Source organism: Pandoraea captiosa, assembly GCF_902459775.1.
GTDB lineage: Bacteria > Pseudomonadota > Gammaproteobacteria > Burkholderiales > Burkholderiaceae > Pandoraea > Pandoraea captiosa.
The window spans coordinates 56,336-114,006 of the sequence record NZ_CABPSQ010000015.1; the positions used below are offsets into that span (position 1 = coordinate 56,336).

Annotated in this window: 47 protein-coding genes, 1 tRNA gene and 1 pseudogene (2 of these 49 running past the window's edge); 31 read left to right on the plus strand and 18 right to left on the minus strand. The window is 64.5% G+C overall.

What is annotated here, in order from left to right; all coding sequences use genetic code 11:
• The 3 genes from PCA31118_RS24380 to PCA31118_RS24390 form a co-directional block, all read right to left on the minus strand.
• Window positions 1-310: the 5' end (the start) of a fumarate hydratase gene (locus PCA31118_RS24380; RefSeq protein WP_150627548.1), read on the minus strand. 1,214 nt of this gene lie to the left of the window's left edge; only the first 310 of its 1,524 coding nucleotides appear in the window; it begins with the start codon at window positions 308-310; the stop codon falls past the left edge of the window.
• Window positions 311-352: 42 nt separating this feature from the next.
• The gene (locus tag PCA31118_RS24385) at window positions 353-871 is read right to left on the minus strand and encodes a TIGR00645 family protein (protein ID WP_150627549.1); all 519 of its coding nucleotides are present in this window, start codon (window positions 869-871) and stop codon (window positions 353-355) included.
• A 246-nt stretch (window positions 872-1,117) separates the two neighbouring features.
• Window positions 1,118-2,014: a DMT family transporter gene (locus PCA31118_RS24390; protein WP_281356309.1), complete on the minus strand. Its 897-nt coding sequence runs from the start codon at window positions 2,012-2,014 to the stop codon at window positions 1,118-1,120.
• Between the two features lie 342 nt (window positions 2,015-2,356).
• On the opposite strand from PCA31118_RS24390, the gene acs reads away from it, so the two are divergent.
• From acs to PCA31118_RS24415, 5 genes are all read left to right on the plus strand, one after another.
• Window positions 2,357-4,339: an acetate--CoA ligase gene (gene acs, locus PCA31118_RS24395; protein ID WP_150627550.1), complete on the plus strand. Its 1,983-nt coding sequence runs from the start codon at window positions 2,357-2,359 to the stop codon at window positions 4,337-4,339.
• A 351-nt stretch (window positions 4,340-4,690) separates the two neighbouring features.
• Window positions 4,691-5,134, plus strand: a complete 444-nt coding sequence (locus tag PCA31118_RS24400) for a DUF4212 domain-containing protein (RefSeq protein ID WP_150627551.1) — start codon at window positions 4,691-4,693, stop codon at window positions 5,132-5,134.
• Window positions 5,131-7,149 (plus strand): sodium:solute symporter family protein, encoded by a 2,019-nt coding sequence (locus PCA31118_RS24405; protein WP_150627552.1) that lies wholly within the window; start codon window positions 5,131-5,133, stop codon window positions 7,147-7,149. The genes PCA31118_RS24400 and PCA31118_RS24405 overlap by 4 nt, the downstream gene beginning before the upstream one ends.
• An 86-nt stretch (window positions 7,150-7,235) precedes the next feature.
• Window positions 7,236-7,326 (plus strand) — tRNA-Ser (locus PCA31118_RS24410).
• A 2,195-nt stretch (window positions 7,327-9,521) separates the two neighbouring features.
• Window positions 9,522-12,809, plus strand: coding sequence for an autotransporter outer membrane beta-barrel domain-containing protein (locus PCA31118_RS24415; protein ID WP_150627553.1), 3,288 nt, complete (start codon window positions 9,522-9,524; stop codon window positions 12,807-12,809).
• 26 nt (window positions 12,810-12,835) lie between these two features.
• Here PCA31118_RS24415 and PCA31118_RS24420 read toward each other — a convergent pair whose 3' ends face one another.
• The 4 genes from PCA31118_RS24420 to PCA31118_RS24435 form a co-directional block, all read right to left on the minus strand.
• Window positions 12,836-14,485 (minus strand): gamma-glutamyltransferase family protein, encoded by a 1,650-nt coding sequence (locus PCA31118_RS24420; protein WP_150627554.1) that lies wholly within the window; start codon window positions 14,483-14,485, stop codon window positions 12,836-12,838.
• On the minus strand, window positions 14,482-17,166 hold the full coding sequence (locus PCA31118_RS24425; RefSeq protein WP_150627555.1) for a branched-chain amino acid ABC transporter ATP-binding protein/permease: 2,685 nt from the start codon (window positions 17,164-17,166) through the stop codon (window positions 14,482-14,484). The genes PCA31118_RS24420 and PCA31118_RS24425 overlap by 4 nt, the downstream gene beginning before the upstream one ends.
• On the minus strand, window positions 17,163-18,041 hold the full coding sequence (locus PCA31118_RS24430) for a branched-chain amino acid ABC transporter permease (protein ID WP_150627556.1): 879 nt from the start codon (window positions 18,039-18,041) through the stop codon (window positions 17,163-17,165). The genes PCA31118_RS24425 and PCA31118_RS24430 overlap by 4 nt, the downstream gene beginning before the upstream one ends.
• Before the next feature lie 64 nt (window positions 18,042-18,105).
• Complete coding sequence (locus PCA31118_RS24435; protein ID WP_150627557.1) at window positions 18,106-19,368, minus strand: ABC transporter substrate-binding protein; 1,263 nt, start codon at window positions 19,366-19,368, stop codon at window positions 18,106-18,108.
• Window positions 19,369-19,659: 291 nt separating this feature from the next.
• Between PCA31118_RS24435 and PCA31118_RS24440 the strand changes: the two genes are divergently transcribed.
• From PCA31118_RS24440 to PCA31118_RS24505, 14 genes are all read left to right on the plus strand, one after another.
• Window positions 19,660-20,637 carry a polysaccharide deacetylase family protein gene (locus PCA31118_RS24440; protein WP_150627558.1) on the plus strand — a complete coding sequence of 326 codons (978 nt, stop codon included), beginning with the start codon at window positions 19,660-19,662 and terminating at the stop codon, window positions 20,635-20,637.
• 262 nt (window positions 20,638-20,899) lie between these two features.
• Window positions 20,900-21,634, plus strand: coding sequence for a GntR family transcriptional regulator (locus tag PCA31118_RS24445; protein WP_150627594.1), 735 nt, complete (start codon window positions 20,900-20,902; stop codon window positions 21,632-21,634).
• 9 nt (window positions 21,635-21,643) lie between these two features.
• Window positions 21,644-22,279, plus strand: coding sequence for a flavin reductase family protein (locus tag PCA31118_RS24450; protein WP_150627559.1), 636 nt, complete (start codon window positions 21,644-21,646; stop codon window positions 22,277-22,279).
• Window positions 22,280-22,665: 386 nt separating this feature from the next.
• Complete coding sequence (locus PCA31118_RS24455) at window positions 22,666-23,532, plus strand: transporter substrate-binding domain-containing protein (RefSeq protein ID WP_150627560.1); 867 nt, start codon at window positions 22,666-22,668, stop codon at window positions 23,530-23,532.
• Window positions 23,533-23,569: 37 nt separating this feature from the next.
• Window positions 23,570-24,244, plus strand: a complete 675-nt coding sequence (locus PCA31118_RS24460; protein ID WP_150627561.1) for an amino acid ABC transporter permease — start codon at window positions 23,570-23,572, stop codon at window positions 24,242-24,244.
• Window positions 24,245-24,261: 17 nt separating this feature from the next.
• Entirely contained in the window at window positions 24,262-24,918 is a 657-nt protein-coding gene (locus PCA31118_RS24465; protein WP_246190420.1) for an amino acid ABC transporter permease, read from the plus strand.
• Between the two features lie 6 nt (window positions 24,919-24,924).
• Entirely contained in the window at window positions 24,925-25,806 is an 882-nt protein-coding gene (locus tag PCA31118_RS24470; protein ID WP_150627562.1) for an amino acid ABC transporter ATP-binding protein, read from the plus strand.
• Window positions 25,803-27,122 (plus strand): M20 family metallo-hydrolase, encoded by a 1,320-nt coding sequence (locus PCA31118_RS24475; protein WP_150627563.1) that lies wholly within the window; start codon window positions 25,803-25,805, stop codon window positions 27,120-27,122. The genes PCA31118_RS24470 and PCA31118_RS24475 overlap by 4 nt, the downstream gene beginning before the upstream one ends.
• A gap of 17 nt (window positions 27,123-27,139) precedes the next feature.
• Window positions 27,140-27,847 carry a DUF1989 domain-containing protein gene (locus PCA31118_RS24480; RefSeq protein WP_150627564.1) on the plus strand — a complete coding sequence of 236 codons (708 nt, stop codon included), beginning with the start codon at window positions 27,140-27,142 and terminating at the stop codon, window positions 27,845-27,847.
• 126 nt (window positions 27,848-27,973) lie between these two features.
• Window positions 27,974-28,516: a cupin domain-containing protein gene (locus PCA31118_RS24485; RefSeq protein ID WP_150627596.1), complete on the plus strand. Its 543-nt coding sequence runs from the start codon at window positions 27,974-27,976 to the stop codon at window positions 28,514-28,516.
• Between the two features lie 13 nt (window positions 28,517-28,529).
• On the plus strand, window positions 28,530-29,483 hold the full coding sequence (gene speB / locus PCA31118_RS24490; protein ID WP_150627565.1) for an agmatinase: 954 nt from the start codon (window positions 28,530-28,532) through the stop codon (window positions 29,481-29,483).
• A 298-nt stretch (window positions 29,484-29,781) separates the two neighbouring features.
• Window positions 29,782-31,212, plus strand: a complete 1,431-nt coding sequence (locus tag PCA31118_RS24495) for an MFS transporter (protein WP_150627566.1) — start codon at window positions 29,782-29,784, stop codon at window positions 31,210-31,212.
• 113 nt (window positions 31,213-31,325) lie between these two features.
• Window positions 31,326-32,525: a CaiB/BaiF CoA transferase family protein gene (locus PCA31118_RS24500; protein WP_150627567.1), complete on the plus strand. Its 1,200-nt coding sequence runs from the start codon at window positions 31,326-31,328 to the stop codon at window positions 32,523-32,525.
• 20 nt (window positions 32,526-32,545) lie between these two features.
• Window positions 32,546-33,424, plus strand: coding sequence for a citryl-CoA lyase (locus PCA31118_RS24505; RefSeq protein WP_174990592.1), 879 nt, complete (start codon window positions 32,546-32,548; stop codon window positions 33,422-33,424).
• On the opposite strand, the gene PCA31118_RS24510 is transcribed toward PCA31118_RS24505, so the two are convergent.
• Window positions 33,421-34,182: an IclR family transcriptional regulator gene (locus PCA31118_RS24510; RefSeq protein ID WP_150627569.1), complete on the minus strand. Its 762-nt coding sequence runs from the start codon at window positions 34,180-34,182 to the stop codon at window positions 33,421-33,423. The two genes, PCA31118_RS24505 and PCA31118_RS24510, sit on opposite strands and share 4 nt — an antisense overlap.
• 354 nt (window positions 34,183-34,536) lie before the next feature.
• Here PCA31118_RS24510 and PCA31118_RS24515 point away from each other — a divergent pair, with 354 nt between their 5' ends.
• Window positions 34,537-35,148 (plus strand): hypothetical protein, encoded by a 612-nt coding sequence (locus PCA31118_RS24515; RefSeq protein ID WP_150627570.1) that lies wholly within the window; start codon window positions 34,537-34,539, stop codon window positions 35,146-35,148.
• A gap of 16 nt (window positions 35,149-35,164) precedes the next feature.
• On the opposite strand, the gene PCA31118_RS24520 is transcribed toward PCA31118_RS24515, so the two are convergent.
• From PCA31118_RS24520 to PCA31118_RS24555, 8 genes and pseudogenes are all read right to left on the minus strand, one after another.
• A complete protein-coding gene (locus PCA31118_RS24520) occupies window positions 35,165-36,637 on the minus strand; it encodes an NAD-dependent succinate-semialdehyde dehydrogenase (RefSeq protein ID WP_150627571.1) in 1,473 nt (490 codons plus the stop codon).
• 73 nt (window positions 36,638-36,710) lie between these two features.
• On the minus strand, window positions 36,711-38,090 hold the full coding sequence (locus PCA31118_RS24525; protein ID WP_150627572.1) for an aspartate aminotransferase family protein: 1,380 nt from the start codon (window positions 38,088-38,090) through the stop codon (window positions 36,711-36,713).
• Between the two features lie 236 nt (window positions 38,091-38,326).
• Window positions 38,327-39,712, minus strand: coding sequence for an aspartate aminotransferase family protein (locus PCA31118_RS24530; protein ID WP_150627573.1), 1,386 nt, complete (start codon window positions 39,710-39,712; stop codon window positions 38,327-38,329).
• A 110-nt stretch (window positions 39,713-39,822) separates the two neighbouring features.
• Complete coding sequence (locus PCA31118_RS24535) at window positions 39,823-41,298, minus strand: NAD-dependent succinate-semialdehyde dehydrogenase (RefSeq protein WP_150627574.1); 1,476 nt, start codon at window positions 41,296-41,298, stop codon at window positions 39,823-39,825.
• A 203-nt stretch (window positions 41,299-41,501) separates the two neighbouring features.
• On the minus strand, window positions 41,502-41,981 hold the full coding sequence (locus PCA31118_RS24540) for an Lrp/AsnC family transcriptional regulator (RefSeq protein ID WP_150627575.1): 480 nt from the start codon (window positions 41,979-41,981) through the stop codon (window positions 41,502-41,504).
• Window positions 41,982-42,018: 37 nt separating this feature from the next.
• Window positions 42,019-43,056: a N(2)-acetyl-L-2,4-diaminobutanoate deacetylase DoeB gene (gene doeB, locus PCA31118_RS24545; RefSeq protein WP_150627576.1), complete on the minus strand. Its 1,038-nt coding sequence runs from the start codon at window positions 43,054-43,056 to the stop codon at window positions 42,019-42,021.
• A gap of 26 nt (window positions 43,057-43,082) precedes the next feature.
• The gene (locus PCA31118_RS24550; protein WP_150627577.1) at window positions 43,083-44,027 is read right to left on the minus strand and encodes a 2-hydroxyacid dehydrogenase; all 945 of its coding nucleotides are present in this window, start codon (window positions 44,025-44,027) and stop codon (window positions 43,083-43,085) included.
• A gap of 73 nt (window positions 44,028-44,100) precedes the next feature.
• Window positions 44,101-44,682: pseudogene (locus PCA31118_RS24555) on the minus strand (amino acid synthesis family protein); the annotation flags it as partial.
• 255 nt (window positions 44,683-44,937) lie between these two features.
• Between PCA31118_RS24555 and PCA31118_RS24560 the strand changes: the two are divergent.
• From PCA31118_RS24560 to PCA31118_RS24610, 11 genes are all read left to right on the plus strand, one after another.
• Entirely contained in the window at window positions 44,938-46,881 is a 1,944-nt protein-coding gene (locus tag PCA31118_RS24560) for a helix-turn-helix domain-containing protein (RefSeq protein ID WP_150627578.1), read from the plus strand.
• 93 nt (window positions 46,882-46,974) lie between these two features.
• Window positions 46,975-47,991, plus strand: a complete 1,017-nt coding sequence (locus PCA31118_RS24565) for a flavin reductase (protein WP_150627579.1) — start codon at window positions 46,975-46,977, stop codon at window positions 47,989-47,991.
• Window positions 47,992-48,006: 15 nt separating this feature from the next.
• Window positions 48,007-49,518 (plus strand): aldehyde dehydrogenase, encoded by a 1,512-nt coding sequence (locus PCA31118_RS24570; RefSeq protein WP_150627580.1) that lies wholly within the window; start codon window positions 48,007-48,009, stop codon window positions 49,516-49,518.
• 42 nt (window positions 49,519-49,560) lie between these two features.
• Window positions 49,561-50,715 carry an LLM class flavin-dependent oxidoreductase gene (locus PCA31118_RS24575; RefSeq protein WP_246190421.1) on the plus strand — a complete coding sequence of 385 codons (1,155 nt, stop codon included), beginning with the start codon at window positions 49,561-49,563 and terminating at the stop codon, window positions 50,713-50,715.
• Window positions 50,716-50,733: 18 nt separating this feature from the next.
• Window positions 50,734-51,609, plus strand: a complete 876-nt coding sequence (locus PCA31118_RS24580) for an alpha/beta fold hydrolase (protein ID WP_150627581.1) — start codon at window positions 50,734-50,736, stop codon at window positions 51,607-51,609.
• A complete protein-coding gene (locus tag PCA31118_RS24585; protein WP_150627582.1) occupies window positions 51,606-51,983 on the plus strand; it encodes an NIPSNAP family protein in 378 nt (125 codons plus the stop codon). Before PCA31118_RS24580 ends, PCA31118_RS24585 begins: the two co-directional genes overlap by 4 nt.
• Window positions 51,976-53,025, plus strand: coding sequence for a quaternary amine ABC transporter ATP-binding protein (locus tag PCA31118_RS24590; RefSeq protein ID WP_150627583.1), 1,050 nt, complete (start codon window positions 51,976-51,978; stop codon window positions 53,023-53,025). The genes PCA31118_RS24585 and PCA31118_RS24590 overlap by 8 nt, the downstream gene beginning before the upstream one ends.
• On the plus strand, window positions 53,018-53,971 hold the full coding sequence (locus PCA31118_RS24595) for an ABC transporter permease (protein WP_150627584.1): 954 nt from the start codon (window positions 53,018-53,020) through the stop codon (window positions 53,969-53,971). Before PCA31118_RS24590 ends, PCA31118_RS24595 begins: the two co-directional genes overlap by 8 nt.
• A gap of 214 nt (window positions 53,972-54,185) precedes the next feature.
• Window positions 54,186-55,208, plus strand: a complete 1,023-nt coding sequence (gene proX / locus PCA31118_RS24600) for a glycine betaine/L-proline ABC transporter substrate-binding protein ProX (protein WP_150627585.1) — start codon at window positions 54,186-54,188, stop codon at window positions 55,206-55,208.
• A 14-nt stretch (window positions 55,209-55,222) separates the two neighbouring features.
• Complete coding sequence (locus tag PCA31118_RS24605) at window positions 55,223-55,597, plus strand: carboxymuconolactone decarboxylase family protein (RefSeq protein WP_150627586.1); 375 nt, start codon at window positions 55,223-55,225, stop codon at window positions 55,595-55,597.
• Between the two features lie 279 nt (window positions 55,598-55,876).
• Window positions 55,877-56,560 carry a hypothetical protein gene (locus tag PCA31118_RS24610; protein WP_150627587.1) on the plus strand — a complete coding sequence of 228 codons (684 nt, stop codon included), beginning with the start codon at window positions 55,877-55,879 and terminating at the stop codon, window positions 56,558-56,560.
• 110 nt (window positions 56,561-56,670) lie between these two features.
• Here PCA31118_RS24610 and PCA31118_RS24615 read toward each other — a convergent pair whose 3' ends face one another.
• The gene (locus PCA31118_RS24615) at window positions 56,671-56,952 is read right to left on the minus strand and encodes a XapX domain-containing protein (protein ID WP_044454431.1); all 282 of its coding nucleotides are present in this window, start codon (window positions 56,950-56,952) and stop codon (window positions 56,671-56,673) included.
• A gap of 36 nt (window positions 56,953-56,988) precedes the next feature.
• On the minus strand, window positions 56,989-57,671 hold the 3' end of the coding sequence (locus PCA31118_RS24620) for an amidohydrolase (protein ID WP_150627588.1). Its footprint extends 1,171 nt past the window's final position; 683 of the gene's 1,854 nt are visible here — the last part of the coding sequence; the start codon falls outside the window, past its right edge; the stop codon is at window positions 56,989-56,991.

Sequence of the window (57,671 nt, forward strand, 5' to 3'; positions counted from 1 at the left end):
TGTAAGCCTGGCGCACACCTTCGTTGATCATGTCGGTGAGGCTGCGCTTGGCATCCCAGCGCACGTTCATGCCGACCTTCACGAACACCGTGACGATACCGGTGTCCTGGCACAGCGGACGGCGGCCTTCGGCGCACATGCGGCTGTTGGTCAGGATCTGGGCGATGGCGTCCTTGGCTGCGGGGCTTTCTTCGGCCTCGTAGGCACGGCCCAATGCCTGGATGTAATCGTCCGGATGGTAGTAGCTGATGTACTGAAGGGCACCGGCGACGCTCTGAATGACGTCGTCTTCTTTAATGACGGTAGACATGAAACGGCTCTCGACTTAGTGGGGACTGATATTTGTAATGACTTACTGATGCGGGGTTGCGTACGCCGGCGCGTGACTATCGTTCGTCATCTTGTTGACGTACGCCATGACGACGGCGGAAAGCAGGAAAGCACAGTGAATGATCACTTGCCACATGACGGTGTGCTGTGTCTGCTGAGACGCATCGATGAACGTCTTGAGCAGGTGAATCGACGAGATGCTGATGAGTGCCATCGACAGCTTCACCTTGAGCACGCCGGCGTTCACGTGATCGAGCCACTCCGGCTCATCGGGGTGGCCTTCGACCCCGAGGCGGGAGACGAAGGTCTCATAACCGCCGATGATCACCATGATGAGCAGGTTCGAAATCATCACCACGTCGATCAGGCCGAGCACGACGAGCATGATCTGTGTCTCGTCGAAGGTGGCGGCGTGGGTGATCAGGTGGAAGAGTTCGACGAGGAACTTGTAGACGTAGACGCCCTGTGCGGCGATCAGCCCGAGGTAGAGCGGCAGTTGCAGCCAGCGGCTGAAGAAGATGACGCGGGGCAGGGGGCGCATGGGGCGCGAGTGACGCGTCGGCGAATTTGACGTGTTGGACGTATCAGACGTTTCAGACGCGTGTGACGGTCGGCCAGAAGTCGACATGGCGGTTTTGACGAAGTGAGGGCTTGGGCCCGCGCACGGGGGGCGCGAGCCATGTTTTTCGGTGAAATCGAGTACGGGATTCCTTGTGCCTGATAGCGCGTCGCGAAATCCGGCATGGCGGGCATTTTACAACGTCTTGCGCCCGCGCCTGTGTCCGATTCAGTCGCGGGCCGGCAATAGCGTCTTTCGCGATCCGGAGGACGGCAGCGCGGCGAGCACGATCCCGGCCACGGTCAGTGCCAGCGCGCCGCCTTGCGCGACGGACAGTCGTTCGTCGAGAAAGATCACGCCATAAGCGGTCGCCGCGACCGGCACCATGGCCGTGAAAACCCCCGCAAGCTGAGCGCTCACGTGGCGGATCCCGCGCATCCAAAGAAAAAACGAGAAAACGCTGGCGGCGAGCCCGTACCAGACGATCAGCGCCCAGTGCCCGGGCGTCAACGCCGCGTAGTCCACCGCCATCAGTCCCACGATCCCGAAGGGCAGCATCAGCACGCCGCCGATCAGATGCGTGTAGGCGCAGATGTCGATGGCAGGCAGTTCGGCTGCGAGCCGTTTGGACACGATCACGTAAATGGCTTCGCACACGACCGCCCCGAGCACCAGCGCGTTGCCGAGCCAGGCGTTGGCCGCAGCGCCGGCGTTCGCGCCATGCCCATCGCCCCGCGAGACATTGAGCAGCGCCACGCCCGCGATCGCGAGCCCGATGCTCACGAGCGTGCGCCGCGACGGGTGCTCGCGCAGCACGGCCCACGACAGCAGGGCGACACACGCGGGCAGCGTCGCCGTGATCACGCCGGCGGCGGTGGCCGTCGTCATACGCACGCCGAACAGGATCAGTAACGTGAACAGGAAAGTGCCGAAAAACGTCTGCACGAAGAGATGCCCCCATTGGCGACGCGTCACGCGGCGCATGGCGGACGGCCGGTAGCGCGGGGAGAGGGCGACGATGGCGATCATGAACCGCCACAGGGCGAACGCGGCGACGGGCATGACGGCCACCATGGTCTTGCCGATACCGACGTTGGTGCCGACCAGCGTCATGGCCAGCGCCAGAGCAAAACTGGGAAATCGTGCGAAGAGACGATCCGTGGTGGAGGTGCGCGGGGTGCTGTCAAGCGCGTTGTTACCGGACGATTCAGGCGTAGAGGTCGAATTCACGGGCGCTCCGGGCGATTCCGGGGTGGCAGGATGGGGGTGATGAGCGTAGGATTGTAGCGATTACGCCACAGTTTGCTGCAATGCGACAACGCGATTTGCGTGAGTCCCGCACGTACGGCGCGGCCGTCGGGTGCACCAGTGTAAGGCGTTAGTAAGTCGCTCGTCTTAATGTGACGTCAGCGATCTGTTTAAGCTTGATTGCAATCGTTTTTGCATATCCATAAGAGGGGACAACTCATGGCAGCAATTGAATCGGTATTGCAGGAGCAGCGCGTGTTCGCGCCGCCGCAGGCGCTGGTCGCCAAAGCGAACATTTCCGGCATGCCCGCCTATGAGGCGCTATGCGCCGAGGCCGAGAAGGATTACGAGGGATTCTGGGCGCGTCAGGCGCGCGAGAATCTGGCCTGGCACAAGCCGTTCACCAAAGTCCTCGACGAGACCAACGCCCCGTTTTATACGTGGTTCGAAGACGGTCAGATCAATGCGTCGTACAACTGCCTGGACCGCCAGATCGAAGCGGGACTGGGCGACAAACCCGCTATCCTTTTCGAAGCCGACGACGGCACGGTGACCCCTGTCACTTACCGCGACCTGCTCGCGCGCGTGAACCGCTTTGCGAACGCGCTCAAGGCCAAGGGCGTGAAAAAGGGTGACCGCGTGGTCATTTACATGCCGATGTCGATCGAAGGCGTGGTCGCAATGCAGGCATGCGCGCGCATCGGCGCGACCCATTCGGTCGTGTTCGGCGGCTTCTCGGCCAAGTCCCTCAACGAACGCGTGATCGACGCCGGCGCGGTGGCCATCGTTACCGCCGACGAGCAGATGCGCGGCGGCAAGGCGCTGCCCCTGAAGGCCATCGTCGACGAAGCCCTCGCCATGGGCGGCTGCGAACACGTGAAGTCGGTGATCGTCTACCGCCGCACGGGTGGCAATGTGACGATGCAGGCCGGCCGCGACGAAGTGTTGCAGGACCTCGTCGCCGGACAATCCGACCAGTGCGAGCCGGAGTGGGTCAGCGCCGAACATCCGCTCTTCATCCTCTATACCTCGGGCTCGACGGGCAAGCCGAAGGGGGTGCAGCACAGCACGGGCGGCTATCTGCTGTGGGCGTCGCTCACGATGCAGTGGACGTTCGACATCAAACCGGACGACGTTTTCTGGTGTACGGCGGACATTGGCTGGATCACCGGCCATACGTACATCGCTTACGGCCCGCTGGCCGTGGGCGCCACGCAAGTCGTGTTCGAGGGCGTGCCGACGTATCCGAACGCCGGTCGTTTCTGGGAAATGATCGGTCGTCACAAGGTCACGGTGTTCTACACCGCCCCCACGGCGATCCGTTCGCTGATCAAGGCGGCCGAGCAGACGCCGGAAGTGCATCCGAAGCAATACGACCTGTCGTCGCTGCGCATTCTCGGGTCGGTCGGCGAGCCGATCAATCCGGAAGCGTGGATGTGGTACTACGAGAACGTTGGCGGCGGTCGTTGTCCCATCGTCGACACGTGGTGGCAGACGGAGACGGGCGGTCACGTAATTACGCCGCTGCCTGGCGCAACGCCGCTGGTGCCGGGCTCGTGCACGCTGGGGCTGCCGGGCGTGGCAGTTGCCATCGTCGACGAGACGGGGCAGGACGTACCGAACGGGCAGGGCGGGATGCTGGTGATCAAGCGTCCGTGGCCGTCGATGATTCGGACGATCTGGGGTGATCCGGAGCGTTACAAATCGAGCTACTTTCCGTCGGAGCTGGGCGGCAAGATCTATCTGGCGGGCGACGGTTCGATTCGCGATGCGAAGACCGGCTACTTCACCATCATGGGTCGTATCGACGACGTGCTGAACGTGTCGGGTCACCGTATGGGCACGATGGAGATCGAGTCGGCGCTGGTGGCCAACCCGATCGTGGCGGAGGCTGCGGTGGTGGGGCGTCCGGACGACACGACGGGCGAAGCGATCGTTGCGTTCGTGGTGCTCAAGCGTTCGCGTCCCACGGGCGACGAGGCCAAGCAACTGGCGCTCGAACTGCGTAACTGGGTCGGCAAGGAAATCGGCCCGATCGCCAAGCCGAAGGACATTCGTTTCGGCGACAACCTGCCGAAGACGCGCTCGGGCAAGATCATGCGTCGCTTGCTGCGAGTGATCGCCAAGGGCGAAGAGATCACGCAGGACACGTCCACGCTCGAGAATCCGGCAATTCTGGACCAACTCAAGCAGGCGCAATAAGCGTTAGTCGGCGCGGGATTCCTGTCCGTTAGCGTCCGGCCATGGCAACTCGCTCGCGGCCCGACGCGCCCGATCATCGGGGCGCGTCGGGGCACGCCGACCGCGGTGAATTCAGTGATCTCGCTGATTTCGCTGATGTCGGCGACACGCCGTCGGACAACTCGTCTGACGGCGTGTTTGCCTTGGCGGGGGCGTTGACCGGCACGTTGATGGGCGCGGGACGTGCGCCACTGACGCCACTTCGTTCGACTTCGTTCGGCTTCGAGCCCAATGGCCGGTTGGCCACGTCATGGCTCATGACGAGCGCGCGTTCGACCTTCACTTCTTCGTACCTCTCGTCTGGCACACGATATGTCGACCGGTAGCGTTGATCCCACCAGCTTGCCGCCTGACATCGACTGGCACGGCGCGGCAGCCGCGATTGCGGCACATCATTGGCGTCGCACGTTGTGGCTGGTGGCCGTGCTAATGGTGATTGGCTTCGCGGTAACGTTCGTGCCGCAGTTCTGGGCGCGCGAATGGGCCTCGATGCGATTTGCCGGATGGCCGTTGCCGTTCTATATGGGCGCGCAAGGCGCAATCCTGATAGACATTGGCCTGATCGTCATTTACGCCCTTGTGCAGCGGCGCAACGATGCGCGATATCGCTCGGCGTTGCAGGCGCTTCGCGATGAGCGTCGTGATTGCCTCGGCCTGAGCGGCGAGGCGTCGGCGCCCGAGATCGCATCGGGCACGTCGCGGGGGACGGTTTCCCGTTCCGCATCAGGCGCCGTCTCGGCGCAAACCTACCGATGAGTTTCACGCGCAGGCTGCTGCGCTACTACCTGTATTACACGGCGGGCTTTCTTGCGTTCGTGCTGATGATTGGCCTGCTCGAGAAGGTCAACGGCCCGGGCGTATGGATCGGCTACGCCTTTCTTTTCGTCACGATTGCCGTCTACGCGGTAATTGGCCTGATCTCGCGCACGTCGGACGCTGCCGAATACTACGTTGCCGGACGCCGCGTGCCACCGATGTTCAACGGCATGGCGTGCGCGGCAGACTGGATGAGCGCGGCGTCGTTCATGGGGTTGGCGGGATCGCTGTACGTCTCCGGTTACGACGGGCTCGCCTATGTCATGGGGTGGACGGGAGGGTACTGTCTTGTGGCGTTCCTGCTCGCGCCGTACTTGCGCAAGATGGGGCGATACACGGTGCCTGACTTCCTCGGCACGCGATACGACAGCAATCTGGTGCGAGCCTTGGGGGTTTTTTCGACGATCTTGTGCTCGTTCGTCTACCTCGTTGCGCAGATTCAGGGGGTGGGGCTGATCGCGTCGCGCTTCATTGGTGTCGAATTCACCATCGGCATCTTTTTCGGGTTGGCGGGCATTCTCGTGTGCTCGTTCCTTGGCGGCATGCGCGCGGTGACGTGGACGCAGGTTGCGCAGTACATCATCATGATCACCGCCTTTCTGGTGCCGACCGCGATGATCGGCCACCAGACGGGCAACGGCTGGTTCCCGCAATTCAGCTATGGCGAGGCGTTGGCGAAGGTCGAGGTGCTGGAGAAGGCGCTCAGGGATTCGGTGCCGGAGCAGGAGGTGCGGGACTACTACCGGGAGCAGGCTGAGCAGATGCAGCGTCGGCTGGACGGGTTGCCGGATACGTTTTACAGCGAGCGCGCGGAGTTGGAGCGACAGTTGCTGGACACGAAGCGTCGCAACGGTCCGTTGCGCGACGTGAAGGTGCTTGAGGCGAAGCTGGAGGCATTCCCGCGCGATGTGGGCGAGGCGCAGAACCAGTGGTTGGAGATGCGCAATCAGTATGTCGAGCGCAGCGAGCCTCCGCGTGCGATGACGGAGCCGTTCCCGGCGAAGGACGACACGACGCGCAGCTCGCAGCGTCTGAATTTCCTGTTGTTGATGGTGTGCCTGATGATCGGCACGGCGAGTTTGCCGCACATTCTTACGCGCTACGGCACGACGGCGACGGTGCAGGGTGCGCGCAGTTCCGTGGGGTGGACGTTGTTCTTCGTTGCGTTGCTGTATGTGAGTGCCCCGGCGCTGGCGGTGATGCTCAAGTACGACGTGCTGCTGCATCTGGTGGGGGCGCGGTACGAGAATTTACCGGGGTGGGTGACACAATGGCGGCATGCGACGCCGGTGCAGCTGGACATCTCCGATGTGTACCGGGATGGCGTGGTGCAGTGGGGCGAAATCTGGATGCAGCCTGACATGCTTGTGCTGGCGGGGCCGGAAATTGCGGGGCTGCCGTATGTGATATCGGGTTTGGTGGCGGCGGGGGCGTTGGCGGCGGTGTTGTCGACGGCGGACGGGTTGTTGCTGACGATTGCGAATGCGTTGTCGCACGACGTCTATTTCCACATGGTCGACAGGAATGCATCGAGTCAGAAGCGCGTGACGACATCGAAGATCCTGTTGTTGTGCGTGGCGATGTTTGCGTCGTATGTGACGTCGTTGAAGTTGGGGAACATTTTGTTCCTGGTGGGGGCAGCGTTTTCGCTGGCGGCGTCGTGCTTGTTTCCGGCGTTGGTGCTTGGGGTGTTCTGGAAGCGGACGACACGCCTGGGTGCGACGGCCGGCATGCTGAGCGGGTTGTTGGTGTGCGTGTACTACATCATGACGACGTACCCTTTCTTTACCCGTCTGACGGGCTTTGCGGGTTCGCGCTGGTGGGGCGTCGACCCGATCTCGGCGGGCGCGTTCGGGGTGCCGGTGGGGTTTGCGGTGGCGATCGCGTTCAGCTTGCTGGGCGCCCGCCCGAGCGAGCGCGACCGCCATCTGGTGGACCATCTGCGACGCCCGTAATACGGGGCATGCGACGGATTTTCGCTCCGGATGACACGAAAGACGTGAGATGTTGCCGCCGACCTGCTATAATGCGCGACCATTCAGGAGAGATGGATGAGTGGTTTAAGTCGCACGCCTGGAAAGCGTGTATAGGTTAATAGCCTATCGGGGGTTCGAATCCCCCTCTCTCCGCCACCGACACATAAGGCTTTGCAGCGAAGTGGCCACTCAGCTTGTGCAATAGATGCGCAAGTGTGCAATAGAGGGGGCTGCAAAGTTCACTTCAGCGGCATCACTTTCTCGGCTTTACGGCGATACACGCGACGCGTGGTCCTGCTGTCCTGCAGGGAGGCTGCCGGGCACACCAGCATTGCTCTGTTCGATATAGAGATTAATCGTGTCGACCTGCATCTGGCTCAGCGACATGATGCTATCGCCTGTCTGAGCACGGGTTTGTGTAACGCATTCTGTCCATGCGAAATCTCCCCCATTACCTTAGCGGCAAATTACGCTGTCAACAAACCGGTTGATTGCATCATCAATGCTTACAAAACTATCTGTAATCTCCGCGCTAACGGCCCCCATCAAAGCAACTCCGTCGTTTCGGGTTGTATGGTACTGATACACACTAAAGTCTGATCCTAAGCTTACGAAGAGGACGTTTCGTCCATCAGGCGCTTGGAAGTGGTAATACGTCTCGCTCCTTCCGGCTGCAAGGCTCCTTTGAAACGTCGTCATACCTGGCTGGAAGTGGGAATCATTAGCCGAAGGAGGAAGTCCTCTTGAGAGACTGTCCTCTAGTCCTGGGCCGATTGAGCGACCCGTGATAGTAAGGCGAATCACATTGGCCACTACAGGCGTATGCGGGGAGCCGGCATCCATCGATGGGTACTTAAGCGCAAGAATCGCATACCCGGTCCCCACTATTGGAGTGAAGCCTTTCGGAAAACAAAGCTCCACATATCGGTTCGCTTTATGATCCAACACCCCGTGATTTTCTTTTGCATGCACCGCGGTAGCTGAAATCAATGCGCACAGTACTGTAATAAAGAAGCGAAAAATTGTCCTGCGCATGCTCTCCCCCTTTTAGCAAACACATGTCGCATGCGTTTCGTCAAAATTCATGACTGAATGAGTGCTACCCCATCAGCATGCTCGGGTCGTCATTCGCGTGAAACTCATAAGCTCCTAGCGAATATCCATACGTTTTCGGTTGCCCACTTCACAGAATCAACTATTTCGCTTCGCAGATAATTGAACATAAATCTAATTACGTACAACTAAGAAAAAACCCTAATCGCCGGGCGGAACCGTACATCAGCGAACAGACCGGACGGGCAGGAGGATGGGACCCGCTGTGGCGCGATTTCATGGAAAAAGTTCTTGAGGAGACAGACGTCGCCGAGAGATTTTCTGAGCACGACTTGCGCGCTACAGCAGTGAGTGACGCTGAGGCGTTGGAGCATGCTCAGGCGCTGCTATCGCACACGGATACAGGAGTCTTAGTATTCGCAACATCTGCCGGTTGGATCGTTACTGGAAAGCAGTTGGTAACGTCATTCACGGAATTGGCGCAACTGGATTCCAACGGCGACGGGATTATCGACGCGTCTGATCCAGGACTCTCAATGCTGAGTGTGCGGATAGCCGCAGTAAATCACCGTGGCGTAGTTCCGCGAGCAGGTTTACGCGGATGTACGCCGGCACAGCCAAGACAATGCCCGGCTTTCGCTTCGATGCCAGAGAGAAGCATCCCGATAGCTTCCAGTCTTCGACGTAGCGGGTTCTGGGCGGAGCGCTTGCGAGCCGTAGTTTGCTTGGCGTGAAATTGCAACTGCGAGGGCAGATGAGGGCGGCGCGATGCTGCGGAGACAGCCGAAACATGGGCGGGGCGATACCCGGGCAATTGCCGATCCACCAGCCAAAGTCTGCCCGCAGCGCGCCCTCCCCAACGCCACTCAGATCCCCAAATAGACCGACATCCGGGCCATTGGCGAAATTCCTTACTTTGTATTACATTCGGTTTCCGATGCGTCCTGGGCGGCGCACACCCGTGCTCGACACGGAAACGCGAGCTACATCGCGGAGCACTGGGGTCCTAAGAATTGCCGTTCTCCGGGGAAGGCCAGAGGGTTCTCGGTCGCCAATCACCATGCACGGCGTAATGCGAGAGGAAACTCATGGTTCCACGCAAACTCAGGCGCGTGAACAGCCGAGCCAAGGCCAATTCCCTGCGGCGCACACCGCCTACCGAGGCAGCCTCCTTTGCCCGTCAACCTCTCGCATCGTCCCCCGACCCATTCGGCGCGAGATTCGTTCGCACCGCAGGCAGCGCGGCCGTCACCCTGATGCTTGCGGGCGTTGTCCCCCCGGCGTGGGCGGCATGCTCAGTGACCGATATCAGCGGTTGCAGTATGCCCGGGGGGGCCGGCGCCACCCTGCCCACGCGCAACGGCGGCGCCGGCGGTGCAGGTAACGGTCAGGGAGGCGGGGCAAGCCAGAGCGCCGGGGGCCAGACCGCGGGGGGCTGGAATACGACCGGCGCAGGTGGCGCTGGCGCGGCGGGCGGCGATTCCACCAGCCCGCCAGCGGGCGGCCCCGCGCTCACGATCATGAGCACCGGCATATCGCTCAACGGCCAAACGATCGCCGGCGACGCCGGCACCATCGGACCAAGCGGAAACTTCTACGGCAGCGGCGGGAATGGCGGCAATACCGGCGTGTATTACACCGGCAACGACATCAACATCTCATCCAACACCACGATAACCGGCGGGGCCGGGGGCAAAGGCGGCGATCCGATCGCCGGTGCATCCAGCTACGGTGGCGGCGGCGGCGGCGGTGGTAGCGGGATGATGTCGGCCGGCTACGTGGCCGTCATCACCAATAGCGGCGTGATCACCGGGGGGGCAGGCGGCGCCGGGGGCTCCGGCGAGCTAGGCGGTGGCGGCGGTTCGGGAGGCGACGGACTGCTCGCACTGCGCGGTAGCGCCACCATCACCAATACCATTACCGGCGTGATCAGAGGCGGCACGGGAGGCGTCGCCGGCTCGAGTGGCGCAGCTGTCACGCAGGGGGCCGTTGAAGGCTCCGGGGGCACCGGTGTCAATCTTGCCGGAACGTACAACAACGTCAACAATGCCGGAACGATCGCGGGCGGCGATGGTGACGTGGGCGGCGCAGGCATCGTGACCCGAGGTTCGGACATCATCTCGAATATCGGGACCATCATGGGCGGGACAGGCAACGGCAGTGGAACAAGAGCCGCCGCCATCGAGTTTGGCGGTCGGAACAACGTGCTGATTCAGGCGGATCCCTCGATTTCCCACACGACCCTCCTCGGAAGCCTGCTTTTCGATGCCGGGGCGAGCGCGACGATCGTCGCGAGAGGCGTACTGAACAACGACGTCATTCTCGGCGACGCCAATTCGGCGGTCATTTTCTCCACCGCGTCCAACAACAGCACGACCCTGACGGGCGTCGTTTCCGGCGCCGGTTCGCTGGCGCTCGTCGGTACGAAAACGCTGACGATGACGGCGGTGAACACCTATACCGGTGCGACCACGATCGGTAGCGGTGGGGTACTGGCACTCGCTGGCAACGGCAGTGTTGCGACTTCCAGCAGCGTGAGCGCCGACGGCACGCTCGACATCTCGGCGACGACGAACGGCGCTTCCGTGAAGCGGCTTGCGGGCGGCGGCGCGGTCGCGCTCGGCGCGCGCACCTTGACCATCACGGATGCCGATGCCTCGGACACGTTCTCCGGCGTCATCGGCGGATCCGGTGGCCTGACACTGAACGGCGGCACGCAGACGCTCTCGGCAGCGAACGTCTACACGGGCGCGACGACAATCAACGCAGGGACGCTGGTGCTGACCGGCGCCGGTCAGCTATCGTCGTTGACGACGATCGCCATGCCGACCAGTGGCGCAACGTTCGACATGTCCACTGCGGGCGCGCAATCGGTTGCCGGGCTGAGCGGTGCGACCGGCACACGCGCGCTCATCGGGGGAAACACGCTAACGGTCAACGCGTCGAGCGATAGCATCTACGCCGGGGAATTCGTGGGCAGCGGCTCCCTTGTCAAGCAGGGCGGTGCAAGGCTGGTGCTCAATGGCGCCAGCACGACTTTCGCGGGCACGACGAGCGTAGACGCCGGCACGCTAGAAGTCGGCGACGCCGCGCACGACAGCGCAACGCTGGGCGGAGACGTGGCAGTGGCGGCACAAGGAACGTTGCGCGGACATGGCACGATTCTCGGTAACGTGACCAATGGCGGTACCGTGGCGCCAGGCGGCTCGATCGGCACCTTGCGCGTTACCGGCAACTATGTGCAGGCGTCCAACGCGACGCTTGCCATCGAAGTGAGTCCGACCTCGGCGTCACGGCTCAACGTGACCGGCGGCGCAACGCTGAACGGCGCGCTCGCCATCACGTACGCCCCGGGCACCTATCAGGCAACACGCTACACGGTGCTGAGCGCGACGAACGGTGTGAGCGGTCGGTTCTCATCCGTCACCGGCACATTGGCGGCAGGCGCCAATCTCGGCAGCCTGCAATCGTCCGTTGCCTATGGGGCCAATGATGTGACGCTGTCGCTGAACGCGCCGGTTCCCGGCGATCCCGGGAGTGCCGGGCCTTCGAATCCTGCCGGGCCCTCCACGCCATCGACCCCATCGACCCCATCCACGCCATCGACCCCGTCCGCGCCGGTCGTCATTGCCCCGAAGAACACGAGCGCCTACACGGCACTGGGCACCGCTGCGCTGCTTAACGCACAGTCGTCGTCGGCGGCGGTGCTTGAGCGAGTCGCGCAACGCCCGGCAACTACCGGCGTTGCCACCGGCGACGCGCCACCGGCCGCTCCGGTACTCTGGGCGACGGCCACCGGGCTACACGCTCGTGTGGACGGTTCAAATGGTCAACCCGGCTACCAGGAAAATCAATACGGATTCCTCGCCGGGGCGGAAAAGGCCGTCGATCGGAATACCTTCGGTTTGGCCGGAGGCTATTCCCACGCCGATCTCTCGGATCAGGGGGCGGCGAGTTCGGGCACTCGTGACACGCTGCGTCTTGCGGCGTATGCGAGCCGGGAGATGGGGCCGGTCGATGTCGCCGCCACCCTTGGCTACGGCCTCCATTTTCTGTCGCAGAAGCGCTCGTTCGCAGGCATCGGTACCGCCGAGGGCGATCATATGGGGCAGGAGTTCACGGCGGCTGCGCAGGCGAGTGCGCCGATGATGCTCGGCGGGCTCGGCGTGACGCCGCGCGTGGGCCTGCGCTTTGCCTACTTCCACGCGAACGGCTTCGACGAAAGCGGTGCCGGCGCTCAGAACCTGCATGTCGGCACCGATAATTCGCGCAGCCTGCAACCGTTTGTCGGCGTGACGTTCGACAAGTCGTTCGGCGACGCGGTGCGACCCATGAGCGTTCAGTTTCGTGTGGCATACGCGCGCGAACTGCTCGATTCGGGCCGAGCCATCAATGTCGCTTCACAGGACGGCACGATCTTCGTCGCACCGGGTGTGAGCTTGCCGCGCGACTTCCTGACGCTCGGTGCGAGCTTCAGCGTGACGCTGGCCAAGCGTCTGGACGTGACACTCGCCTACGACGCGCTCGTCAACACCGGAGGCGCATCGTCGCAGGCAGGCAGCCTGAAGGTGAACTACCGGTTCTGAACGGGGTAGGGCGATGGCGCCGGACCTTAAACCGCCATCGCCGCGCCGTCGCTGCGTGGATCGTGGGCGCCGGTGGCCAACCCGTCGTCTGCGATGGCGATGACGCCTGCCTGGCCCGCCAGCGCGCTATGCCTGGGCAGCGGCGCGACGGCGTGGCCCAGGGCTGCGAGCGCAGTCATCACCTCATCGCCCACGTCGCTTTCCAGCTTCAGATTGTCGCGACTGTCGGAAAACGTACGCCCGAGAAGAAAGCGCGGATGCGACAACGCTTCGTGAGGCGACATCCCGTAATCGATCAGACGCGTGAGCAACACGCTCAGCGTTTGCGGCTGACCGTCTGCGCCCTGCGTGCCGTACAGGAGTCGCGCACGACCATCCTTCAGATACATGCCCGGGTTGAGCGTGTGAAACGGACGCTTGCCCGGCGCCAGGGCATTGGGATGCGCGCTGTGCATGGGCCGAAAGGCCGCGCCACGGTTGTGCCACAGCACACCGGTATCGCCGGCCATCACGCCGCTGCCCCAGTCGAAGTAAATGGTCTGCAACACACTCACCGCTCGCCCGGCGGCGTCTGTCGCAGCGAAATACACCGTGTCGCCCTCGCGAAAGCGGTGCGGCCATGCCAGTGCCGCATCGTCATCGATGCGCGACGCCGCCGCACGAAGCCGCTCGTCGGACAACAGCATCTCCACCGGCACATCGGCGAACTCAGGATCGGCCACATATCGATCGCGATCGATGAAGGCCTGCTTCACCGCTTCGACCAGCCGGTGGTAGTAGGCCGCGCTGCCATGCGCGCAATCCTTGAGCCCGAGACGCGCGAGTATCCCCATGATTTGCAGCGTCGTCACCCCTTGCGTGGGCGGTGGCAGCGTCGCCAGTACACCGTGCCCATAAGGCATCATGAGCGCGGGCGATACACGCACGCGCGTAGCCGCGAAATCGTCCCGCGTGAGCGGCGATCCCGCCGAGCGCAATCCATCGGCCAGACGCGCAGCCAACTCGCCCTCATAGAATTCGCGCGGGCCGCCGTCGGCCAGTCGCCGCAGCGTGAACGCCAAGGCTGGTTGCCGGAATGTCTCACCGACGCAGGGCGCGCGGCCATCAGGCAGAAACGTCTGTGCGAAGCCTCGCCATGTGGCGTCATCCCGCATTTCGTCGGCGCGGTACGTGTACCAGAAGTCTTGCGAGCGCCCCATCGCAAAGCCGTCTTCGGCAGCCGCAATCGCCGGCGCAAGTAGCGACGACCACGACAACTTGCCCCCCCACTGTTCGCGACTCACCCGATAGGCCGCCTCCCACGCCGCGACCGTCGCCGCCGTCGTCAGCGCAGAGGCCGGGCCGCGCACGGGAACGGCTTCCCCGCGATGCAAGTCCGCCGGCAACCCCCGTGCCGCTTGCCCGATACCGGAAATGGCAAGCGGCGCGCCGTCGGCAGATGCACCGTCGGCCAGTAGCCAGAAGCCGTCGCCGCCGAGCCCCGTGAAGTGCGGCATCGTCACGCACAGCATCGCTGCGATGGCGATGGCCGCTTCGATGGCGTTGCCGCCTTGCTGCAATACGGCACGACCTGCGGCGCTGGCCGACGTATGCGGACTCGTGACCAGACCGGCGCGTCCGCTCGCATTTGCCAACGGCAGACCACTCATGCCGCTGACCTCGTCGCGCGCCGTCATGCCATCGCTCCTGATGTTCCTGTTTCTGCTCCTGCTGCGCCGGTCGCCTCCGCCGCCTGCGTCCCGCCGAGGTATGCCGCCGCGAGACGCGCATCGCCTGCCAGTTCGCTCGCCGAACCGCTCACCGTCACACGTCCTTCTTCGAGTACATAACCCCGGTCGGCAATCGACAGGGCCATGGCCGCCATCTGATCGACCAGCAGCATCGACAGCGACTCGTGGCGCAGTGCGTCGAGCGACGCGAACAACTCGGCGATGACCTTCGGTGCGAGACCCAACGATGGCTCGTCGAGCAGCAGCACGCGTGGAGACGACATCAATGCCCGCGCAATTGCCAGCATTTGCTGCTCCCCGCCCGAGAGCAGCCCGGCGCGCTGATGCTGCCGCTCACGAAGACGCGGATAACGCACGAACATCTGCTCGATGCGCGCGTCGAGCGTGGTGCCGGGCAGACGCCCGCTCGGAAAGGCCCCGAGACGCAGGTTATCGAGCACCGAAAGCTCCGGGAACACCTGCCGTCCTTCCGGCACGAGCACGACGCCCAGGGCGGCAATCTTCGCCGCGTCCAGCCGCGACAGGTCGCGTCCATTGAACGTGATGCCGCCTCTCACCGGACGATGCAGCCCGGCCAGCGCACGCATCAGAGTCGATTTGCCGGCGCCGTTGGCGCCAAGCAGGGCGACGAGCTCACCGTCACGGACCTGAATCGACACGTCGTGCAAAACCGGCGCGGCGCCGTAGCCCGCCGTCAGCTTGCCGACACCCAGCACCTCGGGCGTTCCCACCGCCTCTCGCCCGGCGCTTACCGGCGCATGCGCCGTCGACGCCCCCAGATAGGCCTGCCGCACGCGTTCATCGTGACGAATCGCGTTCGGTGTGCCTTTCGCTAGGAAGCGACCCGCGTCGATCACGACAATGCCGTCCGAGACGCCCATGACCAGCGACATATCGTGCTCCACGAGGCCCACGGCCACACCGCTTTGCGCAATCTGCCGCAGCAGTCGGCCCAGTTGCGCCTTGTCCTGCGTGGACAGACCCGCGGCCGGTTCGTCGAGCAGCAGCACGCTGGGACGCGTTGCCAACGCCCGCGCAATTTCCACCAGACGCCGGTCGACATGCGCGAGATCGGCCGCCATCAGACTCACGTCACCGTGATAGCCGCACGCCCGGAGCAGCGCATGCGCTTCGTCGCGTCGCGTGCTGCCCTGCATGCGAGCGGTGCCGAGCAGCCCGCCCAGGCGCCCCGCGCTCAACGCGAGCGTCACGTTATCCAGCACGCTCATGCCGCCGAAAAGTTGTGACGTCTGATACGTACGCGCCACCCCATGCCGCGCACTGTCGCAAGCGCCGCTGGCGACCAGAATGTCGGTGCCCAGCGAACGCGTGCCGGACAGCGGCCGGTAAAAACCGGAGAGCATATTGAGCACGGTCGACTTGCCCGCGCCGTTCGGACCGATCAGGCTCGTGACCTGGGCCGCAGGCAGTTCGAAGGAAAGATCGGCCACGGCGCTCACGCCGCCGAACGTCATCGTAAGCCCGTGCGCAGCGAGCGCCTTGCGCTGCGACGCAGCGAGCATCGGCAAGCTCAGCGCCGATGTCGCGCCGAGGTCGGCGTCGGCCGGCGCCGCGCGTTGGCGGGACTTCCACCACTGACCGAGCACCCCGATCACCCCATTGGGCGCGCCCCACAGCACGACCAGCAGCAACACGCCGAAACACAACAGGCGCAGGTTCTCGAGACTGGCAAGAAACTCGGGCAGCAGGCCGACGATCACTGCGCCGACGAGCGGCCCGGCGATCGTGCCTGCACCGCCGATCATCACGACGAGCACGAACAGGATCGATTGCAGAAACGAGAACATGCCCGGCGTGACCATGCCTTGCAGCGGCGCGAACAATCCGCCCGCCAGTCCGGCAAGCGCCGCAGAAAATGCGAACGCAACCGCCTTGACGACCAGCGGATTGATGCCGATCGATGCCGCCGCCGTTTCGCTGTCGCGCACGGCGCGCATGGCGGCGCCCCAGGCGCCGCGCGAGACACACGCGTAGATCAGCAACGCCACCGCGAGTACCGCGAGCGATGTGATCGCCACGACACGCTCGCTGCCCGCGATACCGAATACGCCCGGCGGCACCACGCCCATCAGACCGTTCTGGCCGCCCGTCAGTGCGCGCCACTCGACCGCACCATGCTCGACGATGAAGCCGAAGGCGATCGTCACCATCGCCAGCCCCGGACCCCGCACGCGAAGCGCCGGTATCGCGAGCAAACCACCGGTGAGCGCCGCGATAACGCCGCCCGCGAGCCAGGCCGGCCAGAATGGCCACCCCGCCTGCGTGGTCAGAATCGCCACCGCATACGCGCCAATCGCGTAAAACCCCACGTGACCGAACGACACCTGCCCCGTGAGGCCGAGCAACAGGTTCAGCCCCACGCCGCAGATGGCGAGCAATGCCACACCGGCAATCACCACGACGAAGTAGCCGTTCACCACGCACGCCGCACCGGCCGCGGCCAGCAGGGCGACGGCCAGCAAGGCGGTGAGGGCGAGGCCGTCCCGGGAGACGCGTCGCGCACTCCGCGTGCTTCGTATGTTTCGTGTGCTTGGTGTGTTTGGTGTGTTTGGCGCCGATGGTGGCGGGGAAGGGGGCGGTGCCAGCTGCAAAGAAGAATCGCTCATACCTTGCGCACCTCCGCGCGACCGAACATGCCATCGGGGCGCATCGCCAGCAGCACGATGACCAGACCGAACGTAATGATTTGTGTGTAGCTGGATCCGAGCGTTGCTGTGATCATCGCTTCGGCGACGCCGAAAAGCAGACCCGCGATCATGACGCCCCACGCGCTGGACAAGCCGCCAAGAATGGCGACCGCAAACGCCTTGAGCCCGAAGACCGTCCCCATGTCTGCCTGCACATTGAACAGCGGTGCAATCAGCACGCCGGCAATGCCCGCGAGTAATGTCGAGACTGCAAACGCGCCCGCGATGGTGCGCTGGATGGGAATGCCCATGAGACGCGCGGCATCGCGGTTCTGCACAACAGCGAGCATGGCCACCCCCCAACGCGAATGACGCAGCACGTAATGCAACACTGCTGCGAGCGCCAGACCCACGACCGGAATCAACAGTTGCAGCGGATAAACACCCAGTCCGGCGTCACCGATTTGCAGCGAGCTTTGGGCCAGCGCCGAGGGCAGGCTGCGCGGCTCCGTGCCGAACGTCAGCATGACGAGGTTGTCGAGCACGATGCCCAGCGCCACAGTGGCCATCAGCCAGGCGCTCGATCCGCGTCGCACGAAGGGCTGAACCGCAAGCCGCTCGACGACCAGTCCGTAGACGGCGCAAAGCGCAAGCGCCGCGACGACCGCGACGGGCATCGGCCACCCGAGCGTCTGGGCGAAGGTGTACGCCAGCACGGCGCCCAGCATCATCGAGCTGCCCTGCGCGAAATTGACCGTCGCGCTCACCGCGAACGTCAGATGAAAGCCGAGCGCCATGAGCCCGTACATACTGCCGAGCCCAAGCCCGGCGACAAGCGCCGAGATCCATTGCATGAGATATCCTCCGGGACGCCGCGCGGCGACGCCCGTTCATTGGTCGTGTGACGATTCGCGGGACTTACTTTGCTGCGACCTTCGCGCCGGCCGCCGCCACCGGCACGATTCGGTTGTCGATGAATTGCGCCCACACATAGTCCTGCGCGGACAGCGCGTCATGCTGCTGCTCGCTGAACGGCTTCACGTACGTCTTGATGAGACCTTCGTAACGATCGATCTTGTAGAAGCCCGTGCGGATCGCATCGCCGCTGGTGGAACCCGCCCGGTCGATGGCGAGCGCTGTGAGGCGCATGGCGTCGTACGCGTTGGCAACGCCGACCGCTGGCGTGATGTCGTCCGGTCCCTTGATGTCGGGGTACTTCGCCTTGAGCGCCGCAACGACACGGGTGCTCACCGGCGAGGTCGCTCCGAAGAAGCTGTATGTCTGCACGAAATGCACGGTCTTCGCGTTCGGGCCAGCCAACTCGGTGAAGCGTCCGCCCGCAGGACCCCAGTGCGAGACGATAGGGACCTTCCAGCCCATACGGTCGAGCGACTTCACGACCTGCGCCGACGGACCGACATTGCCGACCATCAGCAACGTGTCGGCGCCGGCGGCCTTCAGGCGTCCGAGCTGCGGCGTGACGTCCACGTCGTTCGCTTCGAATTTCTCCACGGCGGCAGGCTTCGTGCCCTTGGCGGTCAGCGCTGCCACGATGCCCTTCTCGTTCGATTCGCCCCAAGGGTTGTTGACGAGGATGAGGCCGAGCTTTTTCGCGCCGAAGGTTTGTTGTGCATAGCTCACCATCGCGCCGTCGACGATTTCATCGACAGCCGACACGCGAAACACGTAGTTCGGATTGGCGCCATTGTGGGTAATCGGCGTGCCTGCGGCCCACGGCCCCATGAACGGCACCTTTTCCTGATTGGCGATGGGCACGATCGCCATCGACACCGGCGTGTCCAGACCCCCGAAGAGCACCGCCACTTTGTCCTTGTAGATCAGCTCGCGTGCGGCGAGCACGCCCTTGGCCGGGTTGCCTTCGTCGTCGCGGCGCACCAGTTCGAGCTTGCGTCCGCCCAGTACGCCGCCGCTCGCGTTGATCTCGTCGATGGCGATGGTCATGCCGCGCGTGAGGGCTTCACCGGCGCGTGCCGACTGGCCCGAGAGTGCGGTGACCAGTCCGATCTTGACGGTGTCTGCCGCATAGCCGGCGGCGCTCACACACAGGGTGGCGGCCGCCAGCGCGACGGCGCTCACACGAAGCCAGCGACGGCGGGAAGGGGCGGCAACCGGTGTCGTGATGGCGGCACCGACGGCGTTTTGACGTGCTGAGGCGGACATGAGCTATCTCCGTGAAGACGCATCGAAGCGATGCATCGGAAGCGAATCGAAAGAACGGCTGAGCGTTCGGCGTCCGGGTAATACCCGCGATGTCCCCGGCGTACGCAAAAGGCATGCCACCTCGTCGACATTTCGCGTGAATCGTGTCGCACGATATGAGCGACAGGGTGTTGACGATCTGGCACTGAAATTGCGAACGATTCGGTATGACGTTCGTTGACGATGCGTTTTGCGCCAACTCGGAACGCGCCCGCACTCTCGCGGTGCGCGAATGTTTCAAGACGACACACGATGACCCTGACACTTCCGCTTCCGCAACCCGACGGTCCTGCCACCGGCGATACGCGCTTCGGCGCACTTCGCTCGCATGACCGTTTCGACTACCTGCCCATCACCGCGCGCGATACGTATCGCTGGCCCAATGGGGCGCGTCTGGCCGTCTATCTCGGCTTCAATCTGGAACACTTCGCCTTCGGTGAGGGGTTGGGCGCGAATCTCGGCCCCGTGTCGCCGCAGCCTGACGTCCTCAATTACAGCTGGCGCGAATACGGCAATCGGGTCGGTGCGTGGCGTTGTCTTGACCTGTTCGGCGATCTGGCGATGCGCGCGGGCGTCGTGCTCAATACCTCGTTGCTCGATCACTGTCCCGAACTCGTCCATGCCTGTGTGGCGCGCGGCGATGAACTGATCGGGCATGGCCACACCAATGCGCACCGGCAAAGCGACTTCGAATACACACACGAGCGCGAGTTGCTCGCGCACTGTCGTTCGCGTCTGACGGAGACGACCGGCTACACGCCGTCGGGATGGCTCTCGCCGTGGATTTCCGAGACACACCACACGCCGGATCTGCTCGTACGCACCGGCTACTCCTATACCCTGAACTGGTGCCATGACGACCGGCCCGTGCGCATGCGCACCGCGCACGGCACGTTGTGGTCGGTGCCGTATCCGCAGGAAGTGAACGACATTCCCATGATCGTGGGACGCCAGATGGACGGCGCGGCCTTCGCCGACATGATTGCCGACAACTTCGACGAGATGTACGCGCAGGCCGAGCATCCGACACGCGCACAGCCGCTGGTGATGGGCATCGCCCTGCATCCCTATCTTGTCGGGCAGCCGTATCGTCTGCGACATTTGCGGCGTGTGCTCACCCCCATTGCGCAGGCGGCGCAGCGCGGAGAAATCTGGATCGCGACGCCGGGCGACATCGCGGCCCACGTGGCATCGGTGAGCGAAGCCAGCCCCGACGCGGTCAAGGGGTGAGCGAATCATGTCGCTCAAACCGCATTGCCCGTCATGTCCCGATTGCGGGACTTCCCCCTTGTTGACCTTGCCGTCCATGCCATCAGAAAAGCCGCTTTCCCATGCACGCCGCCAGGCGCCCGACGCCGCTGCCGTCACCACGTCCACCATGCCTGATGCCGCTCGCGCTTCCTCGGTGCGGGAGCGAGACACCGGGACCCGACTGCTCTCGTTGCACACCCCGGTCGCAGCGTCCGCGGTCGACGACGAGCAGAGCGCCGAGATGCGCATCGAGACGCACATCTATCGCACGATCGTCGATGGCGTACTCGCGCACCGGCTCACGCCGGGCACGAAACTCCCCGAGCCGGAGCTTTGCCAGTTGTTCGACGTGGGACGTGCGGTGGTGCGAAGGGTGCTGGACCGATTGGCCCATGATGGCATCGTGACGCTCAGGCCGAACAAAGGCGCCGTGATTGCGGAACCGACCCCGCAGGAGACGCGCGAGATCTTCGAGGCGCGGCGGGCGTTGGAGCGCTCGCTGGTGGCGCTGGCCGTCGAACGGGTGACGCACGACGATCTTGCGATGCTGCGTCGGCAACTCGACGCCGAACACGCGGCCATGCACCGCTTCGATCAGCCCTCGTGGGCGCGACTGGCGAGCGACTTTCATTTGCGCGTGGCGGCGCTTGCCGGCAACGCCGTGCTGTTGCGTTATCTGACCGAACTGATTTCGCGCTGTTCGCTTATCGTCGGACTGTACGAGCCTCCCGGCTACGCGCCGTGCGAACACGACGAGCATACGGCGATCGTGGCGTGCATCGAGCAGCGCGACGCCGAAGGGGCCATTGCCCGGATGCAGTCGCACCTGGAAGAGCTCGAACGTCGCATCGAGACCACCCGCATGCGCGGGCAGAAGAGTCTGGCCTCGTTGCTCGGTCTTCCGGAAGTGGCGCCTGCCGAGGACGCCGTGCCCGCGCCACCCCCCGTCAAACGCGCCAGCCGAAAGCGCGGCTGAGGACATCGTATGGAAATCGACTTTCGTCAAATTACGGCTTATCAGCGATACAAGCTGATGGCCAGTCTGATCGTGCCGCGCCCGATCGCGCTTGTCACGACGATCAACGAGGGCGGCACCGTCAACGCGGCGCCGTTCTCGATGTTCAACATGCTTGGCGAGGAACCGCCGATCCTGATGCTCTCGATCAATCGGCTCGACGACGATTCGCTCAAGGACACCGCCACCAATATCCTGCGAGACCGGGCGTACGTCGTGCACCTGACGGACGAGGCCATGGCCGCCCGCATGCACGCATGCGGTGAGCGCCTTCCGCCAACCGAGAGCGAGCTTGTCCATGCAGGACTCACGCCCGTGGCGAGCAGCCTCGTCGCGCCACCGCGGATCGCCGAAGCGCCGGTCGCCTTCGAATGCACCTTGTGGGAGACGCTGGAGACGCCCAGCCGTCACATCTTCATCGGACGCGTGGAGCGCATGCATGCGCGCGACGAGCTGATCGACACCGAGTCATGGCGTGTGCGCCTGCAAAACTATTTCCCTGTCGGGCGCTTCGGTGCGAGCTTCTACGTGGACACGCGCAATCGTTTCTCTCTGGAGCAGCAAGACGGTCGCCTCACGGCAACGACTGCCGTCGACGAGATGTGAGTTTCCCCGACATTCCGTAACACGACGCCGCATGACCGGGCGCCGGCATCTGCGACTGCCGCCGGCAGTCCACGGCGCTTGTCCCACCTGCAATTTTTCCTCCTCATCTTTTCGACCTTCGCGCCGCCCGGCGTTCTCGCTTTCGGTGCGCGGCGCACGCGTGCGGTGCACGCACGCACCCGGTCGAGACGCATGAGCGTACCGGCTCGCCCCCTGACTTTCCCCATTCCTGCCGGGCATCTCCCAATGCCGGCGGGCTTTTTCGCGTGTCGTCCCGATCGTTGGCACGCTTCATGCTAATTGACGAGTATTCAAGTGACTTGAATGGGTTTCATGTTTATTTCCTAAAGCCAACCTTCGGCAGCATCGGCCTGACAAGGAGCATCATGCATAAGTCTTTCTCTCTCATTCGTACGCTGGCGGCGACACTGACCGGCTCGGTTGCGCTACTCACGGCCACCTCGGGGTGGGCGCAAACCGCCGATCTGCTCGCGCGGATCAAGGCGAACAAGGAAATCACGATTGCCACGGAAGCACGGTATGCGCCGTTCGAGTCGGTCGAGAACGGCAAGATCGTCGGGTATGACGCCGACCTCATGCAGTACGTCCTCAAAGCGCTTCCCGACGTGAAGGTCAAGCAACTCGATCTGCCTTTCCAGGGATTGTTGCCCGGGCTCGACGCAAAGCGCTTCGACATCGTGGTGACCGCCGTCACCATCAACAAAGACCGCGCAAGCCACTTCGCATTCACCGTGCCGGTGGCCGACGCCACGACCGGCGTCCTCGTGCGCGCGGGCGACAAAGCGATTGCCACGCCGACTGATCTGAACGGCAAGACCGTCGGCTCGCAAACCGGTTCGGCCCAACTCCAGGCACTCATCGCGCTGGACAAGAAGCTCAAGGCGGACGGCGGGGCGGGCATCAAGCAGATCAAACAATATGTCGCGTTCGACGAAGCCTATGCCGATCTCGCCGTCGGTCGTATCGATGCCGTGGCGCAATCGGTTGCCAACCTCGGTCCGCTGATGAAGGCGCGCCCGGGCGTATTCACGATTCTGGCGCAAACCATCGGTCCGAAGACTTACTTCGCTTGGGTGGGCCGCAAGGACGCCGACAGTGCCTCGCTGGTCAAACTGTTCAGCGACGGCATCGCCCGCGCCAATCGCGACGGCACGATGAAGCAACTCCAGCAGAAGTGGTTCGGCTCGACGATGGATGTGCCGGCAGACGCCGTTCCCGAACCCACGATGTAACGCCGCTGACGCGCCTCACCTCGCCATGTCCGACACCATGAATGCTCCCGCACTCGGCCCCGATCTCGTCGCCCGATGTCTCGGCTATTTGCCGCAGATGCTCGATGGGGCGCTCACGACCCTGTGGATCTCGGCGCTTGCCGTGGTGTTCGGCTTCTTCGGGGGCGTGTTTCTGCATCTCGTGGAAAGCGGGGGCGGGCGTGTCGCCTCGCGCGTTGCGCGCGCCTACATCAGCGTCGTGCGCGGCACACCGGTGCTCGCGCAGTTGCTGGTGTGCTACTTCATTCCGTCGGCGATGGGTTTGTCGTGGCCGGGCAGCATGGCCGCGGTGATCGGCCTTGCGCTGAACACCGCCGCATATCAGTCGCAGATCCTGGGAGCGGGCTTTCGCGCCATTCCTGCCGGGCAGATCGAAGCGGCGCGGACGTTCAATCTCACGCGCTCGCAGACGCTCTGGCGCATCGAGGTGCCGCAGGTCGCTGCGCTGACCTCGCCTGCGCTCGTCTCGGAGGTGATCGACGTTGTGAAGGCGTCCGCGGTGGTGTCGGTCATTACGGTGACGGATCTCACGCGCGTGGGCCAGCAACTGGCGTCCGCGACCTATCGTCCGCTGGAGGTGTATTCGATGGCCGCACTCGGCTATCTGGTGATCACGTCGCTGGTGTCGGTCGCCGGCGCCGCCTGGGCACGCCGCATGGCGCGCCGTAGCTAAAGGGGGAGTGCCCAATCGTGAATGACGCCATGGCGGCGATGCTGCCGCTCATCCCCCGCTATCTCTCGGCCATGCTCGTCACGCTGGAAGTCAGCGTGATCGCGGCAATGCTCGGTATGGCAGGCGGCTTCGTGCTTAACGCGCTGCGCCTGCGCTTCGCGCGTGCGCTCCGGGTTCCCTATCGTCTGTTCGTGTGGCTCATTCGCGGCACGCCGTATCTCTCGCAACTGATGATCGTGTACTTCGGCCTGCCGGCGCTCGGCATCACGCTAGACGCCGTCGATGCGACCGTCGTGTCGCTGGCCGTCTACGCGACGGCCTACTTCGCGGAGATCTTCCGTGCGAGCTGGAATAGTGTCGCGCGGGGGCAGCGGGAGGCGGCGCAAGCCTTCGGTATCGGACGCTGGGCCGTGTTTCGCGCCATCGAATGCCCGCAAGCCTTCGCCTTTGCGCTGCCGCTGCTGGCCAATCAATGGATTCTCGTCATCAAGGAAAGCGCGGTCGCTTCCATCATCACGGTGCCCGAACTGACGATGACGGCCAGCGACATCGTGTCTTCTACCTATACCTACGTGGGGCCCTATGCGCTGCTCATCGCCGGTTACTGGTTGCTGACGCAGTCGGTGGCGTGGATCGCGCGCCGGGTTCGGCGTTCTCTCTCTTTTCTACGGTAGGCGTGCATGAGCCAACTCCCGATTCTCTCGTTACGCGGCGTCGGCAAGTCCTATGGCGACGTACGTGTGCTTCAGGGCATCGATCTCGATATCGCGCGCGGTGAGATCGTCACCCTGATCGGTCCCTCCGGTTCAGGCAAAACGACGCTGCTGCGATGCATGAACTTTCTCGAGGCTTACGACGAAGGCGAAGTGTGGATCAAAGGCCAGCTATTGGGTTACCACTCGGCCGGGCGCGGCGAACGCGATCGTGACAGCGACACCGCTATCGCCGAAGTCCGGCGGCCGGTCGCCATGGTGTTCCAGCAGTTCAACCTCTGGCCGCACATGACGGTGGCGCAGAACGTTGCGGCCCCGCTGGTGCTGTCGAAGAAAATCGGCAAGCGCGACGCGCATGCGAAAGCGATGGCGGCATTGCGTCGCGTGGGCATGGACCATAAGGCCGACGCGTACCCGTCGCGACTGAGCGGCGGTCAGCAACAACGGGTGGGCATCGCTCGGGCGCTGGCGATCGAGCCGGAGGTCATGTTGCTCGACGAGCCGACGTCCGCGCTCGACCCGGAGCTGGTCGAAGAGGTGCTCAACGTCATTCGCAGCCTCGGTCAGGAAGGCATGACGATGGTGATGGTCACGCACGAAATGAGCTTCGCCGCCAAGATTTCCGACCGTATCGTGTTTATGGAGGCGGGACGCGTCGTAGAGTCCGGCCCGCCCGCCCAGTTGTTCGGTCAGTCGCGCTCGCCCCGTCTGCAACAGTTCCTCAAACCGTGGTTCGAGCGCAGCCTGCCCGGCAGCGATGCATCGCCGATGGGCGATGCGGGGGGCGATGCAATGGGCGATGCTTCAGCGTTGACGTCCGCGGTGCGGCTGGCCGAGGTACGACCATGAGCGTGTCTCACTATCGCGATGGCCGGAATGCGCCCGATGGCGACATCACCCGCGACGCCACCCGCGACATCACCCACGACATTGCCGTCCGGGTCGCTGCGCATATCGATCCGGCGCGTTTGCTCGACAGCATCGAGACATTGGCGTCGTTCGGTGCGCGTGCCGACGGTGGCGTCGATCGTCCGGCACTGAGCCCGGTGGATCTGGATGCGCGTGCCTGGCTCGTCGCGCGGGCGCAAGCCTTGGGGTGCGAGGTGTCTGTCGACGCGTGCGCCAATTTGTACTTTCGGCGTCCCGGGTTGCACAGTGCGCCGCCGGTGGTGACCGGCAGTCACGCCGACACGCAGCCCACGGGCGGCAAGCTCGATGGCTGCTACGGCGTGCTTGCGGGACTGGAAGTCCTGGCAACGCTCGCCGCGCTCGACATCCGCACGCATTATCCGGTGGAGGTGGTCGTGTGGACCAACGAGGAGGGCACGCGCTTTCAGCCGGGCGCCATGGGATCGAGTGCCTACGTCGATCCTGCCAGACTGGCGCAGTACCTATCGGCTACCGACACCGCGGGCGTGCCGCTGTCATACGCCATTGACGCGCATGCACGCGCCTTGCCGGGGCTTGCGGCGCGCGCGCTGGCGGCGCCGATGCGCGCTTTCGTCGAACTGCATATCGAGCAGGGGCCATTGCTGGAAATGGCGGGCGCACCGCTGGGCATCGTCGATGGGATTCAGGGCGTGCGTTGGTACGACGTGATTTGCGAGGGGCAGGCCGCGCATGCGGGCACCACGCCGATGGCCGCAAGGCGAGACGCCATGACACTCGCCTGCGCCGTGCGGGCCGAACTGGAGCATCTTGCCTTGTCGCTTGGCGGCGAGCACACCCGCGTCACGTTCGGCCGCTGGTCGGTCACACCGAACGCGATCAATACCATTGCCTCGGAAGTCACGTTCTCCGTCGATTTTCGCCATCCCGATCCGACCGTGCTCATGCGCTTCGACGAAGGGCTCGCGCAGTGCGTCGCGCGCAACGGCGTATCGATGCGCTCGCTGTTCCAACACGCGCCGGTCGCCTTTCACGCCGATGTCATCAGGCATGTCGACGAGGCGTGCCGCTCGGTCGCCGGCGACATGCCACATCTGACGTCGGGCGCCTTTCACGACGCCATGTATCTCGCACAGCATTGCCCGACGGCGATGCTGTTCGTTCCCAGTCGCGGCGGTATCAGCCACAACCCGGCCGAGGCGACCGACGACGCGCATCTCGTGCTGGGTGCCCGGGCACTCGCACACTGCATCACGACACTCAGTCATCCCTTCTGAACAGGAGTTACCCAACCATGTCGCACAGCCACCCACTCGATCACACACACACGCACTCGCCCGACAACGGTAACGCACTGGGCGAGAACGCCACGCTCACGGAACCGATCTCCCCGGACGGCACGCCCGAGTTGGGTAAGACCTACACGGTTCCCGCCCGCAGCGGCCGTGCGGTGCGCGTCGGTGCCGGTCAGACGATCCGCATCGCGAATCCCCACGGCACGCAGGTCTGCGATACGTGGATCTTCAATGCCGAGCACCTCAACGAGTTCCTGTCGTTCGAGCATACGCGCGCCTATCTCGACAAAGTGATTCCGCATGCGGGCGATGCGCTCGTGACAAACCAGCGCCGACCGATTGCGGAACTCGTCGCGGACACGTCGCCTGGGGTGCACGACACGCTCATCGCCGCGTGTGACCTGTATCGCTACCGCAATCTCGGTGTGGAGGGCTATCACGACAATTGCGCCGACAACATGCGTCTCGCGCTCAAGGCCATTGGCCTGCGCGCACGCGAAGTGCCGCAGCCGTTCAACCTGTGGATGAATATTCCCGTCAAACCGGATTATTCGATCGACTGGCTGCCACCTGTGTCGAAGGCGGGCGACTATGTCGACATTCGCGCAGTGATGGATTGTGTGGTGGTGATGTCGGCCTGCCCGCAAGATATTATTCCGATCAACGCCCTGAATCCGGTGGAAGTGGAGTTCACGGTGCTGGCCTGATTTCCCGCCGATCTTCGTCCCTTCATCCCTATTCGACAAATCACGGTGGCTAAACGTCAATCCGCCTCACTCCCTGCCGCCGGCCGCAAGACGGCCGGCGCGCCGGGCGCCGACGATTCGCTGGGTCTGCGCATCAAGCATGCGCGTCTCGTGCGACAACTCACGCTCAAGGCACTGGCCGAACTCGCCGGATGCTCCGAGAGCCTGCTCTCGAAGGTGGAGCGCGCCAATGCAACCCCGTCGCTCGCAACGTTGCATCGGATTGCCGCAGCGCTCGACACGAACATTGGCGAGCTTGTCTCCGGCCCCGATCTCACGTCGTCGCCGGTGCATCGCAGCGATCAGCGCCCGGTGGTCCGCTTTCCGACCAAGCGCAATCGCGGATCGATCATGCTCGAGCGCGTGGTGGTGCCGGGGCCCGGGCAATTGCTGCAAGGGGATATCCACGTCATCGAGCCCAATACGAGCAGTGACGAGCAGATATCGCACATCGGTGAGGAGTTGGGATACGTGATCGAGGGCACGCTCGAACTGATCCTCGGCGATACATGTCACGTGCTGAGTGCCGGGGATTCGTTCCACTTCCCGAGTACCTTGCCGCACAGCTATCGCAATCCGGGCAACACCGTGACCCGCGTGCTTTGGATCAACACGCCGCCGACCTTTTAGGAGTGCATTCATCGTGTCAGGCACCGATGTATCGCAGATGCAACTGCCGCGCTTTGCCGGCATTCCCACGTTCATGCGTGTGCCGTTCGTTCAGGATTGGCGCTCGCTCGATATCGCGCTGGCCGGCGTGCCGTACGACGGCGGGGTGACGGCGCGTCCGGGGGCGCGCTTCGGTCCGCGCGAAATTCGCAACATGTCGACGATGACGCGGCCGATTCATCATGTGACACGCTTCAACCCGTTCGACGTGTGCCGCATCGGCGACGTCGGCGACGTACCGTTCTCGAATCTGTACGACGTAGAACTGGCTCATGCCGACATCCGGGAATTCTTCGCCCCGTTGTTTGCTGCCGGCAAGCTGCCGCTGATTGCCGGAGGCGATCACTCGATCACTTATCCGGTGTTGCAGGCGATGCGTCCGACGACGCCCGTGGGCCTCGTACACATCGACGCCCATACCGACACGTGGGATACCTTCAAGGGATCGAAATTCACGCACGGTGCGCCGTTCAGGCGAGCCATCGAGGCCGGACTGATCGATCCGCATCGCTCGATCCAGATCGGTATTCGCGGTGCGCAGGGCTCCGACGAAGGCTGGCGTTATTCGCAGGCGCAGGGCATGCGCGTGGTGTTCATCGAAGCATTCGAGGCGATGGGGCCGGCGGCCGTGGCCACGCTCGCCAGACAAGTCGTGGGCGACGGGCCGGTGTATCTCTCGCTGGACGTCGATGCGCTCGACCCGGTTTATGCGCCCGGCACCGGCACGCCGGAGCTTGGCGGGCTCACCACGCGCGAGCTGCTGGCGCTGCTGCGCGGGCTCGACGGCATTGCGTGGGCGGGCGGCGACGTGGTGGAGGTATCGCCGCCTTACGACGTCGGGGGCAATACCGCGCTAGCAGGCGCCACGCTGATGTACGAAATGCTGTGCCTGTTCGCCAGCCATCTGTCGCGAACACGAGGCGCATAGCCGCCACGCTGCCACTCGGCTGACCACGAACCCGGCGCTCGCCATCCAACGACATTCGCTCGGTGGTAGCGGGCGTGACGCACATCACGCGTAATAAGCCTTCGCGCCCGGGTTCGGCGCGCAACGCCATCTCATCTGCGCCGCGCCACGGTTTCTTCACCTCTTCACCTGTGCGCCTCTCCACGTAAACCCCGATATCCGCTCCCCATCGGCAGGCATAATCTTCGGCTTCACATAAAACAGAACGTCGTTCTGTCTAACAGAATGATAAGCAAGTGCAATCCAAAGGAGGATTGAGATGTCGAGTTTGCCTGTCGACGTCGCGCCATCGCGCGTCGCCCACACCGGGCTGTCCGACGCCAGTCGGCAGATCAACGCGCGCATCGACCGACTGCCGGCGACGCGCAGCGTATGGACGCTGATTCTGCTGCTCGCGCTCGGTGGCTGGTTCGAGTTTTACGACTTGTTCTTCACTGCATACGTTGGGCCCGGGCTCGTGAAAAGCGGCCTGTATTCGACGACCACGGCGTCGTTCTTCGGCTTTTCCGGTCTGGGCGCCTTTGTCGCCGCGTCGTTCGCCGGTCTGTTCATCGGCACATTCTTTCTGACGGGACTGGCCGACCGCTACGGCCGCCGCACCATCTTCACCGTTGCACTGCTCTGGTACTCGATTGCCACGTTCATCATGGCGTTCCAGACCACCGCGCCGATGATCAACCTGTGGCGTCTGATCGCCGGAATCGGCGTGGGTGTCGAACTCGTCACGATCGACACATATGTCAGCGAGCTTGCACCGAAGCACCTGCGCGGCCGTGCCTTCGCTTTCATTCACCTGATCCAGTACCTTGCAGTGCCTGCCGTGGCCTTGCTTTCGTGGTGGCTCGTGCCGCAGCAGGTCTTCGGCATGGATGGCTGGCGCACCGTCGTCATCATCGGTTCGCTCGGTGCACTGGTGGTCTGGGCGATCCGCCGGCGCGTGCCGGAAAGTCCGCGATGGCTGGCGCAGCGAGGCCGTAGCGCGGAAGCCGAAGCGGTGCTCTCAGACCTTGAAGCCCGCGTGCAACGCGAGTTCGGCCGCCCGCTTCCCCCGCCTGTGCCAAGCGCCGAACCCGTCGCCACCCAGGCATCGTTCCGCGAAATCTGGCGCAAGCCATATCGCCGTCGCGCCATCACCCTGCTGGTCTTCAATCTGTTCCAGGCGATCGGTTTTTACGGCTTCGCCTCGTGGGTGCCCACATTGCTCGTGTCCAAGGGCATCACGGTTACGCACAGCCTGATGTACTCGTTCGTGATCGCGATGTCGAACCCGTTCGGCCCGCTCATCGGCATGGCCATCGCCGACCGTATCGAGCGCAAGACGCTTGTCGTGCTCGCCGCGTTAGGTATTGCGGTGTTCGGTTCGCTGTTCGCCATGCAGACGTCGCCCGTCATGCTGATGGTCCTGGGCGTGGCGATCACGCTGTGCGGCACGTTACTCTCCGTGGGCTATCACGCTTATCAAACGGAACTGTTTCCCACGCGCATTCGTGCCCGTGCCGTGGGCTTCGTGTACTCGATGTCGCGTCTGTCGGCCATGTTCTCCGGATTCATGATTGCGTTCGCCTTGCGTCACTTCGACGTGACCGGGGTGTTCGCGCTGATCACGTTCGCGATGGTCATGGTTATGGCGTCCATCGGTATTTTTGGGCCGCGTACCAATCAGCGCACGCTCGACGAGATCTCGCACTGATCCGGTCGGCTCGTCTTACGCGCTCCTCTTACGCGCTCCTCTTACGCGCTCGACTCAGCAGCTGCGCCGCATCCACCCAGCATCAACGACCTATGCATTTTCAGGAGCCAACCATGGCCTTGCCGCTCGCCGGGGTGAAAGTCCTCGATCTCTCCAACGTCCTTGCGGGACCCTTCTGCGCCTATCAGCTGGCGCTGATGGGCGCTGACGTCACCAAGATCGAAAACCCGGAGGGGGGCGATCTGGCGCGTCGTCTGGGCGCCGACAAGGTGGCGGCGGCGCGTCAGATGGGCGCTTCGTTCGTGGCGGTAAACGCCGGCAAGCGTTCACTCACGCTGAACCTGAAGGACCCGCGAGGCAAAGCCATCCTCAAAGACCTCGTCGCATCGAGCGACGTGCTCGTGGAGAACTTTCGCCCCGGCGTGATGACCCGCCTGGGCCTCGACTTCGACGCGCTGCGCGACGTGAACCCGCGTCTGGTCTATTGCGCGATTTCGGGCTTCGGCGCGCAGGGCGAGTTGTCTTCCCGCCCGGCCTACGACCAGATCATTCAGGGAATTTCCGGGGTCATGAGCGTGACGGGCGACGCCGCGAGCGCGCCGCTGCGCGTGGGGTATCCGGTCTCGGACACCGTCGGCGGACTGACGGCGGCGTTCGCGATCTGCGCCGCGTTGCTCGACGCCCGCACCAGCGGGCAGGGCCGCATGCTCGATGTCTCCATGCTCGAAGCCACGCTCGCCACGATGGGCTGGGTCGTCTCCAACTATCTGAACGCCGGTGTCGCGCCGGTGCCAATGGGTAATGAGAATTTCACAGCGGCGCCCTCGGGTACGTTCCGCACGCGCGACGGCTTGCTCAACATCGCGGCGAATGAGACGCGGCAGTTCGTGAGCCTTTGTGCCCTGATCGGACGTCCCGACATCGTCGACGATCCCCGTTTTTCGCAGCGCGACACACGCAAGCAGAATCGTCACGCGCTCAACGCCGAAATCGAAGCGGCGCTCGCGCACGACAGCGCAGCCAACTGGGAGGTGAAGCTCGTCGCGAGCGGCGTGCCCGCCGGACGCGTGCTCTCGGTGCCCGAGGTCCTTGCGCACCCGCATCTCGCCTCACGCGAATTCGTGCGCGAATTGCCGGTCCCGGCCGAAGCGCAACCGCAACGCGTGACGCGCGCCGGTTTTCGGCTCTCGGCAGGCGACGCCGCTCCGCGTGCGCCCGCGCCGTCGCTCGGTGCCGATACGGTGACCTTGCTCACCGGGCTCGGCTACGACACGCATGCCATTGAACAACTGCGCGCCGACGGCGTGATCTGATCTTCGACAACGCTTTGACCATGAATCCGACATTCGATGCTGCGGCGCTGTGCGCCGACTACTGGAGCACCTCGATCATCGATATCCATCCGGGATCGATCAACGTGCGTGGCTATCCGATTCAGGACCTCATCGGCAACGTCAGCTTCCCGCAAATGATCTGGCTGATGTTGCGCGGCGAGTTGCCGACGGATGCGCAATCGCGACTGCTGGAAGCGGCGCTCGTCGCCTCGGTGGATCACGGCCCGCATGCGCCGTCGATTGCCATCTCCCGCATTGCGACGAGTTGTGGCTTGCCGCTCAATGGGGCGATGGCATCCGCGATCAATGCGCTCGACGACGTGCATGGCGGCGCAGGGCAGCAGGCCGTCGAGTTGTACCAGGATATTGCGCGGCGTCTTGACGAAGGGGCGTCTTGCACGTCGGCCGTTGCGTTGTCCGCAGCGGCGTCGGAATCTGCCGAGATGGCTGCTGCGGTTGCCGACGGTATCGCCGCTTTCAACGTTGCGCACGGTAAGTATCTGCCGGGCTTCGGCCATCGGTTTCATCCTGTGGATCCCAGGGCGACACGCTTGCTCGCGATGGTCGACGATGCTGTCGCGAACGGGGTCGTCGACGGGCGTTACGCGGCCATTGCCCGTGGCATCGAAGCGCATCTGAAGGCGCGAAAACAGAAGCCGGTGCCAATGAATATCGACGGCGTCACGGCGGTGATCTACGCGGAGTTGGGATTTGCGCCGGAACTGGCGCGTGGCGTGTTCTGCCTGTCGCGAGCGGTGGGCATTCTGGCGCACGCCTGGGAACAGCGCGCGCGTGGCGAACGCAACAAGGGGCCGATGCCTCGTCAGTTGCCTTATCGATACACGGGCCAGTCGGCGCGCTCGCTGCCTCGGGACTAACCTCCGGCTTTCGTCGCCTCGAACGCTCGCCAGGCGGCCCGCACCGCCCGCGAGTCCCCGCCGAGGCCGTCGGTGGCGCGTGCGGCGCATGAGAACAGATCGGGGAGATGACGCTCGACGAATGCCCGGTCGATGCGCGAGCTGGGTCCGGCCAGCGTCATCACGCCGCGCAATACCTGACGCACGCCGAACACCGGCATCGACACCCCCGCCGTATCGCGTTCCCGACCGCCCATCGACACGCTGTAGCCGTCTGCACGAATACGGTCGTAGACGTCGCCGACTTCCCCGCCGAAGGCCAGCAATGCCAGCCCGCCGGAGCCTTGCTCGAGCGGCAGCACATCGCCCTCCCGAACGTGGAAGCGCACCGCATGCGTCGAATCGACACGATGCAGGCAAACGCGCACGGCGTCGTCGCGCACGTAGAACGACACGCTCTCGCCGCTGGCGTCGGCCAGCTCACGCATCAAGGGCAACAGAATGTCGCCAAGGTTCAGACTGCGCTGATACAGTGCGCCCAGCATGAAAGTGGCCGGGCCGAGCTGATAGCGGCCGTCGTCAAGCCGCACGAGCATCCGATGCTGAATCAGCGCGCCGGCAAGGCGCAACAGCGTGCTCTTGTAGAGACCGGTGCGGGCAGCCAGCTCGGCGAGCGTCAACGCACCGTCGTCCGGTTTGAACGCGAAAAGAATGGCGCAGGCACGGTCGATAACGGCAACGCCGGAGCTTTCTTTCGAGTCAGGGGTAACGTCGGACATCGTGGCAGGCGAGGTTTCGCGGTAAAGGGACCAAGATCGGGACCAAGATAGGGGCCAAGATAGGGACCAGAATCGAGGCCCAAAGCTTCGAAAGTCGGGGTTGTGTCGAAAGGTCGAAGTACGGAGTTTATGCCATGTCGATGCCGCCGTGCGCGGCGTCATGCAAGACAGGTGCGACGCGTCGCACCCGACTGCAACCCGTACCCATTCGCGCGTCGCGCATGACGACAGGCCGAAGCCGCACCGACACAGCACACGCACGTCGTCGGAAGCGGTAACCGCCCGACCTTATCGCAAAGTCAGCCGGCGCGGCGCTGTCAGGATGCGAGCTTCTTTCCTTGGCGGAGGCCAGCCATGCATCCTGTGAGCACCACGACGTTCGGTACCGTGCCGACGACGCCCTCGACCCCACTCGCCCCGCAGCAGCGGCACGCGCCTATGCACGAGCGCTTTCGCGCGGACATCGCGACGATCAGACTTCGGCACGGCGGCAGACGTCCGATAGCAACGGCGGTCATCGCGGAGCCGGTACGTCAGACAGCGCCCCATCGGCGCCTGCCGATACTGGCGGCACGCCGCTTGTTCGACTCCGACGCACCCGCGCCTGCCGCAGACTTCGCATTTTTCCGCGAGCCGCTGAAGCAGACTCCCGCGCTGATCGGTCAATGGAGCGCAGCGGCGAAGGCCGGAAGCGGCTCCGAGGCGTGGACGCAATTCGTTGCCGACATCAGTGAACGCTTCTTCAAAGGCAGCCGCAAGCAGCGCGTGATGGACGCCCTGGTGCTGAGCCTGGACATCCTGCCGCCCCACGACCGCGCGGATGCGTTGGCATGTCTGCTGGCCGACGGCGTCGAGGGCAACGCTGCCGTAGAAGAATTCTGGACGTTCGTGGGCATGGGCCGTATTCCCGACGCCGACAAGGCGCGCGTGGCCGAGTTGATTCGCCGGTACGGCATCGGCCTGTGACCCGAGGCGATAACGCTCAGTCCAGATCGCCCTGGCAGACGTACTTGATCGACAGATAGTCGTCCAGCCCGTACTTCGAACCTTCCCGTCCGTAGCCCGACGCTTTCACGCCACCGAACGGCGCCGCCTCGCTCGAGACGGCGCCTTCGTTCATCCCGATCACGCCCGCTTCGAGACGACGCGCCATGCGCTGCGCGCGTCGCATGTCCTGCGTGTAGAAGTAGGCCGCCAATCCGAACGGCGTGTCGTTCGCGCGACGAATGACTTCCTCCTCCGTCTCGAAGCGAAAGAGCGGCACGACCGGCCCGAACGTTTCCTCCTGACTCACGAGCATGTTGTCGGTCACCTCGGTGAGCACCGTCGGCGCGAAGTAATGCGCGCCGAGCGAGGGCAGTGGCGCACCGCCGGTCAGCGCGCGCGCACCCTGCGACATCGCATCGACGACATGCCGTTCAATCTTCTCCACCGCGCGACGGTTGATCATCGGTCCGATCTGCGCGTTCGTGTCGCTGGCCGGGGCGACATGCAAGGCCGCCACCCGCCGGGCAAGCAGCTCGGCAAATGCGTCGTACACCCCGGCCTGCACGTAGACGCGATTCGGGCAGACGCAGGTCTGTCCGCCGTTACGGAATTTCGACGCCATTAGTCCCGTGACCGCAGACGCCAGATCCGCGTCGTCGAACACGATGAACGGGGCATTGCCGCCCAGTTCCAGCGAGAGCTTCTTGAGCGTGCCCGCCGATTCGCGGGCTAGATGTATGCCGACGGCCGTCGAGCCGGTGAACGTGACTTTGCGCACACGGGCGTCGGCCAGCCAGTCGGCAACGGCATCGATGCCTCGCGTGCGCGACGCTGTTATCACGTTGAGCACGCCCGGCGGCACGCCGGCCTCGACAGCAAGGTCAGCCAGTGCAAGCGCGGTGAGCGGCGTGTCCTCGGCGGGCTTGGCGACCACGGTGCACCCCACGGCCAGCGCCGGCGCGATCTTGCGCGCGATCATCGCGAGCGGGAAGTTCCACGGTGTGATGGCCGCGACCACGCCGACGGGCTCCTTGACTGCCGTCATGCGCTTGCCGGGGTGTTGCTGCGGAATGATGTCGCCGTACACGCGCGTCGCTTCGCTCGCGAACCAGTCGACATACGAGGCGCCGTAAGCCACTTCGCCACGCCCTTCGGCAAGCGGCTTGCCCTGTTCCAGCGAGATGAGCTTGCCGAGATCGTCCGCGTTCGCAAGGATGAGCGCATGCCAGCGTCTGAGCACTTCGGCGCGCTCGCGCGGCAGCCTGTCGCGCCATGTGGGGAGCGCACGGCTGGCAGCGTCGGTCGCGGCACGCGCGTCGACGGCGGTGCTGTCAGGCACCTCGGCGAGCACGGCGTCGTCCGCCGGGTTGTGCACGGGATAGCGGCCCGCGTCGCGGGCATCGGTCCATTCGCCGTTGATCAGGTTCTGACGGCGTATCAGATCGGGGCGTGACAGGGAAAGCGACATACGGTGAGTCTCCGGAGCAGGGGCCAGTCGGACGGGGCGACAGGGCAATGAGGGCGACGGGGCGCCAACGAGATCAATCGCGAAGCGCGGCACGCACGTCGGCAGCGTCGAGGACGTCATCGAGTGTCGCGCGCACCCGCGCGAACAATTCCGCGAACTCTTCCGCGCTGAAACACAAGGCCGGTGCAAACCCGAGGATGTTGTCGCCGAACGCGCGAAAGATCACACCATTGCGATACGCCGCTGCGCCAATACGCTCATGGAGTCTGAGCGACGGATCGAAGCGCTGACGTGTCGTTTTGTCGGCGACGAGTTCGAGCGCGCCGAGCAAACCGCGATGGCGCGAGTCGCCGACCAACGGGTGATCGAGCAGGGCGTCGAGCCCGTCGGCAAACGTCTTGCCGTGCGCCTGCGCGTTGGCCAGCAGGCCGCCCTCGTCATACAGCTTCAGGCATGCCAGTCCGATCGCAGCGCTCACCGGATGCGCCGAGTAGGTCTGTCCGTGTCCGACCGGCGCCCCCTTCGCCGCGTCGGCGATCGCCTGGTAAATGGCGTCGGACATCAGCACCGCGCCCATGGGCGCGTAGCCGGCGGTCAGGCCCTTGGCGAGGGTCATCAGGTCGGGGGAGACGTCTTCCCCCTCGCAGGCGAACATCGGTCCGGTACGCCCGAAGCCTGTGATGACTTCGTCGGCAACGAACAGAATGTCGAGCCGCTTGCAGGCCTCGCGCATGGCGCGCAGCCAGCCCTTGGGCGGAACGATCACACCGCCGGAGCCTTGCACCGGTTCGCAGAAGAACGCCGCGACGTGCGCTGCGCCCAGCTCGCCGACCTTCGCTTCGAGCGCGGCGACCGAGGCGGCGATGATGGCCTGCGGATCATCGGGCGTGGCGCTTCGGTAAGGGTAGGGCGACGGTATGTGATGCTGTGTCGGTAGCGGCAGATCGAAGTTGCGATGGAAGGCGGGCAGTGCGGTCAGTCCGGCGCCGGTGGAGGAGGAGCCGTGATAGCCGCGCTCAAGCGCAATGAAGTGCTTCTTCTCAGGTTTGCCGATGGCGTTGAAGTAGTGCGTGATGAACCGCACGGCGGCGTCGACCGCGTCCGAGCCGCCCAGCGTGAAGTAGACGTGCTGCAACGAGGGGGGCGTCGATTCGACCAGTTTTTGCGCGAGCAGGATCGCCGGCGCCGACGCAAAGCCGAAATAGCCTGTCGCATACGGCAGGCGGTTCAACTGCTCCGTCGCCGCTTTGACGATCGACGGCTGTCCGTATCCGGTGTTGACGCACCACAGCCCGGCGAAGCCGTCGAGCAGCGCGTTGCCATTGGCGTCGTGCAGCCACGCACCGTTGCCGCTGGTGAGCACCGTGGCGCCCTGTGCCTCGTGCGCGCGGTAGTCGGCAACCGGGTGGATCAGGTATTGGCGATCGGCTTCGATCAGCGATTCGTCGGACATGTGCGGCACCTCGTCGGAGCGATTGAAAAATGGAGTCGTGACCCGGAGTCATGACCCGGAATCGTGACGCGCCACGCATGGCGGGTTGCATGCCGCGCGCGGGCCATCGTGTCATTCCCTTCATTTAAGACGTGCCGAAATTCGGGGTCATCCTACGAACCGACGGAGACGGCGCGCGCCCTGTGCTGCTTCTCGTGGGGGGCACACTCGCGCCGTCGTCCCTGCGCGGTGAGGTGTCAGCGCAGCACTTGCCCGGCAACGTCGTCCACGGCGGCGCGAGCAATGCCGACCATTTCGTCGACGTCGGCGCGCGTGGCGACGAGTGGCGGGGCGAAGCCGAGAATGTCACCGTGGGGCATGGCGCGAGCGATCATGCCGCGTGAGAGCGCGGCAGCCGACACACGAGGGCCGACCTTCATGGCAGCGTCGAAAGGCACCCGCGCCGCACCGTCGGCCATGAACTCGACCGCCGCGAGCATGCCGACGCTGCGCACCTCGCCCACGAGCGGATGCGCGTCGAACGCCGCGTGCAGCTGCTCGCCGAAGTACTTGCCGACCTCCGCCGCGTTCCGGGTGAGATTCTCGCGCTCCAGAATGTCAAGGTTGGCGAGCGCCGCGGCCGCGCAGATCGGGTGGCCGGAATACGTCCAGCCGTGCCCCATCGGACCATGTTCGCGCGAACCGCGTTCGATCACGTCCCACACGCGCTCGCCCACGACGACGCCGGACAGCGGCGCATAGGCGCTCGTCAGTCCCTTGGCGATGGTGATGAGGTCCGGCGTCATGCCGTAATGCTGGGAGCCCATCGGCGAGCCGAGACGCCCGAAGCCACACACGACTTCGTCGGCAATGAGCAGAATGTCGTGACGCCGCAGCACCGCCTGGATCGCGTCCCAGTAGCCTTCGGGCGGTGCGATGATGCCGCCGGTGCCCATGACCGGTTCCCCGATGAAGGCGGCGATCGTATCTGCACCTTCGCGGGCGATGAGCGCCTCCAGGGCCTCCACGCAATGCGCGACGAAGGCCTGCTCGGTCATGCCCGGGGGCGCCTTTCGGTACCAATGCGGGCAAAGGGTGTGATGCACGCGCTCAAGCGGCAGGTCGAAGTGCTGATGGAAACTCGGCAACCCGGTCAGGCTGCCCGTGACGATGCCGGAGCCGTGATAACCGCGCTCGCGCGAGATGATCTTCTTCTTTTGCGGACGCCCGAGCACGTTGTTGTAGTACCAGACGATCTTGATCTGGGTTTCGTTGGCATCGGAGCCCGACAGCCCGTAATAGACCTTCTTCATTCCCGCCGGCGACCAGTCGATGATCCGCCGGGAAAGCTCGATGATGGCATCGGTCGAGTGGCCGACATACGTGTGGTAGTAGGCAAGCGACGACGCCTGCTTGTGGATGGCGTCGGCCACTTCCGTGCGACCGTAGCCGATGTTCACGCAGTACAGGCCCGCGAAGGCGTCGAGGTAGCGGCGACCTTCGTGATCTTCGATGTGCATGCCCTGCGCGGTGCGGATGATCTTGCCGGGCAATGCGCCGCTCGCGTGGTCGGCCGCGTGCGTGGACGGGTGCATGAAGTGTGCGCGGTCGTGCGCGAACTGCTGGTCGGTCGAAGCGGTCATGGGTGTCTCCTTGATGACGATGAAGGGAAGGCGAAGCGCGATGGAGATGTGGCGATATGGCGGTATAGCGATAAAGCGTTGAGCGGTCGGGACGCCCAACGCGCGGACAGTCATGCCCGATGCACGGGAATGCCGAGATTGCCCAGGCAGAAGTATTTGGTTTCGGTAAACGGTTCGAACCCGTCGCTCCCGCCTTCGCGACCCAGGCCCGAAGCCTTCATGCCGCCGAACGGAATCGGCGCGCCGGTGAACTTCACGCCGTTCACGCTCACCATCGCGAAGTCCAGCCGTCGCACGAGGGAAAAGATCTCGTCGACCCGGCGGGCACAGACATACGCCGCGAGGCCGTACTCGGTGTCATTGGCCCGCGCGACGACCTCGTCGAGCGAGTCGAACGCGCACACGGCGGACACTGGACCGAAGTTCTCTTCGTCGTAGACGCGCATGCCGGGCGCAGCGTCGGCCACGACGGTCGGGCAGTAGAACCAGCCGCCCAGCGCATGCGGCTTGCCGCCCACGGTGATCTGGGCGCCCTTTCGGCGCGCGTCGTCCACGCGCGCAAGCGTGGTGTCGAACGCCGCCTGATGCATGAGAGGGCCGACATCGACGTTGTCGGCGAACGCCGGTCCCACGCGCAACCGCGCGACTGCCTGCGTGTAGCGATCGACGAACGCGCCGTAGCGAGCGCGTGCGACGAAGATCCGGTTGGCCGCGCAGCAGTCCTGTCCGGAGGTCTGGAACTTTGCGGCCACGGCGATGCGCACGGCGTCGTCGAGGTCCACGTCGTCGAGCACGATGAAGGGCGCGTTGCCGCCGAGTTCGAGCGCCAGCTTCTTGATCCCGCTCGCGGCGGCGGCCTGTGCGACCAATTGCCCCACGCGCGTCGACCCCGTGAAGCTCACGGCACGCACGCGAGCGTCGCCGACGAGCGTGCGCATCGCCATGTCCGGTTCGCCCAGCACCACGTTGAAGAGCCCCGGCGGCAGTCCGGCTTCGTCGGCCAACTGGGCGAGTGCCAGCGCGCTGAACGGCGTTTCGTGTGCGGGCTTTACGACCACGGCGCAACCGGCGGCCAGCGCGGCAGCGGCTTTGCGCGTGATCATCGCGCAAGGGAAGTTCCACGGTGTGATGAGCGCGGCGACGCCGACCGGCTCGCGTACGGTCCCCAACTGCGCGCCGTCGATGTGAGACGTGATCGTGCGACCGTCGAGACGGCGCGCCTCATGGGCGTACCACTCGACGAACGACGCGCCGTAGGCGATTTCGCCGCGCGCTTCATGCAGCGGCTTGCCCTGCTCGCGAGCGAGCAGCGTCGCGAGATCGTCGGCGTGCTGCCGAATCAGGGCATGCCAGCGCAGCAAGGCTGCACAGCGCTGTTCGGCAGAGGTCCAGCGCCATGTCGAAAAGGCACGCTCGGCGGCATCGACCGCCATGCGAATCTGCGCGCGAGTGAGCATCGGCACGTGGCCGAGCGTCGATTGATCGGCAGGGTCGACGACGGCGAGGGAGGCGGCGTCGTCGCTATGCGTCCAGCGTCCGTCGATGTAGCAAAGCGATTTGAACAGCACCGGGTGGTCGAGCAACATCGGCAATCTCCTGACATGGCGGTCGTTCGTCATGCAGAGATTGTGGGGGGCGGCGGCCCGGTGTTTTTTCTGTTCGGTGAGCGCGGATTTGCGCTTTCTTTCGAATGACGGGGTTGCGACAGGAAAGATCGCGTCAGTGGTGGATTGGCGTGCCGTTGCGTGTCTTTGCGTGTTTTGGCGTGTTTGGCTACGGCTAGCCGCGATCAGTCGGCATCGATCCAGCCGGGCGCCGCGTCCCTCTGGTCTTTGACGACCTTGGTGACGATGTACGTAAAGTAGCGCTCGATGCCGAAATCGGCCATCAACAGGTCGTCGATGAAACGCTGGTAATGATCGATGTCGCGCGCGAGCACATGCACGATGTAGTCGACGCCACCGCCCGTGGCATGGCATTGCACGACCTCCGGGGCTTCACGCAGGCGGCTCTCGAAGCGCTGCATGTCATGCGCGGTATGACGCGCCAGCGTGATTTCGACCACGATGCGGCTGACCTGAACCACGCCGCTCCAGTCGATGTCGGCACGATAGCCGCGAATGACGCCCGCGGTCTCGAGACGCTGCACGCGCTCCCACGTGGGCGAGACGGACAAGTGAATCAGCTCGGCCAGACGCGATTTGGTGATGCGGCCTTCGCGGGCCAGCACGCGAAGGATGGCGAGGTCGAAACGGTCGAGTTTCACCATGGGCGGAATGCTTCGGAAAGGGGGCGCTGCGTCGCGGCTAAGCGGTCGGCGAGACGTCTGGCAGAACCTCCGCCAACACGCAGAGCGTGTCGCCGATACCGATGCGCCCCGGAAAGTGTCGGCCGATCAGCATACCATCGCGGCGGGCCCGATATTCCTGCGGTGCGGCGCCGGTGCGCGTCACGTCGTGAATGCGGGCGATCACGTCGCAACGCTTGACCATCGCGCCGAGATCGTGGCGCATCTCAAGCAATCCATCGTGTTCGCTGGTGAGGTAGCAGTCGTCGTCAGGCATGGCGAGTCGCACCGTCGGCGCACTGGTGACGGCGTCGGCGCCGTCGCGCCACGCCACATCTGCCGGCACGATCCCCGCGTGCACCAGCACGCCGTACACCCCGCGATGCGCGATGGCGATATGGCGCGCGCTTGCCGTTCCGCCGCCCCCGAGTTCGGTCGTGACGAACACCTTGCCCTGCGACTCGGCCGCGCTGTCGTAGAGACCGTGCGAATCCGGGTCGCGCATGCGCAGCGAGTACGGGGCGCCGAAGGCTCGCATCGCCGCGTCGCTGCGCGCCTGCTGTTGGGCATCCTCGCGTTCGTGAATGGCGGCGAACGGCAGAAAATCGAGCGTGCGACCACCGGAATGAATATCGAGCACGATATCCGCCATGGGCAACAGGCAACGGGAGAAGTAATCGGCGATGCGCTCGGTCACCGTGCCATCGGCGCGCCCCGGGAAGGCGCGATTGAGGTTGCCGCCGTCGTGCGGCGACGTACGTCTTCCTGCACGTACGGCGGGCGCGTTCATGAATGGCACGATGATGACGGTGCCGGTGACGTCGCGCGTCTTGAGGGCATTGGCTAGCCGCGACAGCACGATCGGGCCCTCGTATTCGTCGCCATGATTGCCGCCGGTCAGCAGCGCGACGGGGCCGTCGCCGCGCCGGATCACCGTGATCGGCACCATGACGGCACCCCAAGCGCTGGTGTCGTTCGAGTCCGGAATCTTCAGAAAGCCGTGCTGCACGCCGTCCCGATGGAAATCGACGCTCGGGTGAACGCGTGGCGCCATCATGGGCATTGCCTGGTCGCGACACATGCTCAGTAGCCTCGCGCCAGGTCGACGTTGCCGGGAATGCGACCGGTCTCGCGAAACTCGCGCAGGTTCCGGGCAATCACCTGCGCAGCCGTCTCGTGATCGGTGGGGGCGGAGATGTGCGGCAGCACGGTTACCTGAGGATGGCTCCACAGTAACGAATCGACCGGCAGCGGTTCGACGTCGAAGACATCCAGCACCGCGTGTGAGAGGTGGTTGCGATCGAGCGCGTCGAGCAGCGCGCTCGTGACGACGATGGGGCCGCGCGAAAAATTGATGAGCGAGGCGCCCGCTTTCATGCGAGCGAGGCGACCGGCATCGAGCATCCCTCGGGTTTGTGCGGTCAGCGGCATCAGACTGACGACGATGTCGCTGCTGCCGAGCATGGCGTTCAGGCCGTCCTCGCCCGAAAAGGTCTCGATGCCGTCGAGCGTCTTCGGCGAGCGGCGCCATCCGCGCACGACGAATCCGGCCTCGCGCAATCGTGCTGCGGCGACCTGTCCGAGCTCACCCAGGCCGAGCAATCCCACATGCGTTTGCGACGGTTTCCGATAGGGGTGCTGCGCCCATACCCGCTGCGTCTGCGCACGCGCATAGCGAGGCATGTCCCGTTGCAGGTAGTAGGTCCAGGCGAGTACGGCTTCGGCCATGGTGCGCGACATCTCGGGGTCGATCAGCCGCATGATCGGCGGACTGCCCGGCCCGAGTGCGGCGACGAGCGACTCCACACCCGCCCACAGACTCTGGATCCACAGCAGGCCGGGCAGCGCGGCCACGTCGGCCGGATCCGGGTTTGCGACCACGGCGACGCGCACTTGCTCGCGTTGCGACGCCGACAACGCCGCCAGCGGCGCGATGGTTTCGCCGGGCAGCGCTCGGCGCAGCGCGTCGAGGTACGGACGCTGATAGTCCGGCGACATCCGGCTCAGGAAGGCAATGACGGACGGCATCGCGGCGCTCGCTCAGTGATTCGGGACCGACGGGAGCAACAGGGGCGGTGGGGGCAGCGGGAGCCGCGGAGGTAGCCGCATCGCTGGCCATCTCTTCCATGTCCTGGAACCGGTCGGCGATGCGCGGATGCACGCGGCCGCCGTCGGACGCGCCGATCGCCAGCAGGATCTCGTCGGCGGCCGGGGCGTCCGTCATCTGGAACGTTGCCGTGATGAAGTGCGAGCGTTTGCCCGTCTCCGACTTGTGAATCATCGGCACCGACACCAGCGTGCCCGGGCCGACGCGCGTGTTCGTGAACGGCAGGAACGCCGTGCCGTTCACCGCGCTGCGGAACAGATTGCCGAAGCGCAGGGTGTGGATGATGGCCGAAGCATGTTCGATTTCACCGTTCGTGCCCACGACAGCGGCTTTGCCGTAGGCCTGGACACGCTCGCCGGGCATGAGTTCGACCAGCCGTTGCGTCATGAGCGCGCCGAGCGCCGGTGCGAGGCGAAGGATCTCCGGGCGCAGATTCTCCACGAAACCCTGGCCGGCCCACGGGTTGCGAATCACCGCGGCGACGACGACCGTTGTGACGGGCGTCTCGGCGGCCTTGCCGCCTTCGCGGTAGGTGGTCTCGACGAAGGTTGCGATCTTGCGAAGCTCTTGTTTCACGGGTGTCTCCTGTTGCGCTGCAATAGCGATGCCGTCTCTTGCTGCAATCGCCGCGAGAGGGTTCGAAGGCTGCGCACCGAGACGACCCGGCGCGCTTCGGAAATAGCTGGCAAACGCTCGCGACTGGTTCGTGGCTTGCCGATGTGACCCATGCTAGGGTGCCGAAACGCGCGGGTCTTCCATCGGAACGTCGGAAGATCTTTTTTTTCTTCCGACGCTTTGGTGTAGATTTTTTGGCAGGCAAGGAGACAAGCGATGCCGGAACATCACCAACAGCTCATGGCGTTGCGCCATGTCGCCAGTCAGATCAGCAACGACGAAGATATCGAGGCGCTGTTTCGCGACCTCGTGCGTGGCGCAGTGCAGCAAGGCGGTTGGGATCTCGGCTCGGTCATGAGCATCGACCTCGCGCATGGCTATGGGCTCGTGATCACGCGTTTCGAGACGAGCATGCTGCCGCAGCATGTCGAGGACCGTTGGGAGCTGGCGACCAGTCCGTCGCTCATCGCTTTGCAGACCAATGAGCCCGTCTACATTCGCGATGCGTTGGAAAGCACGCAATTCCCCGGTTACCGGCGCGAAGCGCAGGAACGCGGCTATCGCACGGTGCTCGTGCTGCCGATGGCCTCGCGCGATACGGAGGGGCGGCCCATGGTGCTCACGGTCGCCTCGCGCAAGGTCCGCGATGTCGGCGACGACGATCTGACCTTCATGGCGACGGTCGTGCACCTCGGCGCGATCGCCGTCGAGCGCGCGCATCGTCAGCGTGCGCAGGTGATGGCTCATGAGCGTTTGCAACGCACGCTCGAAGCCCAGCGCACGTTGCTGGGCGACGTGCTCGCCGGCGGCTCGCTCGATCAACTGACGTCGTCGCTGGGCGATCTGATCGGACGCCCTGTGCTCGTCATCGATTTCCTTGCGAATCGATGGCACGCATCCGCCTCGCCCGTTCCCTCGCAGATGGACGATGCGGCGTGGACACGCTCGCTCTCGGGCGCACAGGGTCGCGAACTCGGTACGACGGTGCGCGACGCGTTGCAACGCTACCGTCAGACGCGACTCGACATACCGCTTGGCCGTCCGTCCGCCCAGGCCATCGTTGGCGCATGGATCGAACCGCTCATGGTCGACGACGATCTCGTTGGGGCACTGCTCACGTTCGGCGACGACGCCTTGAGCGATCTCCAGCAGCTACTGCTCGAAAGTGCTCGCTTCGCGCTGAGCGTTCAGCTCATGCGCAGCGTCGTGCGATTCCGTTTCGAGACGCGCACGCTCACCGAACTGTTTTTCGAGATCGTGGAGCGCCGCTGGCGCGACGAGGACGACGTTCTGGGTCGCGCTCGCCGTCTGGGCGTGGCGCTCGACGCGCCGCTGCGCATGATGGTCGTCGATTATCCCGACCAGCGAACGAATGCAGACGCAGGGCGTGCGGCCGGACACCTCTCGCTCGAGAGCCACAGCACGGTCGAATTGCTCGCCCGACAGTTGAGCGTGCCGATGCATATCGTGACGGTCGGCGGCGGTCTGGTCTGTCTGGTGCCGCAGGACGGCGCCGCCGACGACACCACGCTCGCGCGTCTTGCCCGACGCATGAGCGAAGCGCTGGCGAGGTCATTGGGACGTGAGCCAATCGTTGTCATGAGCGACGTGTGCGAGGGACTGGAGCCCCTCGCCCGCGAATGGGAGCGTTGCTGGCGCATGATCCGCGTGGCGCGCAAGTTCGGTCGCAGCGGCCCGCTCGACATGCCGGGACTCGGCCCGTTGCCGATGCTCATGGGGGCCGCCGATTCTTCCGACGTCCATGGTTTCGTGGACGGCACCATCGGCAAGCTCGTCGAGCACGACCGGCAGTCAGGATCCCCATATCTGGAGACGCTGGCCGAATATCTGCGCGCCGGTTGCCGCAGTCAGCCGTGCGCCGACGCGATGGGCCTGCACGTTACGACACTGCGCTACCGTCTGACGCGCATCCAGGAGCTGTTCGGGATCGACGTGGAGACGCCCGAGCGTCGGTTTGCGGTGGAACTGGCGATTCACCTCCATACGCTGACGAAGGGCGCGACTCCCAACGCCTCGGGGCGGACATCTTCCGGCGAAGCGACGAAGGCCAAAGCCACGATGCCTGGCACGTCGAATCTGCGTGCCGGCGGGCGCGTGGCGAGTGCCTCCATGAAAACCCTGCCGCGCAATCGAGAGTAAATGATGTCGCTTCTCCTGCGATTCGACGGAAGCTGACAAAAAAGTCCTCGCCTATCGTTGACCTCAACGTAATGACGTTTCGAGGTGAACGACATGCAAGCTGTCGCCCAACAGAGCCAGACACCGACGCCCGCTGATGCCTGCGCGAGCGCAATCTCCGCCATCGACCCGGTAGCGCTGCGCCGCGCGCTCGGCACGTTCGTGACGGGCGTGACCGTGGTCACCACACGCGACGAAGCGGGTCGTGCGCGCGGCATGACCGCCAACTCCTTCACGTCCGTCTCGCTCGATCCACCCCTGTTGCTCGTATGCATCGGTAAAAGTGCGGCGAGCTATCCCGTGTTTCAGAGCACGGCGCACTTCGCCGTCAATCTGTTGCACGAGGGGCAGACCGAGGTGTCGAACCTGTTTGCATCGAAGTCCGCGGACAAGTTCACGACGCTCGGGCATGACGTGGTCCACACCGGCGCGCCGGTCCTCACGGATTGTCTGACGTGGTTCGACTGCACCGTGCACAACCGCGTGGACGCCGGCGATCACCTCATCCTGATCGGTCAGATTCAGGCATTCGGTACGAGCCCGGCTGCGCCCCTCGGCTTCTGTCGAGGCCGCTATGCGCAGGTGAAGGATCCGCTGCCGCCGGGCTGGCTGTCCTCGCACGACATGATCGTCGGCTATCTGATCGACGCCAACGGCAGCCTGTTGCTCGCGCAGGACGGCAGGGGTGGCTGGGTGCTGCCCAGCGCGCCGCGCCGACTCGCCAACGGGCGCCTGCCGCTCACCGGTGGCGGCGAACTGGCGCTGGTGCCGCACGACACCTTTCTCTATTCGGTGTTCGACACCGCAGAGAGCGATCCCGGCTATCTGATGTACCGGGCGCGACTCGCACAACCGCTCTCGCAGCAAGAACTCCCGCCGAACTTCCGGTTCTTCCCGTTCGATCAGCTGCCCTACGACGACATCGCGTCACGCGAGATTCGCTCGATGGTGCGTCGCTACGTGCGCGAGACGGCCGGCGGCCACTTCGGCATCTACATGGATTCCCACGACGGCGGGCGTATCGCGATGGTGAGCGATGCGCAGCCGTGGACCCAACTCTCCCAAGTCTGACCCTGGAGTCAATCGATGCATACGACGGTACAAACGCTGGAAGGCTCACGCCAGCAGTTGTTTATTGACGGACAGTTCACCGCGCCGCACAGCAACGAATACGTTCCGAGCTACGACCCGACGACCGGCCGTGCATGGTACGAATTCGCGCAAGCCGACGCGCTCGACGTCGACCGTGCCGTGCGCTCTGCGCAGGCGGCGCTCGTCAATCCCGCATGGCGACGCATGACGCAAACGGAGCGCGGCAAGCTGGTGCGCAAGCTCGGTGAGCTGGTGCTTGCCAACGCGGAAGCGCTCGCCGCCATCGAGTGCCGCGACAACGGCAAGCTGCTCAAGGAAATGCGGGCACAGATGCGCGCGATTCCCGATTCGTACTCGTATTTCGCCGGCATGGCGGACAAACTGCAGGGCGACACCATCCCCGTCAACAAGCTCGACACGCTGAACTTCAACACCCGGGAGCCGATCGGGGTGGTCGGCATGATCATTCCGTGGAATTCGCCGCTGATGATGCTCACCGGCACGCTCGCGCCGTGTCTTGCGATCGGCAACACCATTGTGGTCAAGCCGTCGGAGCACGCCACGGCTTCCACCCTCGCGCTCGCCGAACTGGTCATCGAAGCCGGAATTCCGCCGGGCGTCGTCAACGTGGTGACGGGCGACGGCGTGACCACCGGCGACGCGCTCACGCGTCACCCCGGCATTGCCAAATACGTCTTCACGGGCAGCACCGTGACGGGACGAAAGATCGCGGGCAACGCCGCGCAGAATCTGGTGCCGTGTCAGATGGAACTCGGCGGCAAGTCGCCGCACGTGGTGTTCGGCGATGTGGACATCGAGCGCGCTGTGAATGGCGTGGTCTCGGGCGTATTTGCCGCGGCAGGTCAGACTTGCGTGGCGGGTTCGCGTTGCTTCGTCGAGGCATCCGTCTACGAGCGTTTCGTCGAAGCGCTGGTCGAGCGCACGCGTCGTGTGCGCGTGGGACACCCGGCGCACGAAGACACCGACATCGGCCCGCTGGCGCTGGCCGCGCAGCTGGACAAGGTCGAGGGTTACGTGGCGTCCGGCATTCAGGAAGGCGCGCGCGTGGCGGCCGGCGGCCAGCGCCCGGCACGCGACGACCTTGCCGGCGGCTGGTATTACGAGCCGACCGTCATGACGCAGGCGCGTAACGACATGCGTTTCATGCAGGAAGAGATCTTCGGGCCTGTGGTCGGCGTCATGCCGTTTTCCGACGAGGCCGAACTCATGGAACTGGCGAACGCCACCGAGTACGGCCTGGCCGCCGGCATCTGGACCCGCGACATCGACCGCGCCATGCGCTTCGCGCGCGACGTGGAGGCGGGCACCGTCTGGATCAACACCTATCGCTCGGCGGCGTACATGTCCGCCAATGGCGGCACCAAGCACAGCGGCTATGGCCGTCGCGGCGGCTTCGAGGTGATGCGCGAGTTCTCGCGTCTGAAGAACGTCGTGATCGATTACTCAGGGGCGATGCAGGATCCGTTCGTGATCCGTCTGCGCTGATCGAGCCCACAACCCCAACGAAAACTCACTGGAGATCCACCCATGAAATTCTCCGTTTCGCTCAGCATGGAGCGTTTCTCGCCGCAGGACACGATGAGCGACGCCGTGCGCAACATGCTGCACCTCGCGCGCATCGCCGACGAGGGCGGATTCGAGACGCTGTGGACCGCCGAGCACCACACCATCGAATGCACCATCTCGCCGAACCCGTTCATCACGCTCACGTGGCTCTCGCAGCACACCGAGCAGATCCGGTTGGGCACTGCCACCATCGTGGCGCCGTACTGGTCGCCGATCCGGCTGGCCGGCGAGGCCGCCATGTGCGACCACCTCACGGGCGGGCGTCTCGAATTCGGTATCGCGCGCGGCGCATATCAGTATGAATTCGACCGCATGGCCGGGGGCATTCCGCAGCAGGAGGGGGTGGCTTACATGAAGGAGCTGGTCCCGGCAGTCAAGAAGCTGTGGGAGGGCGACTATGCGCACGACGGGCACTACTGGAAGTTCCCACTCGCCACGTCGGTGCCCAAGCCGCTGCAACAGCCACATCCGCCGATCTGGGTGGCCACGCGTGACCCGGGGAGCTTCGACTGGGCGGTTGGCGTTGGGGCCAACATTCTGTCCACGCCGCTCGCCGCACCCGTGTCCGAAGTCGCGGTACTGGGCGAGAAGTTCCGCAAGGCGGTGGCCGACCATCCGGAGCGTGCGCGTCCGCGTTTCATGATGCTGCGTCGCACCTGCGTGTACGACCGGGCGCAGGACTGGGAAGTCGCGGTGCGCCACAGCGTGGACTTCGGCCGCACGTTCGAGAACCTGATGCAGAACATCGGCACCGTCAACAATGGCTTTCCTGAGGCCGTGCCGTACGAGTCGGTCGTCGGGCGGGCGAACTACGACCCGGCGGCGATTCGCGAAAACCTGATGTTCGGCACACCGGACGAGATCGTGCGCAAGCTCGAAGTCTACGAAGCGCAGGGGGTCGACCAGTTCTGCCTCGGCCTGTCGTTCAACCTGCCGTTCGAGTTGCAGGTCAAGACGCTGCGGCTGTTCATCGATGAAGTCATGCCGCATTTCGCAGCGCGCGAGGCGCAACGCGCCGGACAGGCGAGCGCGGCGGCGGCGGGGGCTGCGGGGGCTGCGGCTAAGCAGGCCGAGTCGGCGGTGCGTCCCGCAGCGTTCGCATCGGCGGGCCGCTGACCTATGCGTGCGCGCGATATGACCGAAACTGCCCACGCTACCGGGGCCGCCGTGGCTGCCGATGTGCCCCCCGAGCAGACGCTGCAAGTGGGCGATGTCTCGCTGGCCTATCGGCTGCTGGGACGCGGTACTCGTCCGCTCGTCTGCATTCACGGCGTGGGGTCTTACCAGGAAGCCTGGGACGACGTGGCCGGCTTGCTGGCGGACGATTTTCGTATCCTCACCTTCGACCTGCGCGGTCACGGCCGCTCGTCGCGCGTGAAGGGACGCTACGAGATCGACGATTTCGTCGCCGACGCGCTGGCGCTGGCCGATCACGTGGGGTTTGCGACGTTCGACCTGGCCGGCTTTTCGCTCGGCGGCCTGATCGCCCAGCGACTTGCGCTGTCGCATCCGACGCGTTTGCGCCGTCTCGCGCTGCTCGCCACGGTGTCGGGGCGCACCAAAGACGAGCGTGAGCGCGTGCTGGCACGACTCGCGGCGCTGCAAAGCGGCGAGCGCGGCGCGCACTACGACGCCTCGCTCTCGCGCTGGCTCACCGAAGACTTTCAGGCAAGGTATCCCGAGCGTATCGCCTACCTGCGCGAGCGCAACGCGCAGAACGATCCCGATTGCTATGCGTCGGCATACCGGGTGTTGGCGGAGACCGACTTCGGCGGCTTCATCGATCAGATCCGCGTGCCGACGCTCATCGTGACCGGCGAAGACGATCAGGGCTCCAACCCGCGCATGGCGCGCTTTATGCATGAGTGCATCGTCGGCTCGCAACTGGCCATTCTGCCGGGCATGCGGCATTCGATTCTGGTCGAAGCAGCCGGGCAGGTCGCCGGGTTGCTGCGCGATTTCCTCGCCGACGATGTTGCCGACCCGCAACGGGCAGGGAGTGCCGCATGATCGTCGAAGAGCGCATCTACCGTATTCGCAACGGTTGCATGAGTCAGTACCTGAATCTTGTCCGTACCGAGGGGATCGCGATTCAGCAACCCATTCTCGGGCATCTGGTCGGGTATTTCACGACCGAGATCGGCGTGCTGAGTCAGGTCACGCATCTCTGGGCGTACCCGAGTCTGGACGAGCGTGCGCGTCGCCGCGCCCGACTCGCGCAGGACAAGCGCTGGCAGGCGTTCATTCCGCGTCTGTCCGAATTGATCGAAACGGCGGAGAACCGCATTCTGGTGCCCACGGACTTTTCCCCGCTGGCGGCGTTCATGCCTCAGACCGCCAGGGACCTGACTTCTACGGAAATTGAGGAGGTTGGCCATGACTGACCGACTAAGAATCGAGAACCTGTACAAGGTTTTCGCGGACAAGCCGGCGCGCGCGCTGTCCATGTTGCGCGAGGGCAAACGCAAGTCCGACGTGCTCGAAACGCTCGGTCAGGTCGTGGGCCTGGACGACGTCTCGTTCACGGTGCCGTCCGGTGCGATCTACATGATCATGGGCTTGTCCGGCTCCGGAAAATCGACGCTTGCACGCTGCATCAACCGGCTGAACGAGCCGTCTGCGGGGCGCATTCTGCTCGACGGCGAGGATATCTGCGCGCTCGACGAACGCGGCCTGCGCGAGGTGCGCCGCAATCGCATCTCGATGGTGTTCCAGCACTTCGCGTTGCTGCCGAATCGACGTGTCATCGAGAACGTGGAGTTCGGGCTGAAACTGCGGGGCATGCCCGCGAGCGAGCGGCGTCGTCGCGCAGAGGAAGTGCTGAGTGTGGTCGGGCTGGCGCGCTGGGCGTATCACATGCCTCACGAACTGAGCGGCGGCATGCGTCAGCGTGTCGGACTGGCACGCGCGCTCGCGACCGAGGCGGACGTACTCATCATGGACGAAGCCTTCAGCGCCCTCGATCCGCTCATCCGCACGGAAATGCAGGACGAGTTGCTGCGCCTGCAACACACGCTCAACAAGACGATCCTGTTCATCACGCACGACTTTCAGGAGGCGCTCAAGCTCGGCACGCGTATCGCGATCATGTCCGAGGGGCGTCTGGTGCGCGAGGGCACGCCCCAGCAGATCGTGCTGGAGCCGGGCAGCGAGTACGTGGCGGCTTTCACGCGCGACGTCGACCGGGCCCGGTTGTTCGACGCGCGCTCGGTGATGGCCCCTGTGCCTGCCGTGCTGGCACAACAGGACCATCGCTTGCCGTGCGTGCCGGCGGATATGCGTCTGGTCGATGTTGCGGCGCGTTTTAACGCCGACGAGCCGATGGGCGTGACCGATGAAAACGGCAAGCTGATCGGCGTGCTGGATGTGAGGCAGTTGCTTGCCCGAATTGGCGCTACAGCGAGCGCAGGAGACCATCATGCTTAATGCAGACCAACTTGCCGTCTTCCCCTTCGACCAGTGGATTCAGGAGGGCGTGCAGTGGATGGCGCTCCATATGCGTCCGCTGTTCCTGCTCATCAAATGGCCGGTCGAACGCCTGCTTACCTTCAACGACAGCGTGTTTCATGCGGCACCGTTTCCGGTGATGGTGGTGATTGCGTTCGTGCTGTGCTGGCGTCTGGCAAGTCTTGGCGTGGCGGCCTTCAGTGCCGTGGTGTTCGTGGCCATCGCGATGCTCGGGGTGTGGAACGAAGCGATGACGACGCTCTCGCTCATCACGACGGCGATTCTGTTCTGTGCGCTCGTCGGCATTCCGATCGGCATCTGGAGCGCGCGCAGCGAACGGGTATGGCTTGTGGTGCGCCCGGTGCTCGACATCATGCAGACGACGCCCACGTTCGTGTATCTGGTGCCCGTGGTCATGCTCTTCGGTGTGGGCAACGTGCCGGGCGAAGTGGCGGTCGTGACTGCGGCCATGCCGCCGCTCATTCGCTTCACCCATCTGGGCATTCGCATGGTGGAGCACGAAATCGTGGAAGCCGGACTGGCGTTCGGTGCCGACAAGCGCCAGTTGCTGTGGGAGGTGCAGTTGCCGCTGGCCGTGCCGACGATTCTCGGTGGACTGAACCAGACCGTGCTTACGGCGATGGTGATGTCGGTCGTGGTCGCCATGATCGGTGCGGAAGGTCTCGGACTCGTGGTGTTGCAGGGACTGGGGCGGCTCGACGTCGGGCGCGCCGCCGTCGGCGGTATCGCCATCGTTTTGCTGGCCATGATGCTCGACCGGTTCACACAAAAGCTGGCGCGCACCCGACCGCGCGATCAGCAGACGTTTCGTGCGGTCATCTCGCGCCTGTTTCGCGGGGAGCGTCAGGTAGCGGGCGACGTGCCCCCGACGGCGCGTGCGGCGGATGCACGCGAAGCGCTGTGATCGGATGTGACCCGTGCGTATGCGTTTCGGTATCTCTGATTAGCCGTTCTGTTTTCGGTAGCAACAAATTTTCGTGGCGCCGAAATTTCGTAGCGCCGGGCGCGACGACCCTGTCGCGTCACGGCACCCGTGCCTGCAGGCGCCGACGGGCTCTGCGCCTGTGGGCCGATCACTCGACGATCGCAAAAGATCGAACAAGTCTTGGAGAGCAGCAATGAAAGGATTCGCAAAGGCGGTTGCCTCGTTCACGCTTTCGCTGGTGGCGGCGGGTGCGTTGCACGCGCAAACGCTGCCGGGCACGGGAAAGACGATTCATTACGCGCAGAGCGACAGCTTCGGCGGCAATTACGTCGTCGCACAGATCGTCTCGAAAGCGTTCAAGGGGCTGGGCTATGACGTCAAGCTCAGCACGATGAACACCACGCTGTTCTTCCAGGCGGTCGCGCAGGGCGACATCGACCTTGCCACGGACGTGAATTTTCCACAGCGCGAACCGGGCTTTCGTGCCGTGGCGGCGCAGGCAATGGTGGTCGGCGCCGGACTGATTGCGGGGGACGGGATCAACGGCTATCTCATCGACAAGAAGACGGCGCAGCAGTACCACATCACCAGCCTCGAACAGATGAAGGATCCGAAGATTGCCGGACTCTTCGGCAAGGACGGCAAGGCGGAACTGATCAGTTGCGATCCGGGCTGGAGCTGCGGCGACGTCGTCGATTATCAGCTCGACAAATTCGGGTTGAAGCCGACGATCAAGGCCGTGCGCGGCAAGTACGAAGCGCTCATGGTCGAGGCAGTCACGAAGGTGCGGCAGGGCAAGCCGGCGTTCTTCTACGCATGGAGCCCGTCGTGGGTGACGAACGCGCTGGTGCCGGGCGTGGACGTGGTGTGGCTGCCCACGCCGGCGGACGCGTTGCCGCCCAACGTCCCGAACAAGGGTTCCGCACTCGTGAACAATGTCGAGGGATGCGCGGGCGGCGCGAATCCGTGCCGCATGGCCATGGCGTCGTGGAACTGGGGTTCGGTGGCGAACAAGCAGTTCATCGCCGCGAACCCGGCCGTCAAGGCGCTGATCGAGCAGATCCGCTTCCCGGGCAAGACGTGGTCGCAGTGGGAAGCCATCATTAGCAAGGAAGGGGGCTCGCCCGCGCTGATCACCCGACTCTCGGACGAGTGGATTGCCGCGAACAAGGCCCAGATGGATCAGTGGGTCGCCACGGCGGCCAAGGCACGCTGAGCGGAGGGCATCTCATGAACCGGGAACTGTTCGACAAGGGGCTGAAGACGCGCCGCGAAGTGCTGGGCAGCGAGTACGTCGACAAGTCGATCGCATCGGCGGACGCCTTCAATCGTCCGATGCAGGAGTTGGTGACCGAGTACTGCTGGGGCGAGATATGGAATCGCCCGGGGCTGGATCGTCGCACGCGCAGCCTGCTGAATCTGGGCATGCTCACGGTGATGAATCGGCCGCACGAGCTGAGACTGCACGTGCGCGGGGCGCTGACCAATGGGGTAACGAAGGAGGAAATCGCGGAGGTTTTCCTGCAGGCGGCGATCTACGCCGGTGTGCCGGCGGCCATCGATAGCTTCCGCGTGGCCCGTGAGGTTTTCGACGCCCAATCGTGATCGGGGCGGCAGCGAACCAAGCGACTGGCGATAGCTGGGGAATACCTCGCTCGTAGCTTGGTGGTCTCTTGGTAGTGGCTCGGCAGTGGTTTGGCAGTGGCGCCATACGACGCCATTGCCAAGCCGCGTTTTTGGGTATCGAGCCGCGTCGAACGCTGGGTGAAGGCTCCTGTCGCCCCTGTCGTGGCGCAAGAACCGAAGAGGCCTGACTGTCTCGCAAAGTGATGTGCGCTATCGGTGCCAAAGTGGGGACTCCCCTCTCACCGATGGAGACCCATCATGATCAATACGCAAGCAAGTTCGGGTGCCGGCAGCGTGTCGCCGATCGATTCGATCGAAATTCGGCCACCGGTAGTGGATGGCGACGGAATCGTGGTCATGCGCACGACCCGGCAGGCCCCGATGTCGGATTCGATTGTCGAGAAGCTCGACGACGGCGCGGGATCGTTTCCCACCGCGATTTCGTCGCGTACGGTGATCCGGCCGCCGGAGGACATGGCCGCAGACTTCGACACCGCCATGCCTTTGCCGACGTCCTACAGTCTGCCGCTTGACTTGCCCAGTCTGGCAATCGGCTCAGAGCATGCAGTCGCGACGGCACGCAACAGGCCTAATCCGTACCAGAAGGAATTACCTGCGTGGTGCGATGCGGTCAAGCAGAGCGAGGACGCCGGCAAGCAATTCATCGAGCAGTTTGTCGAGGATAAGATGCCCGAGGCCCGCGTTCAGCTCAGACAGGCAATCGTGCTTCAGTTCGTGGAGTTGATCAAGCTCGTGCCGTTCAAAGGCGGCGAGCGCACGGCGCTCTGGAAGAGTCTGGTTTCGCTGGACGTCAGTGTCGACACGTTGGACGCTGCCTGGTCACGCCTGGACATCGAGATGTTCCCGGAGGCGGACCGCGCGGAGATCGGGACGCTCCTGCAGGCGCGCGGGGTGACCGGCGCCCGCGCGAGCTCCGTTTGAATCGTTTCGACGCACCTCGCCCTCAGCCGTGCGAACGGTCGTGGGTGCCGCGATAGGCATGTTGCGATCGGCAGGCCGCGATTGACGTGCCGAGATTGACATACCGATGTTCAGGCTTTGGGCGTATCGACGGTCTTGTCGGCGTCCGATGCCTTCGCCACCGGGCCCGGCAAGCCGGTGATCTTTGGCACGCACTCGCGATGGAACCACACCAGGTTGACCGGCTCGCCCGCGAGCAAACGCTTGACGGGCGGCACGACCTGTTCGCCGATGAGCATGCCCAGCAACCCGATGAGCGCGACGGCCGGGGGCGCGGGGGAGCGCACACCAAGACCGCCGTAGATGATGCCGACGAGCACGCCGACGGCAAGCGATACGAGATACAGCTTCATGGAAGTCTCCGGTGTTTGCGTCTGCGATCCGTGGGTTCAGAACGCCCAGCACGAGCAGCCAAGCGCGCCCCAGAAGCCGCTCTCGTCGGCCGCCGGCACGCCTGCCGACCACGCCTTCGCATGCGCATGGCCGTGCACGCCGCACGAGGTTGCACATGCGCAGCTCACACTCACGTTGAGCACCTGCGGCTGGCGCGGTTGATACCCCACGCCATGGCGTGCAGGTGACCAGTCGGGCATGGCGGGCGGCAGTGCGGGGGCGTGGCTGCCGAAGTCTCCATCGCCATAGACGACTTTGCCGCCGAGCATCGTGAGCACCGATGTGATGTCCTGAATCTCGTCCTCCGGCACGCTGAAGTAGTCCGCCGACAGCACGGCCAGATCGCCGAGTTGCCCGACCTTGATCTGTCCTTTTTTCCCGACTTCGGAGGAGAACCACGTATTGGCTTCCGTCCAGAGGCGCAACGCTTCGTCGCGATCGAGCAGACTGCCCGGCGCGGCCATGCGCAAGCCGCCCACCGTCTTGCCCGTCACCAACCAGTAGAGCGACACCCACGGATTGTAGGAAGCGACGCGTGTGGCATCCGTGCCCGCCCCGACCTTGACGCCGCGCTCCAGCATGCGGCGCACCGGTGGCGTGGCTTCGGCCGCCTTCGCGCCGTAGCGCTCCACGAAATACTCGCCCTGATAGGCCATGCGATGCTGTACGGCGATGCCGC

Coding starts and splice junctions, on each gene's coding strand:
- PCA31118_RS24385 (WP_150627549.1), bottom strand. CDS start 871: ATGCGCCCCCTGCCCCGCGTCATCTTCTTCAGCCGCTGGCTGCAACTG.
- acs (WP_150627550.1), top strand. CDS start 2,357: ATGGCAGCAATTGAATCGGTATTGCAGGAGCAGCGCGTGTTCGCGCCG.
- PCA31118_RS24400 (WP_150627551.1), top strand. CDS start 4,691: ATGTCGACCGGTAGCGTTGATCCCACCAGCTTGCCGCCTGACATCGAC.
- PCA31118_RS24405 (WP_150627552.1), top strand. CDS start 5,131: ATGAGTTTCACGCGCAGGCTGCTGCGCTACTACCTGTATTACACGGCG.
- PCA31118_RS24420 (WP_150627554.1), bottom strand. CDS start 14,485: ATGACGGCGCGCGACGAGGTCAGCGGCATGAGTGGTCTGCCGTTGGCA.
- PCA31118_RS24425 (WP_150627555.1), bottom strand. CDS start 17,166: ATGAGCGATTCTTCTTTGCAGCTGGCACCGCCCCCTTCCCCGCCACCA.
- PCA31118_RS24430 (WP_150627556.1), bottom strand. CDS start 18,041: ATGCAATGGATCTCGGCGCTTGTCGCCGGGCTTGGGCTCGGCAGTATG.
- PCA31118_RS24435 (WP_150627557.1), bottom strand. CDS start 19,368: ATGTCCGCCTCAGCACGTCAAAACGCCGTCGGTGCCGCCATCACGACA.
- PCA31118_RS24440 (WP_150627558.1), top strand. CDS start 19,660: ATGACCCTGACACTTCCGCTTCCGCAACCCGACGGTCCTGCCACCGGC.
- PCA31118_RS24445 (WP_150627594.1), top strand. CDS start 20,900: ATGCGCATCGAGACGCACATCTATCGCACGATCGTCGATGGCGTACTC.
- PCA31118_RS24450 (WP_150627559.1), top strand. CDS start 21,644: ATGGAAATCGACTTTCGTCAAATTACGGCTTATCAGCGATACAAGCTG.
- PCA31118_RS24455 (WP_150627560.1), top strand. CDS start 22,666: ATGCATAAGTCTTTCTCTCTCATTCGTACGCTGGCGGCGACACTGACC.
- PCA31118_RS24460 (WP_150627561.1), top strand. CDS start 23,570: ATGAATGCTCCCGCACTCGGCCCCGATCTCGTCGCCCGATGTCTCGGC.
- PCA31118_RS24470 (WP_150627562.1), top strand. CDS start 24,925: ATGAGCCAACTCCCGATTCTCTCGTTACGCGGCGTCGGCAAGTCCTAT.
- PCA31118_RS24475 (WP_150627563.1), top strand. CDS start 25,803: ATGAGCGTGTCTCACTATCGCGATGGCCGGAATGCGCCCGATGGCGAC.
- PCA31118_RS24480 (WP_150627564.1), top strand. CDS start 27,140: ATGTCGCACAGCCACCCACTCGATCACACACACACGCACTCGCCCGAC.
- PCA31118_RS24495 (WP_150627566.1), top strand. CDS start 29,782: ATGTCGAGTTTGCCTGTCGACGTCGCGCCATCGCGCGTCGCCCACACC.
- PCA31118_RS24500 (WP_150627567.1), top strand. CDS start 31,326: ATGGCCTTGCCGCTCGCCGGGGTGAAAGTCCTCGATCTCTCCAACGTC.
- PCA31118_RS24505 (WP_174990592.1), top strand. CDS start 32,546: ATGAATCCGACATTCGATGCTGCGGCGCTGTGCGCCGACTACTGGAGC.
- PCA31118_RS24510 (WP_150627569.1), bottom strand. CDS start 34,182: ATGTCCGACGTTACCCCTGACTCGAAAGAAAGCTCCGGCGTTGCCGTT.
- PCA31118_RS24515 (WP_150627570.1), top strand. CDS start 34,537: ATGCATCCTGTGAGCACCACGACGTTCGGTACCGTGCCGACGACGCCC.
- PCA31118_RS24520 (WP_150627571.1), bottom strand. CDS start 36,637: ATGTCGCTTTCCCTGTCACGCCCCGATCTGATACGCCGTCAGAACCTG.
- PCA31118_RS24525 (WP_150627572.1), bottom strand. CDS start 38,090: ATGTCCGACGAATCGCTGATCGAAGCCGATCGCCAATACCTGATCCAC.
- PCA31118_RS24530 (WP_150627573.1), bottom strand. CDS start 39,712: ATGACCGCTTCGACCGACCAGCAGTTCGCGCACGACCGCGCACACTTC.
- PCA31118_RS24535 (WP_150627574.1), bottom strand. CDS start 41,298: ATGTTGCTCGACCACCCGGTGCTGTTCAAATCGCTTTGCTACATCGAC.
- PCA31118_RS24540 (WP_150627575.1), bottom strand. CDS start 41,981: ATGGTGAAACTCGACCGTTTCGACCTCGCCATCCTTCGCGTGCTGGCC.
- doeB (WP_150627576.1), bottom strand. CDS start 43,056: ATGATGGCGCCACGCGTTCACCCGAGCGTCGATTTCCATCGGGACGGC.
- PCA31118_RS24550 (WP_150627577.1), bottom strand. CDS start 44,027: ATGCCGTCCGTCATTGCCTTCCTGAGCCGGATGTCGCCGGACTATCAG.
- PCA31118_RS24560 (WP_150627578.1), top strand. CDS start 44,938: ATGCCGGAACATCACCAACAGCTCATGGCGTTGCGCCATGTCGCCAGT.
- PCA31118_RS24565 (WP_150627579.1), top strand. CDS start 46,975: ATGCAAGCTGTCGCCCAACAGAGCCAGACACCGACGCCCGCTGATGCC.
- PCA31118_RS24570 (WP_150627580.1), top strand. CDS start 48,007: ATGCATACGACGGTACAAACGCTGGAAGGCTCACGCCAGCAGTTGTTT.
- PCA31118_RS24575 (WP_246190421.1), top strand. CDS start 49,561: ATGAAATTCTCCGTTTCGCTCAGCATGGAGCGTTTCTCGCCGCAGGAC.
- PCA31118_RS24580 (WP_150627581.1), top strand. CDS start 50,734: ATGACCGAAACTGCCCACGCTACCGGGGCCGCCGTGGCTGCCGATGTG.
- PCA31118_RS24585 (WP_150627582.1), top strand. CDS start 51,606: ATGATCGTCGAAGAGCGCATCTACCGTATTCGCAACGGTTGCATGAGT.
- PCA31118_RS24590 (WP_150627583.1), top strand. CDS start 51,976: ATGACTGACCGACTAAGAATCGAGAACCTGTACAAGGTTTTCGCGGAC.
- PCA31118_RS24595 (WP_150627584.1), top strand. CDS start 53,018: ATGCTTAATGCAGACCAACTTGCCGTCTTCCCCTTCGACCAGTGGATT.
- proX (WP_150627585.1), top strand. CDS start 54,186: ATGAAAGGATTCGCAAAGGCGGTTGCCTCGTTCACGCTTTCGCTGGTG.
- PCA31118_RS24605 (WP_150627586.1), top strand. CDS start 55,223: ATGAACCGGGAACTGTTCGACAAGGGGCTGAAGACGCGCCGCGAAGTG.
- PCA31118_RS24610 (WP_150627587.1), top strand. CDS start 55,877: ATGATCAATACGCAAGCAAGTTCGGGTGCCGGCAGCGTGTCGCCGATC.
- PCA31118_RS24615 (WP_044454431.1), bottom strand. CDS start 56,952: ATGAAGCTGTATCTCGTATCGCTTGCCGTCGGCGTGCTCGTCGGCATC.